The sequence below is a fragment of the Helicobacter sp. MIT 00-7814 genome, from assembly GCF_003364115.1.
Taxonomy (GTDB): Bacteria; Campylobacterota; Campylobacteria; order Campylobacterales; family Helicobacteraceae; genus Helicobacter_F.
On record NZ_NXLL01000004.1, the window covers coordinates 1 to 56,889 of the forward strand.

The following is a 56,889-nucleotide window of genomic DNA, read 5'->3' on the forward strand; positions in this document are numbered from 1 at the left end:
CCTTATCCCCCTGCACCCCCAAACCCCCGACAACGCTTTTTAAGGGTTACGCTTCGCGTAACTAAAATTCCTTTGATTTAGGTGTGCAGAGGGGCATGATTACATAGGATTCTTATGGAATCCTATGCAGATAAATTTTAAAGCTTGCTCGCTTTCATATCGATGACATAGCGGAATTTTGCCTTGCCGGTGGTGAGATCCTCGTATGCCTCGTTGATTTTATCCGCAGTGATGATTTGCGTCTCTGGGTAGATTTTGTGTTTGAGTGAAAAATCTAGCATTTCTTGCGTCTCATTTATCCCGCCAATAAGCGAGCCATACACTTTTTTGCCCGCCTTAAACACAAGCGTATCAAGGCTAATTTGTGGCATAACATCGCTTGGTGGAAGTCCCACAATCGCAAACTCCCCGCCATATTTCAAAAGGTTGATATACGCGCTTGGGTCGTATTTTGTGGGGATTGTTGAGATGATAAAATCAAAGCGCTCTTTGACTTCATCAAGCTTGTCAGTGGTGTAAAGTGCCTTTGCACCGAGCTCCAGCGCTTCTTTTTCTTTATGGCGATTGCGCGCAAAGACGCTCACTTCCGCACCCATTTTTAGCGCGTATTTTAGCGCCATCACACCAAGCCCGCCAAAGCCTGCCACACCGACTTTATCGCCCTTTTTGATTTGGCTAAATTTTAGCGGTGAATAAGTCGTGATACCAGCGCAAAGCAAAGGCGCGACTTTCTCTAGTGGCGCGTCATTGGGGACATTTACGGCAAATTTTTCGCTTCCCACGATTTTGTTGGAATACCCGCCATAAGTTGGCTCATTATCATGGAAGCAGTCTTTGCAGTCATAGGTGAAGACGACTTTGCCATTTTCGCAGAATTGCTCTTGGCTTCTTTTGCACGCCTCGCATTCTCCGCAGGAATTTACCATACAGCCAACACCCGCGTAATCGCCGACTTTAAATTTTGCTACATTTTTGCCCACAGCCACCACGCGCCCTGCGATCTCGTGTCCGGGCACCATCGGATAAATCCCCTCATGCCACTCGCTGCGTGCAGAGTGAATGTCGCTGTGGCAGATCCCAGCAAAAAGGATTTCGATAAGGATATCATTATCCCCCAGCGCATGGCGACTAGCGCTAAAAGGCTTAAACGCTGAATCTTTAGAATCCACCGCATAGCCTTTGAAATCTATCCTTTTGCCCTCTGTTGCTTGTTTGATATACTCTTGCATATTTGCTCCTTTAAAAAACATTTTTTTAGAATCTTAAAAATTTGTCGTTGTTAAAAAGATTCTATGCGTGTAATTATAAAAGATGACACCTAGTGTCTGTCAAGGGGGTTGGGGCAAATTTGTTTGCAAATTTTACTTTTATAACTTTTGCGCTATAATGTGCCTCTTGCGACAAAAAGCTCGCAAAAGGTCGATTATGCATTTTTGAATTTTTAGCTTTCATTTTATTTTAAGGAGTTAGGTTATGAAAACTTTTTATAAAACGCTTTTGGCAGGATTTTTATTGGGGAATGTCGCGGTGAGCGCGCAGGAGTTTAACGAAGTGGGGCATAAATCCCTAGGTATGGGCGGCACAGGTGTCGCGGTGAAAAATAGCCCTTATGGATTGTTTTTTAACCCCGCACTTTTGGCTGCGAAGCCCGGCACAAAGATAGGTTATAGCATTGGTGGTGGTTTGTCAGAAAAAAATATGTACAACATCATCAATAGCAACCTCGCAAATGTGCAAGATGTCGAGGCGTTTAACAAACTGCTAGAAAGCAACAATCTTCAAGTGAAGCTCTCTGGCACACTTGCTTTGCAGTTGCCAGAGTTTAGCTTTGGTCAGCTTGCTATTGGGTTAAATACAAGCGTATATGGCGCGATTGGGCTAACAGGATATTTGCCGACAAGTCAAAGTACAGTCGATGGTGCGGGCATTAATTTTAATATCTCAAGCTTGGTTTTAACCGAAGTGCCGGTGGGCTATGCGTATTCTTTTGATCCCGGACTTGGTAAAATCAGCCTAGGCGTGGCGCTTAAATATATGAATGCAAGCTATGCACATAACTCTGTGGCGCTAGATTCTCAATTTAACGAAGAGAAAGTCTCTGATTTGCTAAATGATTCTCTTAAAAGAGAAGGGGCGATTTCTAGCTCAAATGTGGGAATTGATTTGGGTATGACTTATGCGCCGGTTGAAAGCTTGACTTTAGGACTTGTGGGGAAAAATCTCAATAGCCCATCTTTTGGTTTTGGCGAAACGAAGCTAAAGATTAAGCCACAAGCGCGCTTTGGAGCTGGATTTAACCCAAGTGAGCGCATCGTTATCGCTGCAGATATTGACTTGACAAATAATGATGTCATCACGCTTGGTGGCACAAGATTGCAATCGCAAAAAATGGGCGTGGGCATTGACTTTGACGCGGTGCTTTTTAGCGCACGCGCTGGTTTAGCAAAAGATTTGCGTCAGGATAACGGCGCGATTATTTCCGCTGGCATTGGCTTTGGATTCTTAGATGTTTCACTTGCTGTATCTTCAGGCAAATCACACCTTGCTGATGGTGGGACAATGCCACGATATGTAGCGTTTCAAGTGGGTGGCGGATTCACATTTTAATGCATTGAGCGAAGTTTGATTTAAGGCTAGGAGGCGGTTATGAAAGCAAAGTTTTTTCTTACTTCCTTTGTCGCGTGTGTGAGTTTAGCAAGCGCGCTAGAATTTGGCGGTATGGGGAACACTTCCGCAGGAATGGGGGGCGCTGGTGTCGCGCTCAAAAACTCGGCATGGGGGCTTTACTATAATCCTGCTTTGCTTTCTGCCTCGCCAAAAGTGAAATTTGGCTACAGCTTAGGCGTTGGTATTAGTGAAAAGAATCTCGCACAGCTCGCAACCGTGGATATTGCAAATATGCAAGATACCGCTACAAGGCTAGCAAGTAGCTTTAGTGGTGGAAGTGGTGGCGGTGCTGGCGCGGTAAATGGTGTCGTAGATGCGGTGGATAAGGCATTAGATACAGTGCTAGGTAGCACTGGCACAACAGGGCAAAGCACACAGGATAAATTAACAAGTTATTTGCAAAGTCACAAAGATGGAAATTACACGGATTTAATCGATAAGATTAAAGATGAAGTCCAAAAAAGTAGCTCATTAGATGACCTTCAAAAAGGTTTATTGGGCAATATTTTAGGCAGTGTGGATTATGATAATTTGAAATTTGATAATAGCACAGCTGGTGGTGTGGCAAATGCGCTAACCAACATTACTATTAGCAAAGGCTCGGATAGGGGCTTAGATAAGTCAATGGCGGATATTGCGCTTGTGCAAGATTCTATCAAGGATAGCAACCTAAGCCTTGTTAGTCAAAATGGACTTGTATTTCAGCTTGGCTCGCGTCCGCTAAATAACACCGTTGGCACGCTTGCAGTGGGGCTTTTCGCCTCGGCGTATTCAAGTATGTCAATCAATGCAAACCCCGATAAAATGCGTCTTATTTTGGAAGCTGGCGGGAATTATTATGAGCTTAAAATTACCGATAGTGGCTACACCTATGGGCTTTCCTCAAAAAGTGACTATGATGCGCATTCGCTCCTTGCGGCTTTGCAAACCACAAATCCAAGTGACGCGCATAATCTCACCATCACTTCTTTTGTGCTGAGTGAAATTCCAATCGGCTACGCGCGCACTTTTTATTTCAAAAATAGCAACCTCAATGTCGGTGTGAGCGGGAAGCTGATGAATGGCATTAGCGTGCAAAATAAGATTGCCATTTCTACCAACACTGATTTTGCAAAAGAGCTTAGCAATCTCACACAGAGCTTTAATGGAAGCAACGCTAGCAGGGCGTTTGGCGTCGATGTGGGGCTTGTGTATGAGATTGATTTGCCAAAGTTTCGCAATCTCACTTTTGGCTTAGTCGGTAAGAATCTAAACTCGCCGACTTTTAAATCCACCATTGAAGATGTTGTGATTAAGCCTCAAGTGCGCGCGGGGCTGGGCTACTATACAAGCTCGGGATTTAATATCGCTTTTGATGTGGATTTGACGCAAAATGATCTCCTTGCTATAAGCAGTTTGAAGCAAAAAAGTCAGATGATAGGTGGCGGTATGGGCTTTTTGTGGAGGGGCATGGATTTGCGCGTGGGCGCGATGAAAGACTTGCGACAGGACACCGGGCTTATCCTCACAGGCGGGATAAATCTGCTCGGATTCCTTGATATTACCTTGCAGTCAAGCACCAAATTTACCGACATACAAAATATCCCAATGCCTCAATATCTCAATTTGCGCGTAGGCGGTAGTTTTTCGTGGTAGATTCTCTCGTGCCTTTGGCGCGGAATTGTGAAAAACTTTCAAGGTGAATGCTTAAAATTTTAGCTAATCTACTACTTAAAAACTTATGCTACAATTTTGGCTTTTTTAAAATATCCAAAATTTTGCAAAAGGATTTGGCAATGCAGTTTGAAATGATGTATTCTAAAATCCACCGCGCGCGCGTGAGTGACGCAAATCTCAACTACACAGGCTCAATCACAATTGATAAAAACCTTGCAAATGCGGCTGGAATGCTTGAGAATATGAAAGTAGATGTGCTTAATATCAACAATGGCGAGCGTTTCAGCACTTATGTGATTTTGGGCGAAAATGAGGGCGAGATTTGCCTTAATGGTGCGTGCGCGCGCAAGGCGCAGATTGGCGATTTGGTGATTATCGTGGCGTATGCGATGATGGATTCTAACGAGGCAAAAGGCTTTAAGCCAAAAGTCGTGCATGTGGATTCTTGCAATAAAATTTGCAAGTAAAAATCTAAGATTCTCAAGCCACTAAACCGCGTTGTAGAATCTTAAAATCTCAACAACCAAAAATGGTAAAATATGTGCGCGAAAGCGAAGTAAAACGAAGCTGGAGCGGAGGCGAAGTGCGATTCACTCGCACGAGACGATACAATAAAAAAGGAATAAAACAATGTTTGACCCAAAACAGCTTGGCGATATGTTTGCAAATATGCAAGAGAGCCTTAAGCAGCTCAATGAAAAGTCCAAAGACACGCGCTTTAATGTCAAAAGTGGCGGTGGGCTGGTGGAAGTGAGCTTTAATGGTGCGGGCGAAATCATTGATTTAAACATCGATGAAAGCCTGCTGGAGGATAGGGATTCTCTGCAGATTCTCTTGCTTGGCGCGCTTAATGATGCATATAAAGCAATGGAGCAAAACCGCCAAAACACCGCGCTTGGTATGCTTGGTAACCTAAATCCTTTTAATAAAAGCTAGCAAAAGCAATGCGCGTAAGATTTTTTTTCACTTCCTTATTCCTTTGTGCGTTAGCCACGCTAGGAGCGCAGGAGTATGACTACACGCATTGTATTAATTACTACAACAACGCAAGTGTCGCGGTGGGCGATACGCGCGCAGTGGCGCTTAAACACAAGGGCAAAGTTGTGCTTTTTATGCACTCCAAAACGCGCCCAAAGGCAAAGATTCTCAAAAGCGATCCCTTTGTGGGGCTGTATTTGATTGAATCTACGCTTCCAAAGCTAAGCTATGATTTATTACCCCTTGATGAGCGCACGCTTAAAGATAAAAACCTCATCGCCATCACTGCCAAAAATCCGCCAAAAGGGCATATCACCGCGCGACAAAGCGATTATTTGCAATATGCGCACTTTTCAAGCAAGCTCGCGCCAAATAGCGTGATTGGCAATATTTGCTACCAAATTTATGGAATCGGCGTTGGGGACAATGGCTTCCTTGAAAAAAAATATATTGATAGATTTTTGCAAAGTGAAGCGGGCGTGTATGGGGACATTGGCGTGAGGTTGGATCACAAACTGCGTGTGAGTTTGAGCGATCCATTTTTTGCAAACAATCCTTTTTTGGGCGGAGATGAGCTTGTAAGCGTTAATGGCACTAAGCTTACTTCCCTTTCGCAAGCGCATTGGATTATTAGTAATCTCAAAATTGGCTCAAGCGCAAAAGTTAGCTTCAAGCGCAATGGTGCGTTGCAAAATGCTGAAGTGGTGGTGGGTAGGCTCTATGGCGGAATGCTTTTGCGCGATACTTTTTTGGAGCGCTTTGGGATAGAGCTTAGCGAAAATCTGCAGATTCTAAGTATGACAAACGCCCAAAACTCGCGCTTTAAAGAACTAAAAGTGGGTGATAGAATCGTGTGGATTAATAAAACGCCCGCAACTCTGGCTAATCTCACAACCCTGCTAAGCGAAAGCCTGCAACCACAAGCTTTGAAAACCTATGAAGGCAAAATCCAGCTTCTTGTAAGACGCGGGGAGTTTGAGTTTTTTATAAAAATTTAAAGCGGATTCTCAAAGCCAAAATGGCGTTGTGGAATCTGCAAAATTTTCTTAAGGAAAAATGGTAAAATACCGCCATGCGTTAGAGAATCCGCAGAATCTAAGCAATTAAAAAAGGCTATGTATGCGCGCGAAGCTGGAAACAAAGCGGAATTTACTTCCGCGAAGTTGGAAGCGGAGCGGAGCTCACAAGGGCTTTGCTCTTGTGAGTGATACAATTAAAAAGAACAAAGGGAATTCAAGTGGGACTAGAGCAATTAAGCAAGGAATTTGAGGAGTTTTTGAGGGCAAATGCGCCGCAAGTTGGCGGATTCCATCCGCATTACCAAAAGGCGCTGTGGGAGATGATGGACGCTGGGGGCAAGCGCTTTCGCCCGATGCTATGCCTATGCGTGGTGGATTCCCTTTCCCCTGCGATGCTGCCAAATGCTTTTCTGCCCGCTCTTGCGCTGGAAAGCATGCATACTTATTCGCTTATCCATGATGATTTGCCTTGTATGGATAATTCCCCTCTGCGCCGTGGTTTCCCCACTTTGCATACGACTTATAATGAGACTTTGGCGCTTCTTGTTGGCGATGCGCTCAATACCTACGCATTTGAGCTTCTCTCCCTTGCTAAGCTTTCCCCAGAAGTGAAAGTTTTGCTTATTTATGAGCTTTCTCACAATGCTGGTGCTAGCGGAATGGTGCTAGGACAGGCGCTTGATTGCGAGTTTGAGAATAAAAAAATCACTTTTGAAGAGCTAAAAATCATTCATCAAAATAAGACGCTAAAACTCATCGCCACAAGCCTAAAATTTGGCGCGATTATCGCAAATGCGAGTGAGGAAATTACACTAAAGCTAGAAAATCTAAGTAGTGATTTGGGGCTTTTTTTTCAAGTGCGCGATGATCTCATCGATGTGCTTGAAAGCGAGGAGCAAGCAGGAAAACGCGTGCAAAATGATTTGCAAAAAAATACTTATGTAACCTTGCTAGGGTTGGAAGGCGCAAAAAATCAGGCGCACACGCTTGCACAAAACATTAAAACAACGCTAGATTCCCTGCCTTTACGGCTTAAAGAGAATCTTAATGAAATCTTAAAACCTTATCTCAAATCTTACGCATAAATTGATAAAAAGGAAGCACAAATGAAACGAATTCTTTTGACAAATGACGATGGCTATGAATCTAGCGGGCTTTTGGCGCTCAAAGACGCGCTTAATGATTTGGCGCAAATCACCATTGTCGCGCCTTCAAGTGAAAAGTCCGCGTGCGGGCATGGGCTTAGCATTACAAAGCCTTTGCGCTTTGTGCGCTTGGATGATGATTTTTACAAGCTTGATGATGGTACGCCGAGTGATTGTGTGTATCTCGCGCTAAATACGCTTTATGGCAGTGGGGTGAAGCCTGATTTGGTGATTTCTGGCATTAATATCGGCTCAAATATGGGCGAGGATATTACCTATTCTGGCACGGCTGCAGGGGCGATGGAGGGCTGTTTGCAAGGCATAGATTCTATTGCGATTTCTCAAATGCTAAGGGATAAAAATTTGGGAAGCGATTTTGATTTCGCACTTGCAAAAGAGGCGATTAGGGAGCTGGTGCAAAAGATTTTTGCGCGCTCATTCCCGCTTGGTGCGCGAAAGTTTTTGAATGTCAATATCCCACAAATTGCACCCAAACAATGCAAAGGCACAAAAATCACGCAAATGGGCTATAGAATCTATGGTAATTCTGCGCAATTGCACCGCAATCCGCGCGGGCAGGAATACCATTGGCTTGGTTTACAACCGCTTGTTTGGGAGGAGCGTAAAGACATGCCAAATGTCAATGGCGCGCGCTTTGGCGGGCTAAGCGATTTTGACGCGACAAAAGAGGGCTACATTTCCATAACGCCTATAAAGCTAGATTTGACAAGCTATGAAGATGTGGATTCTCTCCAGCAGTGGGTGCAAGAGTAGAATCAAGCGAGGCAATGCAATTTTAAGGAATTAAAAGGAACAAACATAATGAATAAGAGTAGAAAATTTACGCTGTTATTTTTTATGCTTTTTGTATGGGCTAATGGCGAGCAAATGTCACAAAGTACGCAAGAATCAAGCACTCTTGATGTCAAAAGCGCTTGGGAGAAAGTGCTAGAAAATAATGACGCGCTCAAAGCTCAAGAACACAACCTTGCACGCGCTCAAAAGCTCGCTCTTGGAGCGAAGCTTAGCTTTTTACCAGAGATAAATTTTAAGGGCGCGTATCTCTATTTTGATGAAGCTATGCAGCATAGCCTCAATACCCAGATGCAATCAACAGGGATTCCGCAGACAGATGCGCTTTTGAGCGGAATCTTAAGCAGTGTCAATAAACCAATAACCTTGTTAGAGCGCGATGTGATGGTGGGCGCGTTTAATATCATCTATCCGCTTTACACCGGCGGGGCGCGTGTGAAAGGGATAAAAATCGCTGAAATCGCCAAAAAAGACGCCGCTGAAGCCATGCGATTAAAAAAACTTGCGACTTTTGAAGAATTTGTGACGATTTATTATGGAAGTGTGTTGGCAAAGGACTTACAAGAGGTTTGCGAGGAAAATTTTGAAGCCTCGATGATGCATTACAACAACGCGCTTGATTTAGAAAAAAGCGGGCAAATCGCGCGCCTAGAGGTGCTGGCAAGTCAAGTGGCAAGCGATAAGTCTAAAAATACCTTGCGTAGCGCGCAAAATGCAAGACTAAGCGCGGATTTAGCGCTAAATAGCGCGCTAAGCACGCAAGATTCTGCGCCTAGCTCAAAAATCGAGGTTTCCTCAAAGCCTCTGTATGATGAAAATTATTATGTGCAAAAAGCCCTGCAGAGCTATCCTGCACTGCGTTCGCTTGATTTAAAGATAGAATCTGCTAATGAAGCTACAAGCCTTGCGCGCGCGAGCTTTTTGCCACAGGTGGTGGGAATGGGGAGCTATATTTTTACCGATAAGCAGGATTCTCTACTTGTGCGCTCAATCCCAACTTGGTATGTGGGTGTTGGCGTAAATATCCCTATTATCTCGCCCACTGCGCGCCTGCAGAGGTATCAAGCGAGCAAAATTACTACCTTAGAGCTAGAAAGTCTCAAGGCGCAGGCGATTAAGGATATTACTTTGCTTGTGCGTCGCACTTACAAAGAGGCGTTGTTTGCGCGGGAAGAGTATGAAAGTCTTAATTCATCAATTATTTTGGCGCAGGAAAATCTTAAACTTCAAACAAATGCCTTTAAGCAGGGCTTAGCCACGAGTGCGCAGGTAATTGATGCGCAAAATTCGCTTCAAAGCGTGCTTGTGGAGCAAAAAAGCGTGGGATTTAAGGCGATTGTGGCGCTAGCGAAGCTTTTGGCATTGAGCGATGAGATAGAGACTTTTTATGAGTATCAGCGTTAGAGCGTGTTCTATTAATTGGTATCACTTGCGCAAGCATTGTCCTTGCAAGCTCCGCTCCACTGCGTTACGCACGCATACTCTATATTTTTTGGTTGATAAGATTTGTAGATTCTCTAATGCTGTTTGGGAATTTTCAAATTTCAATCAACGCTACAAAATCTCATCGCCAAAGCGCGCAATTTTATAACTTTTAAAACAAGGGGTTAGTTATGCAACATATTGAAAATGTCGGAATCATCGGGCTTGGGCTTATTGGTGGCTCGATTGGGCTGGCGCTAAAAAATCTTGGGAGTTTTGGCTGTATCGCAGGCTATGATACCAATCCTCTGCATGCCTCTCAGGCGCTTTCCCTCGGGCTTGTTGATGAGTGCATTAGTTTGGAACAGCTCTTAAGTGAAGGCGATGTGATTTTTATCGCGGTGCCGGTTGAGGGGATTATTGAGATTGTTAAAAATATTAAGCATATTAAGCCAACTGCCACGATTATCGATCTTGGCGGGACGAAGCAAAAGATTTTAGAATCTGTGCCGCCATCTATCCGCGCGAATTTTGTCGGTGCGCACCCGATGAGTGGGACGGAGTTTTATGGACCAAAGGCTGCGGTGCAGGATTTGTTTAAAGATAAGATTGTGATTCTTTCAAATTTAGAGCAAAGTGGCGCACATCAGGTGCAGGTGGCGCGCGAGATTTTCCTTAGCATTGGTATGAAAATCATCAAAATGGACGCGAGAGAGCATGACAAGCATATCGCGCTTATTAGCCACATGCCCCATATCATCAGCTATGCGCTGGCAAATGCTGTGCTTTCACAAGAGGATCCGCAGACGATTTTAGCCCTTGTGGGCGGTGGTTTTAAGTCCATGAGCAGGCTTTCTAAAAGCTCGCCAAAAATGTGGAATGATATTTTTAAGCAAAATAAGCAAAACACCTTGCGCGCGCTAGAATGCTTTGAATCTGAACTCAAAAACGCAAGAGAAATGCTCCAAAATGAAGATTGGGAAGGCTTAGAATCCTTTATGGCAAGGGCAAATAAGTTGCAGGATTTTTTGTAGGAAAAAATAATTTTATTTTTGCAATACTACGCGCATATGAGAACTTGCATCCAAATATACCAATAAATATTGTAAGTAAGCTTTTGTTTTCTCATCAAACGCACAAATTTGACGCAATATCTTATCTTCTAGCTCATCTGCACTATGGCTTAAAATACTTATATCAAATTTTCCGGGTGTATCAATGGCTTTAAGTTTAAATTTATTTTTAAATGCAAAAAGTGCGATGTTTTGTGTACTGAAAGCATTTAAATGCATAGGTGGATACAAAGAATGCGCTAAAAGTCTTGTTTTATTATAATCTAATGCTTTTAATTCAAGGCTTGCAGCATTTGGTGTAGTAAATATACAAAAGCCATTTTCTGATAGATTATCTCTGATTGATTGCATAAATGCATTTGGATCTAAAAGATGTTCTATCAACTCAAAGTGCACGATAATATCAAACTGTGTTTGTAGATTTTTTAAGTTTTCTGCATCAAGGGCTTGAAAGGTAATTTTATCTTTTAAAGATTGCCCCCCCCCCTATTTGCTCTTTTAAAGAATCTTGTGCTAGAGTAATCGCATTTTCATCAATATCGATTCCATAGTAATTTACATTTTTTTTACCTATTTGTTGCAAATATTCGCTTAGTGCGTATATAAAAACCCCGGAATTACAACCAATTTCTAATATATTACAACAATCTTGTTTTTGCAAAATCTTTTCTATATATTCTGCAATAAAATTTACTCGAGAATCTATCTTTGCGCTTGCTTTTTGTTTAGAGTTCAATAAGGCGTAGGTTTTGTTGTTTTCGCAATGGTTATAATAGAAGCTTAATGCCTGAGGATTTGGAGCAGGATTTACATATTCAGAATGACAAATAGCACAAAGACTCATCTCGTAATATCCCAAGAATTTTGGTAAAGAGCTAAACTCATTACTTCCACAAATAGGACAATTTCTTTGCATAAAACTTTCATGAAATTTTTCAAAAACAATCTTTGCGTCTTTTAACCTTTGCTGAAAGATTAAAAGCGCATTTTCTTTGCTTCTGTATGTATAAAAATCTGTGTAAGTAGGGTTTGTATTCATTTTTTGATACTACCTTTCTTTATTGTTGTCAAATTCTAAGTATACAGAATCTTTGCTTAAATAAATTTTATCCCTCTGTTTCTAGCTCCAAAAGTGCGATTTCGCTAGGGGCGAGGAAGCGGATTGTCGGTCCCCAGAATCCCGCGCCCGAGCTTACATAAAGTTGCGTTTTGGAATCTAGCTTATAAAGCCCATGTATGTAGCGCTGATCAAGCCACACAAGGAAGCTAAGCGGAAATACCTGCCCGGCGTGCGTATGTCCGCACAAGACAAGATCAAAGGCGCTGACATCATAAAATTTCAGAATCTTTGGCTGGTGGGCGAGCAAAATGCTAGGCTTGCTAGGATCTAGCCCACTTTTGGCGCGCTCAATATCTGGCTCAAATTTTTGAAATCGCAAGCCAGTCAAATCACAAATCCCCGCGAGGTTAAAATCCTCTAGCGCGAGATTCTCATTTTCAAGCACCTTTATATCAAGCTCGCGCAACGCACGCATAATAGGCGTAATTCCGTGGTAGTATTCATGATTGCCATTGACATAATACGCGCGCGCTTCTAACTTATTGAGCTCTAAAAGTGCGGGCTTGACAAACTCGATATTTTCATCTACCAAATCCCCCACAATCACCACAATATCAGGCTTTAGCGCATTTATACGCTCTACAATCCCGCGCATAAATTCCACCCCAAGCGCCTTGCCAAGATGCACATCGCTAATCATTGCAATTTTTTTGTGCGCCTTTAGCTTTGGCAATGCAATGGAGACTTTCCGCACCTGCGGGATTGCGCAAGCATTTTTATAGAATCTATATCCAAGCAATAAAAAAAGCACCGCCACGCCAAGATCTTTTAAAGTAAGCAAAAATTCCCTGCGCTGTGGATTTGCAAGCAGTGTGGGGCATTTTTGCGTAGGTGTGCATTGATTGAGAGGCGGATTGTGTGCATTTGGCGCTTTATAGAGATTCTGCTTTTTACACGCACATTTTAGAAAAATTTTTGCAAAAATCTGTGCTAAATCCACAAGCACACATGCCACAAAAAGCGCACACCCAAGCACCACAAAGCCACCAAGCCCAAGATAAAGTGTGTGGTTAAATTCTTTTTCTTTTGCAAGGAGAAAAAAGCTTAGTTCGCCACCATAGAGCAACATTAGCAGCGCAACTAAGAGAATCTTGCGCCCTTTAAAAACGCGCAAATCCCGCAACACACGCTTATAACAATAAAACTTCGTTAATGCCATAAGCCCAAAAATACTCAACGCCAAAAGATAAATTTTCATTTAAAAATCCTAGATTCTGCACTGCATTGCTGTTAAAAATTTTTAGCGTATTTTATAAGGTTTGGATTAATGACTTTTTATTAACACTTGATAATTTTTCTCTAACTCTTTAAACCTACAATAGCGCGGATTTAATACTTTACAAATAAGGAGAAATTATGCAAATTAAAGAGTTTATGACGCAAGATCATAGGGAGTGCGATTCGCATTTTGCGCTCGTGGAAGAGGCATTGCAAGAAGGTGATTTTAAGAAGGCGCAAGAAGAGTTTGAAAAGTTTATAAGCCACACACTGCGCCATTTTGCACAAGAAGAGGAGTTGCTTTTCGTGGAATTTAGTAATGCTACGGGAATGAGTGGCGGTCCAGTAGAAGTGATGAAATATGAGCATAGCCAGCTGCGCGGGCTTTTGGAGCAGTTAAAAGGCGCGCTAGTTTCACAAAATGCGCAGGAATTTTTTGGCATTAGCGAAGGGATGATGATTTTATTACAACAGCACAATATGAAAGAGGAGCAAATGCTTTATAATATGATACAAATGCAGCTAGGTGGGCGCAATGATGAGCTTGTGGAAAAGCTAAAGAATTTTTAGCGCGATTTTTTGAATGCTTTAAAACGCTAAAATTTTATGCCAAAAAGAGTTTTTCTCGTTGATACAAGGGCGCTTGAGCACCCAAAGCCTTTGGAGATTATGCTCTCTTTATTGCCACATTGTGCGGGAGAAAAGCCCTCTAGCAAGGACGCTTTAGAATCTACTTCAGAGAATATTTTATGTATGATTCACCGCCTTGAGCCTAGACTTTTGTATGATATTTTGCACGCGCAGGGTTTGGCATATCATACGCAAATTTCTAGCGCACAAATCGCACAAAACATACTACAAGCGCGCAATATAGGGGAATATCAAACACAAATCGCCTATCCTTTAGATTCACAAAAATGCGCAAGTGGGTATGATGAGAATTCACAAGAAGTGTTTTTGGAAGTGTTTTTGATTTTTATCGCTATGCCTTTGGTGCTAGAATCCTTCTTGCGCGACTTTGCGCGACAATCAAATTTAAATTTGAAAGGTTAGCCCATGTATCAAGGCATTTCATTGACGCAAGCCCCGCCTTTTGGCGTGGTTGTAAGCTTTTTTTGCAATGGGCTTGTGTATCTTTTTTTGGCAGGCGTTGTGATGCTAGGTACAGATTTTTTTCTTGCAAGTGATTTTATTGCGTTGCTTCATTGCTTTAGCATCGGTTTTTTGCTTTGCGTGATGTTTGGCGCGCTTATGCAAATGCTTCCTGTGCTTGGCGGCGTGCGCCTCTCTTACCCAAAGTTTGTGTGCGCCTTAACGCTTATAAATCTCAATGTCGGGCTTCTTTGCTTTCTTTTTGGCTTTCTCGCGCCATTTTCTACGCTTGATTTTCAAGTATTTCTCACCATCGCCTGTATTTGCTTGCCTCTTGGGGTTGGGATTTTTGCGTGTAATGTTTTTGTGAAACTTGCGCAAATTAAGCATTTCACGCCTAGCCTTATTTTTATGATTTGCGCGCTGTGTGCGCTTGTGGTGGCAGTGATTTTTGGAGTGCTTCGGCTTGGGAGTTATGCGGGGATTTGGAATTTTGAAGATGAGGTTTTGCTTGCAAGCCATGTGAGTTTTGGCGCGTTTGGGTGGATTCTAGCGCTTATTGTTGGCGTTATGTTGCAGGTTTTGCCGATGTTTTATGTCGCACCAAGTTTTAAGAAAAGCTTTTATAAAGGCATTTTGCCTTCCCTTTTTGGCGCGCTTTTAGTGGCGTTGGTGTTAAAAGGATTTTTAGGGAAAGTGGCAGATTCTCTTTTATTTGGCGTTTTTGGTGCATTGCTATTAAGTGTGAGTGTGAGCGCATTTTATACACTTAAAGCACGCAAAAGAAAGCTCAAAGAGCCATCGATTTTTTTATGGAATCTTGGCTTTGCTTGCTTTTTTCTCTCTTCACTTCTCTTTTTTAGCGCGGTATTTTTCCCTTACGCAAGTCTTATTTATGGTGCTGGCGTGCTTTTTTTGTGCGGGATTTTGAGCATTGTTTTTAGCATGCTTTGCAAGATTGTGCCTTTCCTTGCGTGGTTTCATCTAAGCTATAATGGCGTGATGAGTTTGCCAAGTATGCAGAGTTTTATCACGCCAAAGATGATGAAAGCCCTAGTTTTTGGGTTTTATGGCTTTTGTCTTTGCGCTATTGTGGGACTAGTTTTTCATAAGATTCTCGCTCTTAGCGCGTTTTTCTTGTTGTTTTTAAGCCTTTTGTTGCTGTTTGGAATCTTAAGGAGTTTTTATTTGCACAAAAAAATCTTAAAAACCTCGCCAAAGCTTGATTTGAGCGCATTTGCTAGCATGCAATCTTAAAAGTTCAAAAGGAAATCACAATGGAGCAAAAAAGCCTATATATGGAGATTCTTAAAAGCATTGGCTCAAAGCTAAGCTACACAAAAGATTCTATTTTGTTTTATGAAGGTGATACGCCAAAGCGCTTGTATGTCCTGTTGGAGGGAATCGTGCGGCTTTATAAAAGTGATGCGAGCGGAAATGAAATCATCATTCACAAGCTCATGCCAACAAGTTTTATTGCTGAAATGCCACTTTTTGAGAATCTGCCTTATCCCGCGAGTGCGCGCTTTGAAAGTGATGGCGTGGTGCTAAGTGTGGATTTTGCGCGCTTTAAGCAGAGCTTGAGCAAAAATCCAGATTTGCTTGTGGCATTTATCGGCTCACTGATGGGGAAAATCCGCATTTTGGAGAGAAAAATTTCCCATAGCATTTTAGCGAGCTTGCGCGCGCGCCTAGCGCATTATTTGTTGGAATCTAAAAACACTCTTTGCATAACAAATCAGCGCACTATCGCACAAGAGCTAAACACCACGCCCCAAAGCCTCTCGCGCACGATTAGGGAGCTTAAGGATATGGGGCTTATTAGCGTGAGCAAGGGCAAAATCACGCTGCTTGATATTCAAGGATTGGTAAGATTGCTAGATTCTTAAAATTGCTAGCAATATCAGAATCTTATTAAGCAAAATAGGCGCAATATGCGCGTTTTGGTAGGCTTTTTGTGGCGAAGTGATATATAAATTAAAGAGAATGAGAAAAATTACCAAAAATTAAGATTTTTATAAATTTTTATAGGTAGTATTGCGAGATTTTAAGACTTTACAAGGAGTTAAATAATGGAGGCTGTATATCCTTACGCGCTTATTGTGCATTTGTTTTGTGCGATTTTTTTCGTTGGATTTTTGTTTAGCGATTTGGTGGTGATTAGCTATCTTTTGCGACATTTGCCTAAAGAGCAGGCGGAAAAAGCAAGCAAGATTCTAGGAAATATTGAGACAAAAGTCATGCCACCTTGCTTTTTTCTGCTTATCCTTAGCGGTGGGATGCTTCTAAGCCAGCATATAGGTGGCGTGCATGGCTATTTTGAAAGCGCGTTTCAAAAGGTGCTTTTGCTTAAAGTCGCGCTCGCAGGCTGTATTTTTGCGCTTGTGATTTTTTCGCTCACAATGTATTTTATTGTCAAAAAGCCAAATCCACTCGGCGCCTACACTCACAAAATCGTCTTTGTCATAGGTGTCGGCGTGGTATTTTTGGCAAAGTTTGCGTATGTGGTTTAGTCTTGCGCTAAGGCTTTGAGCTCATAGCTAAAGACTTGCGGGCTTGGCGCATGAAAGCTAGAATTTGTGATTTTATTCCAAAATTTCATACGCAACGCATAATATTTAAGAAATATTTTGCGTATCAAGCGCTTGCATCCTTTGCTTCCAGCAAGCGCGTCTTTATCTACAATCTCTACATTTCTAAATCCTGCCATTTTTAGCACATATATTAAGCTTCCAGCAGTAAAAAGCGTGTTATGCGTCCAGTCCTCATACGCCCAATAGCACCCCGTATGCGACTGCGCGTTTGGCACCGCGACAAAAAGCTTGCCATCTTGAGCGAGGAGATTCTCTCTAAAATGCTTTAAAACAGGGATTACAAGCTCTTTTGGCAAATGCTCTAAAACATGAGTGGTGATGATAAGGTTAAATTTTTCTTGCGGTTTAAAACTAAAAATATCCTCAACAAGCGCGCATTCTATTCCGATTGAGCGCACATGATTAATCGCTCTTTGATTAATATCAATACCAAAAAGGGAGTAGTTTTCTTTAGAATCTAAGCTTGTTAAAGCGGTATTGCCCCCCCCCCTAATTGCTTATTCCATGCAAAGCTTTTGTTTTTTATTGCTTGCAATGTTTGTCCAAATCCACAGCCAAAGTCCAAGATTCTAGCATTTGGTTTTAAAGATTGGAAAATTTCCTCAAAATATGGCGCGAGGACTGCATTTTCATAGGTTTCTTCACTTACGCCCCTTGCTTCAAAATACTCACTCATTTTTGCTCCTTTTTTGATATTTATTTATAGAATCTAGCGCGCATTGTAGCATAAAACTAGTTTAGTAAAATCTCGGCTACAGAGCGTGAGCTGCCGTGTTTGAGGTATTCTCTAAGTTTTGTGCAATGTGTAGTGAAGTTTTTAAAATCAAAATTTTGATAAGAATCTAGGAGATTTTCCACGCTCAAATCTTTTTGGATTAGCTCTTTATGCAGGCGCGCATTTCCCTTGCCAGCGCGCTCACCTTGTAATGCCTGAAAAAGGATATTTGCAAGCCCAATGACTTGTAAGCGCACAAAAAAGCGCAGAAGGTGGAACTCTAGCGAGCGCATACGATAAGCTAGCACAAAAGGCGCGCCAAGAATGCTCGCCTGCAAAGTCGCCGTGCCCGAGCAAATAAAGGCAAACTCGCAAATCCTAAGCTCCTCTACAGAATCAAAACTTAAAACAAAGTCCGAAATACCCTCGCCATAGATATTTTGCAATTCCTCTTGTGTGAGATTCTCAAAATGCTTTGGCAATGCGAGAATCTTTTGCTTCCCATCTAAAGCTTTGCCAAGCTCCACAAATAGCGGAAAAACGCGCTTTATCTCGCCTTTACGACTGCCTGGCATAAAAAGAATGCGCCCATTTTCGCGCATCTTTTTCTCCAAAGGCAATTCATCTAAAAGCGGATTCCCCACATAGCGCGCCCTACCTTCTCTAAGCGCATTTGGGTAAAACGCAATTTCAAAAGGCAAAATCGCACAAAGCCTATCAAAGATTTTTTCAAGCTCTTTTGCGCGCCAGCTTTTCCACGCCCACACCTGCGGGAGAATGTAATAAATAATCTGCGGGATAGCCTGCCCGCGCATTTCAAGCTTTTTTAAGCCCTTTGCTAGCGGGATATGAAAGCTTGAACTATCAAGCAAAAGCGCCTTGTCACAAGTGCTAGCAAGCTCTATCATCTCCTTATTTACACGCTTGTAGAAAAAAATCTTTTTCAGCACATCTATAAAGCCCATCGCGGCAAAATCGCTCATCTCATAGCATGAGTTTGCGCTGAGATTCTCACAAGCGACAAAAGCCCTATTTTCAAAAATCCCAACAATCTCAATGTGTGTATTTAGCGCTCCTGCAAGCTTGTCCAGTTCCAGCGCAAGCGCTCTTAAATGGATATTTGCACTCGGCTCTAGCGCGCTAATGAAAAGTCGCATTTAAAGCACCTTTTTAGATTTTTTGGCTTTTGGCGCGGGACTAATAGGGGCGTTTAGAGAGGCATTTTGAGAATCTAGGTGCGCGTTTTTTAGCTCACTTTCACGCTTTTCTAGCTGGATTTCTTGTTTCAAGTCGCGCAGTTCGATACTAAGGCGCTTGTTTTCTAGCTCTAACTCAAGGATTTTTTGCTGCATTGTATTTGGTGCAAGCGGATTTTCTGTAGGGGCTTGTGTAAGTGGTGGGTTTTGTGTGGGTGGATTCTCTAAAATTTCATTTTTTTGAATCTGGTTTTTTGCCTCATTAGAATCCAAAGTCTGCGCGCCAGAAGACTTTTTGGAAAGCTTTTGAGACAGCTCCTTTTGACTTTGCAAAATCTGCTCCCTTAGGCTTTTAAGCTCCTCTTTTGCCTTTGAAATATCCTCTTCATACTGCGCGACTTGTTCTCTAAAATTTGCCCTATGGCGCTCAAAAATCTCCACAATCTCCCACAAACTCCCGCTTGCCAAATCATATTGCAAAAATTCTTTAAAAATATGAGAATCTAGTTCTTGCTTGCTCTGCATCGCGCTTCCTTTAAGCTTACTTTGGGTGATTGTAGCAAAAATAATTCCGCATCTCTCATCACTCTTTTATGCTACAATGCGCGCGATTTTTAAGATTCCAAACACAAATCAAGGACTTTTCATGCAACGCTATAAAACCAAACAAATTTTTGTCGGGAATGTCGCTATTGGTGGTGATGCGCCGATTTCAATCCAAAGTATGACTTTTAGCAAAACCTGCGATATCCCCGCCACAAAAGCCCAAATCGATAGGCTTGCACTTGCGGGTGCGGATATCGTGCGTGTGGCGGTGAGTGATGAAAATGACGCAAACGCGCTTAAAGAGCTAAAAAAGGTTTCCCCGCTTCCCTTGGTGGCGGATATCCACTTCCGCTATCGCTTTGCGCTTATCGCTGCGGAATCTGTGGATTGTATCCGCATAAATCCCGGAAATATCGGCAGTAAGGATAAAATCAAGGCTGTGGCTGATGCGTGCAATGCGCGCGGGATTCCCATTCGTATTGGTGTCAATGGCGGGAGCTTGGAGAAGCAATTTGAGCGCAAGTATGGCGCGACACCGCAAGGCATGATAGAATCTGCGCTGTATAACATTAAGCTTTTAGAGGATTTTGGCTTTGATAATATCAAGGTTTCGCTCAAGGCAAGCGATGTTATCCGCACAATACAGGCATATCGTGGGCTTAGAGAAAAGGTAGAATATCCCTTTCATCTAGGCGTGACGGAGGCGGGGTTGCTTATGCATTCTGCGGTGAAATCTGCTATGGCGCTTGGGGGCTTACTGATGGAAGGCATTGGCGATACGATGCGCTGCTCAGTAACCGGCGAGCTGGAGGAGGAAGTCAATCTTGCAAGGATGATTCTAAAATATAGCGGAAGACAAAAGCAGGGCATTACGCTTATTTCCTGCCCTACTTGTGGGCGCATTGAGGCGGATTTGGTAAAGGCGGTGCGCGAAGTGGAGCAAAAAATCTCGCATATCAAAACGCCTCTGCAAGTAAGCGGGATGGGTTGTGTGGTGAATGCGCTAGGAGAGGCAAAGCACGCAGATATCGCCATCGCCTTTGGGAATAAAGAGGGAATGATCATCAAAGCTGGCGAAGTCATAGGCAAATATAAAGAATCTGAAATTTTAGAAATTTTTATCAAAGAAGTGCAGGAGCTCGCCAAAGAGCGCGAAAAAATGGCATAAATATTTTAAGGAGAAATGATGGGGCAGATGGAGCAGATTTTGCGTAAGGCGCAAAAGGCAAAAGATATTTTAAGCACGCTTGGAATCGCGCAAAGGAACGCATTTTTGCAACTTTGCGCGCAAAATCTCTTGCGTGATAGCGCAAAAATCTTGCAAGCAAATGAAAGAGATTTGCACTCTCCACACGCGCAAAAGTTAAGCGAATCTGCGCGCAATCGCCTAAAACTTAGTGAATCTAAACTGCGTGCGATGGCAGATTCTTTATTGCAAATCGCAAGTCTCAAAGATCCATTGCATAGAATCTTAGAAGGCTGGGAAATGCCTAGTGGCATATGCATACAAAAGGTGAGTGTGCCTATTGGTGTCATTGGTGTGATTTATGAATCGCGCCCAAATGTCACAAGCGATGTAAGCGCGCTGTGCTTTAAAAGCGGGAATGTCTGTGTGCTAAAAGGTGGCAAAGAGGCGCTGGAGTCAAATAAGGCGATTTTAGATTCCCTCCATGATGCCTTGCGCGCGCAGAATCTTCCGCTTGAGTGCATTAATATGCTCTCTACCCATGATGAGGTCAAGGAGTTTCTAGCGCAAGATCGCTATATTGACTTACTCATTCCGCGCGGAGGCGAGGGGCTGATACGCTTTGTGAGTGAGAACTCGCGCATTCCTCTTATCAAGCACGATAAAGGCGTATGTCATTTGTATGTCAATAAAAACTACTCGCTTGATTTTGCGCTTGCTATTGCCCTAGATTCTAAAACAAGCTATCCTTCCGCGTGCAACGCCATTGAGACGCTTTTATGCGACAGAGAGATTAAGGAAGAGTTTTTGCCAAAGTTAGCGCATGTTTTGGAAAAATCTGGCACAAAGCTTTTGGGCGAAGATGAAGTGGCTGAAATTATCCCCATTGATGGCGCGCCTAGCTTTGAGACAGAGTGGGGCGCGAATGTGCTAAATATCAAAATCGTAGAAAACATAGATGAGGCGATTGCGCATATCAATACCTTTGGTTCGGGGCATAGTGATAGTATCATCACAAATGATGTGCGCGCGCAAGAGCAGTTTTTGGAGAGCGTGCAAAGTGCGTGCGTGTATGCAAATGCTTCAACGCGCTTTAGCGATGGCGGGGAATTTGGCTTTGGCGCGGAAGTGGGAATTTCTACAAGCAAACTGCATGCGCGCGGACCTATGGGGCTAGATTCTCTCACAAGCTACAAGTATAAAATCACCGCGCTTGGTGCAGTGCGAGGCTAAAAAAAGCTTTATGTGAATTTTAGCTTAAAATGCTTATAATTCCCCCGCCTAGATAGCGCGCTTTTCTCACATAAAATAACGCAAGTCTGTTACTAAAAAAGTTTATTGGGATGGCGTAGAGTTTCTGTGTGTTCGGTATTTTCGCCTGCAGCTTGATAAAAGTGAGAATCTGCCGCCTAAGTGAGACCTCCTCTCCCTGTTTGTTCTCTTTTTTAGGCTTTGCTAACTTTTAGAGTAACGCCTATCTGGGTGCTTTCAATGATATTTTTATAACTTTAAAGAATCTAATCAATTAGAAAAGATAGTGTTTGCGCGCGAAGCTGGAAACAAAGCGGTTGAAAGTGGCGCGAAGCTTTGGCGTTAGCCAAAGTGATACAATATTATTTATGGAGCTTTTTATGCAAAAAATCCTCATTATCGGCAGTGGTGGGCGTGAATACGCGCTTGGGTTGGCTTTGAGTAAAGATTCTCGCGTGAGCGCGCTGTATTTTGCCCCCGGGAATGGCGCAAGTAGCTTGCTTGGCACAAATATCAGCTATAACACTAATGACGAGCTTTTGAGCTATTGTAAGAATCTAGGAATCACGCTTGTTGTGATTGGTCCTGAAGAGCCATTGACAAAAGGCGTGAGCGACTTTTTGCGCGCACATAATATCGCGTGTTTTGGTCCGAGTCAAAATGCGGCGCGTTTGGAAGGCAGTAAAGCATTTATGAAAGACTTTGCCTCAAGGCACAAAATCCCAACTGCGCGCTATTTGCAAAGTAGCGATATTAAGGAAATAGAATCTTTCATCGCCACACTCACCCCGCCAATTGTAGTAAAAGCTGATGGGCTTTGCGCTGGTAAAGGCGTCATCATCGCACAAAGCGCACAAGAAGCAATCAAAGAAGCCAAAAATATGCTAAGCGGGGAATCTTTTGGGCTAGCGGGTGCTCGCGTGGTGGTGGAGGAATATTTAGATGGATTTGAGCTTTCAGTTTTTGCGCTAAGTAATGGCAAGGATTGCGTTGTCTTAAATCCTGCGCAAGATCACAAGCGATTAAAAGATAATGACGAAGGTCCAAATACCGGTGGAATGGGCGCTTACACGCCAACGCCGATGTGTGATAGCGCGCTTTTTGAGCGCATTAAAACAGAGATTATAAATCCTGCAATCTCTGGCATGGCACAAGATGGGAATCCTTTCGTGGGCGTGCTTTTTGGTGGCATTATGGTGGTGGAGGAAAATGGCGCGTTGAAGCCATATTTGCTTGAATTTAATGTGCGCTTTGGCGATCCTGAATGCGAGGTGCTTTTGCCCTGTTTAAAAACGCCTTTACTTGATATTTTACTAGCAGAGAATCCACAAAAAATCGAGTTTGAAAATCTCTATAGTGTCGGCGTTGTGGTCGCTTCAAAAGACTATCCTTATAAAAACAGCGCGCCTCAAGCAATCACAATAAAAGATTTTGATAAAAACCTAGGACATATTGTCTATGCAGGCGTGAAAAAAGAGGGTGAACAGCTTTTTGCAAGTGGTGGGCGCGTGCTTGTGAGCGTTGGCATTGGGGAGAGTTTGCAAAAAGCGCAGAAAAATGCCTATGAGATTCTAAAAAGCGTGCATTTTGAAGGAATGCAATTTCGCAAAGATATCGCAGCGCGCGGGTTGGCGTATTTAGATTCAAAGCAAAAAGCGCATTAGTTTTAACACAAAATTTTATGGATAACTAAAAAATGGAGAATAAAATACAAAGCCTGCTAGAGCGCGAGGGCTTGGAGTTAGCAAGCCTAAAGGCGCGTTTTTTGGCGTATGTGCTGGATTATTTTTTAGTGAGTTTTTTATTTTTGTTTTTGGTTTGGGATTTTGTTGCGGGCGTGCAGGGGGATATTGCAGAATCTACGCAGATTTTTTTGCAATTTAGCCCGCTGTATATTCTTTGCAATCTTTCTTATGAGGTGATTTTTATACATTTTTATGGTGCGACTTTGGGGAAAATCCTTTTTAAGGTGCGCGTTGTGAGCGTTGATTATGTGGATAATCCGAGTTTTCTTATTTCCCTTGTGCGCGCGATTTTAAAGCTTATTGGAAGTAATTTTTTTTATATCACTTATATTTTTGCCTTTGATGATGCCTTTAAGCGCACCTTGCATGATAGGCTTGCAAAAACCATCGTAATAAGCACGACGCATGCTTAGGATTCTTTGCTTTTTTTTACTCTTTCTGCAATGCACGCAGATTTTTGCTAGCGACGCGCAGGAGGATAAAAACAAGGTTTTTGAACTCTCTGCAAACAATGTCACAAGCGAAGGCTCGCTAGCAATCGCGCAAGGCAATGCTTTTATTTTGAGCGAAGATTTATACATGTATGCGGATAAAATCACCTATGACAGGGAAACAAGATTTGCCACATTAGAAGGAAATGTCAGAATCTATCGTGGCAAAAGCCTCTTTGTCGATGCCTCGCGTGTGGAAATGGATATGCAAACAAAGCTCACGATTTTGCGCCCTGCGTATTTACAGAGCGAAAATGGAATCTGGGTTTCAGCAAATGAGCTAAAAAGCGAGGACAAAGTTTATAGCTTCAAAAAAGCTATGATTTCAGGCTGTGATATACAATTCCCCATTTGGCATTTAAACGCCACTTCTGGGACTTATGATTCTCAAAAAGAATTTGCAAGCGCGTGGAATTCTAGGCTTTATATTGGCTCACTACCGATTTTCTATCTGCCTTATTTTACTTTCCCTACTTCTACAAAGCGTCGCAGTGGGCTTTTGATCCCAGAGCTTGGGAGCACGAGTCGCGATGGCTTTATTTATATGCAGCCGCTTTATATCGCGCCTTTTGCGCAATGGGATCTGACACTTGCACCACAGCATCGTAGTGAGCGCGGGAATGGTGGGAATTATGAATTTAGAATCGCAGATGAAAAAAACAGCATCGCGCGCTTGCAAGTTGGGTATTTTGAGCAATATAAAGAATATGTCAAAGATTATAGCCTGCGTAATCGCTATATTTCTGGCTTTGAGTTTGACTACGCGCGTAGGGGAGTTTTGGAGCCTCTTTTTACAAATTATAAAGATAATTTTTATGCTTCTGTGATGTATATGAATGACTTAGAATATATGCGCTTAAAAAAGCTTAATGGCACCTATAACACGCGCCTTAGCACTTCGCGTGTAAATTACTACGGGCAAAATGGCAATAATTATTTGGGAGTGTATTTCAAATATTTTTTAGATTTATCCCAAGCGGATAATCTTAACACGCTTCAAACCCTGCCAAATGTGCAATATCACCACTATATCGATACGCTTTTTTTACGCAATCTCTACTACAGCCTTGATGTGCAGAGTAAAAATGTCACAAGACAAGAAGGCTATACTTATTTGCAAAACTCTATTTCCCTGCCTGTCGGGGTTACAACGACTTTATTGAAAGATTATGTAAGCGTAAATGGTAAGCTTGATTTGTTTGCAAGTCAAATCGGGCTTAATAATATACAAGGAATCTTAGAGCCAACTTCAAGGGCGCAGATTGAAAATAAAATGGATTACGCCTATGCAAACTATGAAATCGCGCTAAATTCTGATGTTGCAAAAGCGTATAAAAACTTTTTTCACACAATCCATTTTGAAGGGATTTATAACGCGCCAATTTATCGCTATGCCTCTAAACCTCTAAGTTCTGGCGCATATGAAGCCTATAGCGTGCTAGCTAGAAATATGAGTTCTAGCGCGCTTGCAATGTATTGGAATCCAAATGATATTACAGATTTAAGCACGACGCAATCAAAAGTGGATTTGAAATTTTCGACTTATTTTTATAATAATTCTGGCAAGGAATTATTCTTTTATCGCGCGTATCAAAGGATTTTCACTCAAGATCCTACGCTGACGCTCAATCAATCCTTGCGCCAAGAAATCGGCGCAAATCTCTTTGATGGCTTGACGCTTACAACAAATCTTTTTTATTCCCATTATGTCAAAACTTTCGAGGAAGCCTCTGTAACGCTTAATTTTAATAAATTTGGAATCTCAAGCAATTTGAATTACTTTTTTAAGCTAGATTCTAATGTTTTACGTAGTGGCGTGTATAATGCCAACGCAAACAACTCATCGTTTTTGCGCGCGAGTTTGCGCTATGATTTTGGGTATTTTCAATTTAGCGGGAATGTGGGCTATGATATACAAAATAAATATTTGCGCGATTGGTATGTGATTGTCTCGCGGGATATCCGCTGTTTTGGTATCGCGCTAAAAATCGCAGCCGATGTGCGCCCTATCCTCACAACAAATGTGGATAATCCCATTAACACAATCTCAAATCAGTATATAAAAATCGAGTTTCGCTTTGTCCCGCTTGCAGGGATTGGATTTACCCAGCGCTTGCAAAGCCAGTAAATGCGTGTGTTATAATTTAGGCAATTTTAGGCAGGAGGAATTTTTGGAAGTTTCACATCTTTTATTTGAAAACAGACAAGAAGCGCTAGATAAGCTCTTAGATGTGATAGCTTTGCAGAATCTCGAGCTAGATTCTAGCGTGATTGTGGCGACTAGCTTTGATGGATTGTATTTTGCAAATAGTTTGGCTAAAAAGCTGAAATTGCACCTTGATTATCTTTTCACTCAAACCATTTGCGCCCCGCTTAATAATGAATGTCAAATCGCCATTGTCAGCGAGGAGCTAGATATTGTAATGAATGAAAATCTCATCAATAGCTTTGAGATTAGCCTTGATTATGTCTATGGCGAGGCGAAGCGCCAGTATGAGGAGAGCATTTTACAAGCCCGCTACAAATACCGCAAGGGCGAGCCACTCACAACGCTAAAAGATAAAGATGTTTTATTGATTGATCAAGGAATCCACACAGGGCTTACTGCGCTTTGTGCGATTAAAACCTGTATCAATCTAGGCGCGCGCAGTGTGCGCGTGGCGACGCCGATTTTACCCACAAGCGTTTGTGAGGAGCTCAAGCAAGTGTGCGATGATGTGTTGTATGTAGAGGCGATTGAGCATTTCGTGCAAATAGAGCATTATTACAAGGAACTGCCACCCATTGACACAAAGCTTATTGAGGAAATTTTGCAATCAAACAACCAACCCAACATAAAGGATTCTTAAAACAATGAAAACCCTACAAATACAAACAACAAACCTTACCGAAGGCTATGACTTTCAAAGTGTCGCGCGCGCGAGCAATGGCGCGGTATTTTACACCTGCGGGAAAAGCGCGTTTTTAGCTACGATATGTGTGGATTCTAAGCAAATAGAGGGCGATTTCGTGCCACTAAGCGTGCAATATATCCAAAAAGCCTATGCGGCGGGGAAATTCCCAGCGGGATTTATCAAGCGCGAGGGTAAGCCGAGCGAGTTTGAGATTCTCACTTCAAGGCTCATTGATAGGACTTTGCGCCCGCTGTTCCCAAAAGGCTATAGCTACAACACGCATATTGTGGTGCAAACGCTAAGCTATGATGGGGAATCTGATTTGGCACTTTGCGCGCTTAGGGCGGCTGCGAGCGCACTTTTTGTCTCAAACATTGGCATTAAAGGCGTGCAAAAAGAATTGGTAAGCGCGGTAAGGATTGGGCGCGTTGATGGGGAATTTATAGTTAATCCAAACAGAATCCAGCGCGAAAAAAGCACACTAGATTTGTTTGTAAGTGGCAAGGGCGAGGAACTTTTGATGATAGAGATGAATTCTATCGCGCAAAATGCAAGTGCAAATCTTTTGAGCGAGGAGCTTACCTTGCAAGCGCTAGAGTTAGCAAAGCAAAGCATAAAAGAGACTTGCGCGCGTTTAGAATCTGCCTTTGTGTCATTCCAAAAGCCCTTGGTGCATTTGGAGCTGAAACAAGAGATTTGCACGGCGCTAGAGTTTTTGCGCGCGCATTGTGAAGAGAGTGTCAAAGAGGCGATTAAAAATGCTTCAAAAAGCGAGCGCGCGGATGCGTTTGATGAAATTATCGCGTTTTTGGTGGCGCAGGGCTTTGAGCTAGAAGATTCTAAGCGTAGTCTTGGCGTGTATAAGCGCGCGCTTGTGCGTGAGATGATTTTGCAAGAAAAAAGGCGCGCTGATGGCAGGGGGCTTGAAAATGTGCGCGAGATTAGCATTGAGACAAATATTTTGCCTTGCGCGCATGGGAGCGCACTTTTTACGCGCGGACAGACGCAAGCGCTTGTCGTTTGCACGCTTGGGGGCGAAAATGACGCGCAAATTAGAGAATCTCTCTCACAAAACACCATAAAAGAAAAATTTTTATTCCATTATAATTTCCCGCCTTTTAGCGTGGGCGAAACAGATATGATAGGATCGCCGGGCAGGCGCGAGCTAGGACATGGGAATCTTGCCAGAAAGGCTTTGAGCGCAAGCATCGCACCTTCAAATAGCACTATTAGACTTGTTTCTGAAATCTTAGAATCTAATGGCTCAAGCTCGATGGCAAGCGTGTGCGGCGGCTCTTTAGCACTTCATGCAAGCGGGGTGGAGATGTATAATCTCATCGCAGGCGTGGCAATGGGGCTAGTGAGTGAGGGCGAGAAATACGCGATTTTAAGCGATATCACGGGGCTAGAAGACCATGATGGCGATATGGATTTTAAGGTCGCGGGCGATGAAGAGGGCATTAGCGCATTGCAAATGGATATCAAACTTGGCGGCATACAAAGTGAGGTTCTCTATCAAGCACTTTTGCAGGCAAAGCGCGCAAGGACGCATATTTTAGGCATTATGAAAGAGGCGCTAAAAGAGATAAAGCCAAATTATGACATTTTGCCAAAGTCAGAATCTTTCACCATTGCGCCACAAAAAATCGTGCTAGTCATCGGCTCTGGGGGCAAGATGATAAAAAGCATTATCGAGCGCTTTGGAGTTAGCATTGATTTAGAGCGCGAAAGTGGTATGGTAACGATAAATGGCGCGAATACCCAAAATATCGCGCAGGCAAAAGAGTTTATTTTAAATCTCATTAAAGAAGTGGATTTTAGCGCGTATAAAATCGGCACGGAATTTGTGGGGAAAATTAAGCGTGTGCTTGATTTTGGCGCATTTGTGGAATTGCCAAATGGGGGCGATGGTTTGGTGCATATTAGCAAAATGAGTGATGATAAGACAAAAAGGGCGCAGGATTTTTTCACGCAAGGAGAGGAGCTTAAATGCGTGATTGTGGGGATTAATAAAGATAAAGTCGAGCTTGATATAAGGTAAAAGCCTTATTGCTCATCAAGCTTTTCAAGCGCTATGCTAAAAGGCGCTTTATCAAACACCGCGATATGAAAGATAGAATCAAAAATTTTAATATCTAATAAAAAGCCTTCAACCTTTACTTCGCATTTTTTTGTGTCATTTTGCAAGGCGGTGGCTTTGAAAAACACTTCATGTCCTAGCTCGATGGGGGAGAGGAACTTCACATCTGCTGCAATCATAATGCTATGCCTTTTGTTTATCGCCACCATCGCCGCATAGCTTGCCGCGCTAAAAAGATAGCCTGAATGTATGAGTTTATTGCTTCCATCAATATCTGCAATCATCTTTTCATCTGGCACGAATCGCACATGCGCCTTGCCCTTTGTATTCTCTATCACATCGCCACAAGAATGCAACCTTGTGCAAATCAGCAACTCATCATTATCAATATGTTCTTGTTGTGAATCCATAGCCTTTCCTTATTTTTTCTTTACTCTAAAATACCCGCGAATAGGTGGCGCGTAGCCCTCAATCGTGGCGCTTTCATCAGCTTGCAAAAATGAATCCAAGCTCATTCCATCAATCCACTCACTTTTGCGCTGTTCTTGCGTGGTGGTTTGCTTAATGCTTAGAATCTCAAAATCCCTAAACCCCGCACGCTCGCACCAGCCTTGCAACGCAGGAATACTTGGGATAAAATATACATTACTCATTTTAGCATAAGAGTGTTTAGGACAGAGGCAAATTTCTTCATCGCTTTCTATAATCAAGCTGTCAATATACGCTTCCCCGCCACTTTTAAGACAAAAGCTAAGATTTTTCAAGCTCGCAATAGGATCGCTTCGATGATACAGCACGCCGAGCAAAAATGCGCAATCAAATTTTTTCCCAAATGCAGTGCAAAAATCCCGCACATGCTCAATCCCCAGCGGATAGTAAGAAATAGCGCTTTTTGCAAAAAAATTAATAAACTCAAACTGCGCCATAAACAGCGCGCTTGGATCAAAGCCACACAAACTTTTTGGCTTAAATTTTAGCATCTCAAAAAGATAGTAGCCATTGTTGCAGCCTATATCAAGCACTTCCTTTTCTTGCAAGTCCAAAAATGGCGCGAGGAGATTAAACTTAATAAAGCTCTGCCATTCAGAATCTATTTTCAAATCCTCGATAAAAAATGGTCCCTTGCGCCAAGGTTTTAGCATTTTTGCAGATTCTAAAATAAGGGCTTTTTCCTGCGCGCTTAGCGGGCTTTGTGCGCGCAAAGTTATGCCATTTGTGTTTGCAGAATCTTCTAAAACAAAGCGCGTTTGCAGGGATTTGAGAGAATCTAGCGCGCGGGAAAATTGCTCTATTTGCTTTTTATGCGACTTTTCAAACGCACTCATCGCACGCGTGATATTTTCCTTAGCGATATTTGCAGATTCCATTTTTTTATAGCTCATCAAAAAGGCTTCGCTCTAAGCGCGGTTTGTGCTTTTCTAAAAGCACAAAAAGCTCGCTATCATCGATGCCAAAAATAAGCATAAAGTTAAATTCTTTATTTTTGATTAGCGAAATAATCTCGCTTTTTTTGGCGTAGTGGCTAATGCTTTGCGAAGGATTTTCAATCTTATAAGACTTTGGCACAAGGCAGGCGAGCTTCCCCCACCGTGCGTATTCTGAAAAATAATTAATATATTTTGCAAACAGCACAGAATCCTTGCAAGTAATAAGCACCTGCTGACTTTGCCCATAGTCGCAAAGATTTAAGAATCTATCCACAAAATTTGGCTTCAAAAACGCAATTTCTTTAAAATGTGAAAGCTCAAAGCTCACTCTCTCTTGCTCGCAAACTGCCACCAGCGCGCTTAAATCATCAATAAACAAATAAGGCAAATGCAATAAATACTCTCTCACCGCATAAAAAAACCTCACATCAAAAAGCGTGTAAGAGATGAGGTTAAAAGGCGCACTTAGGGGCTTTATAGGCGTGAGAGTTTCAAAACTTAGCTCTAGGATTTTTTGAGAATCTGTAAAAATCGTTGTGATTTCGTTATTAAAAGATTCTAAAAGCGCTTCTTTCTCATTCCCCACAAAGGCTTTTTTATCCGTGATTATTTCTTTTGCGATTGCGAACTGCACGCTATTTAGCGCGATGACATTGGTGCTAAAGAAAAGTATTTTATAGCGGATTAGGCGCGCTATGCAGGAGGACAAATCCTGCACTTCAATCCAAGCGATTTCATTTTGCGATTCTATAAGTTCTTTAAAATCTTGCGCATTTTGCTTTGTGAGCGCGATTCCATACGCGCCATTTTGGATTGCTTGCGTAATTTGGACAGAATCTAGCATTTGCGGCGCGATAAAAAGCCAGCCATTTTGGATTTTTTCTAACTTTTGGCTAAACCCATTAAACGCGCTAATGCTAGGTGTGTTTAAAAGCACGCCATTAAGAGCACTCACAGCTTCTGCTACCCGCATACAATCCCCTAAATTTCTCTAAATTTTATGCGCGGATTCTATACTAATTTCACTTTGTGAATTTTTAAGTCAAATCTGCTACAATACCCGCTTCCTAATTCTGCGCAAAAACCCTAAAATTTTGGAGTTATTTTGAAAAATCATTTAGATTTGCTTGAAAAAAATTTACAATATCAGTTTAAAGATCCAAATTTGCTTATACAAGCCCTCACGCACAGGAGCTGTAAAAGTCGGCTTAATAACGAGCGTTTGGAGTTTTTGGGCGATGCGGTGTTGGATTTGCTCGTGGGAGAATATTTGTTTAAAAAGTTTCAAAATGCCACGGAGGGCGATCTTTCAAAGCTTAGAGCAAGCATTGTCAATGAGCAGGGATTTATGAAGCTAGCGTTAGAGCTTGATTTGGGGAAATATCTTTTTATCTCACAAAGCGAGGAGCACAACGCAGGGCGCAAAAAGCCCTCAATCCTTTCAAATGCGTTTGAGGCAATCATTGGCGCGATTTATTTAGAATCTGGCATTCAAAGCGCTGCAGAAATCACCTACAGGCTTTTGGAGCGCTGTTATGAAAAAATTGATTTAAGTTTGACAAGCGATTATAAAACGCTGTTGCAAGAGGTTACACAATCGCGCTTTGGGGAGATTCCAAAGTATGAGCTTATCTCACAAAGCGGACCAGATCATCAAAAGATTTTTGAAGTGGCGGTAATTATTGGACAAAAGGAATACGCGCGCTGCATTGGGAATTCTAAAAAAGTCGCACAGCAAAAATGCGCACATATCGCATACAATGCGTTGCAAAAAAATGAGCAAGATTTTTCCAGCACACCTGCGCGAGATTGTGCGAAGCAAGATTTTGCGGAGGAAAATTTTACGCAAGAAAGCTTTGTGATGGAAGATTGCCAAAATATTTGGGGAGAATCAACTAAATTTAGCAAGAAAAAGCAGGGTAAAAACAAATGAATAGCTTTGGTATGCGCTTAAAGTTAAGCACCTTTGGGGAATCTCATGGCGCGGGCGTGGGATGCGTGATAGATGGATTACCGGCGGGACTTAGCATTGATATGGATTTCATCAGCGAGGAAATGCGCCTAAGGCAGGGCGGTTCAGTCTTTGCCACACCAAGGAAAGAGCCAGATATTGTGGAGATTCTAAGTGGTGTGTTTGAGGGGAAAAGCACCGGCGCGCCCCTTGCGCTTTTTATCAGAAACACAGCGCAAAAAAGCGGGGATTATGAGAATCTGAAAAATGTTTTTCGCCCCGGACATGCGGATTTTACTTATTTCAAAAAATATGGCGTGCGCGATTATCGCGGTGGCGGGAGAAGTTCAGCAAGAGAAAGCGCGGCAAGAGTGGCAGCGGGCGCGATTGCAAAGCTTTTGTTGAAAGAATTTAACATCCGCATTGGCGGGGGCGTTTTGGGCGTTGGCGGGATAGAATCTACGCGCTTTGATTTTAGTGAATCTGAATGCCTCAAAGCGCGGGATTCTCAAATATTTGCGCTTGATTGCACGCTTGAGCACGCGCAAAAAGAGGCGATAAAAAACGCGCGCGCAAATGATGACAGCATCGGTGGCGTGGCGCTTATCAAGGCTTTTGGCGTGCCTGTTGGGCTAGGGGAGCCACTTTTTGGCAAGCTAGATTCTCAAATTGGCGCGTTTATGCTTGGGCTTAATGGCGTGAAAGCGGTGGAAATTGGCGAGGGCGCGAATGTAAGCAGGCTAAAGGGAAGTCAAAATAATGATTGTATGAACGCGCAGGGCTTTTGCTCTAATCACAGCGGGGGCGTGCTTGGGGGCATTAGCAATGGAGAGGAAATCGTCGTGCGCGTGTATTTCAAGCCAACCCCTAGCATTTTTCTTCCCCAAAGCACACAAACCACAGGTGCGGAAGTCGTGCAAATGCAACTTAAAGGGCGTCATGATCCTTGCATCGCGGTGCGCGGGAGCATCGTCGCACAGGCGCAGTTGGCGTTTATCCTCGCGGATTTACTACTTTGCAACGCCACAGCAAATATGCAAAATCTCCACGCGGTGTATTCTCACAACTAAACCCCCGCAAGCAGTCCTACTCCTTACTTTTTTAGATTGTATTACTTTGCTAAAATCTTATTTAAACTTATCTTTAATTAATTAATAAAAAAATAATAGCGTCCCAACAGTATAAACCTAGACCTTGCAAGCTTAAGATAATTTCTTAAAGCCCCATCACCCAAAAAGCTTCTTTTCATGCACTCTGCGGATTTCTGGTATATAGGCTTTGATGCCAGATTCTAAGCTAAAGCGCGGTGTGTAGGAGAGAAACTCGCTTGTAAGGCTAATGTCCGCCTGCGTGTGTGTTTGGAAAAAGCTATAAGGATTTTTAATGTATTCCACCTCAAAATCCCCAAGCTCGGCTTTTAGCGCCTCCACAATGTCATTATAACTTCGCGCCACACCTGAGCCGACATTATACACACCACTTTTTTGCGCCTCCATCGCCTTGACATTCGCCTGCACGACATCTTTGACATACACAAAATCCCTTTGTTGCTCGCCAAACTCAAATAACTTCACTTTTTTATGCTCTAACGCTTGCAAGCCAAGCTGCAAAACCATCGACGCCGTTTTGCCCTTAAAAGTCTCGCGCTCGCCAAAAACATTAAAATACCTTAGCCCAATAAGCGGGATTTGAGAATCCTTTTCCAACTCTTTGAGCGTGAAAATATCCATATTAAGCTTTGAGTAGCCATAGACATTTTCTGGGATTTCATTTACCCCAACGATATTTGGCGCGGGTGTGTTGCCATAAGTGCCCGCAGATGAGGCGTAGATAAGCATTGCGTTTTGCTCTTTGGCAATTTCATACAATTCCACAAAGGCTTCAAAATTTGTGCGAATCATTAAATTTTGATCCATCGCGGTGGTGTCAGAAATAGCCGCCTGATGGAAAATGTAATCAAAATCGCGCCCTTTAATCTTATGTAAATCCTTTGTGATATCGCCCACAATAATTTCACCCTTAAAATCAAGCAGATTCTTAAAATGTCCCAAACTCGTAGGATTCCCACTGGGGAAGGTGCTACCATCGCGGAATTTATCAAACACGCAAACATTTGCCTGCGGATGGTGCTTTTGAAAATAAAGCGCGAGGTTGCTTCCTATAAAGCCCGCACCGCCTGTGATAAGAATATTTTTTTGCGCTAAGTCATCATAAATGTATTTCATTGCCTGCTCCTTTTTTGAGATTGCTTTGCTTAAGCAAAGGTGGGATTTCTTTAAGTGCGTGGATTATGTGAAGGTTGTCAATGCTTTGCAACTTAGAATCCTCGCAACCTTCTTGCGTGATAAAAAATTTCTGCGCAATGTGAGAATCCTGCGCGCATTGCATATCTGTGATTTTATCGCCAATCAAAAGCGAGGCGGAAAGATCAATACTAAAATCTTTAAGCGCGGATTCTATCATGCCAGTTTTTGGCTTCCTACACGCGCAGTTTTGCGCTGGCGCATGCTCGCAAAAGTAGATTCTATCAAAGCAAAACCCAAGCTTTTTGCGCAATGTCTCTTGCATAAAGTTATGCAACTCTTCCATTTGCGCGCGCGTGTAGAATCCGCGTGCGATGCCGGATTGATTTGTCACTACGATGAGCAAAAAACCATTATTTTTTAAAAACTCCAAAAGCTCGAAAATGCCTTCATTAAAGATAAAATCCTCTTTTTTATACACATAGCCACTATCGATGTTTATCACACCATCTCTATCAAAAAACGCGCAGGGCTGTGAATCTCGCATTTTGCTACTCGCTTTGTGGCAGGGGATTTTTTGTGACTTTGAGCTTTTGAATGCGTGTGCCGTCCATCTCAATTACTTCAAACTCGCAAGAATGCGCACTGCATGTGTCACCAACTTCTGGCAAACGCCCCAAAAGTCCAAAAATATATCCGCCGATGGTGAGATGATCGTTTGTTTCATCAATTTGCACGCCTAGCATTTCTTCAAAGCTTTCAATATCAAGCTTCCCGCTCACTTCATAAGTGTTCTCACTTAGCTGTTTATACTCGCTCACCTTTAAATCATGCTCATCAGAAATATCGCCCATCACTTCCTCGATGATGTCTTCCATCGTCAAAAGCCCCGAAGTCCCGCCAAACTCATCAACCACAAGCGCGGTGTGAATCTGCTGGCGCTTCATTGTGGTGAGGATTTCAGAGATATGCGCGGATTCTGGGACGATGATCATTTTGCGCACGAGAGAAAGCATATTACGCTCTTTTTTCTCCACAAGACTTTCAAGCAAGTCGCGGATATGTATCATTCCTAAAATATTATCCTTAGAATCTGTATAGTAAGGATAGCGCGTGTGGTTGGTCTCTAGCACGATTTTTAGATTCTCTTCATAGCTATCTTCGGCGTTGAGACATACCATATCTTTGCGCGGTGTCATAATCTCTTTTGCCAAAATATCTGAAAAATCCACCGCGTTTTTGATAATCTCACCTTCAATAGAATCTATATAGCCACCTTTCAAACTCTCTCCAACGATGATTTTAAGCTCCTCATCAGAATGCGCTAACTCGCCTTCTTTTGCCTGCGTGATGCCAAGCCTTTTTAAGAAAAATAGCGCGAGCAAATCAAAAAGATGGATAAAAGGATAAAACGCGATCCAAAAATAATGCAAAGGTTTTGCGATAAAAAGCACCATAGATTCTGTCTTTGCAATGGCAATGGACTTTGGTACAAGCTCGCCTAGCACGACATGAAGCAATGTGATAAAAACAAAAGAAATCGTAATTGAGATAATGTGGATAATGGCATTTTCACCATCAAAAGCAAACGCAAAGAAGTAAGAAATAAGCTTTCCGATACCATCTTGACTAACCCAGCCAAGCGCTAAGGAAGCAAGCGTAATGCCAAGCTGTGTGGCGCTTAGGTAAGTATCAAGGCTTGAAGTGATTTTAAGCGCTAACGAGGCGTTTTTAACGCCATTTTTGGCAAGCTCTTCAAGCTTTGATCTTCTTACTTTGACAATAGCAAACTCGCTGACAACAAAAAAGGCATTCACAAAAACCAATATAAACGCCAAAAGGACTAAAAAGCCCGAGTGATAGGGATCCAAAAATGCTCCTTGTAATTTAATAAAAAGCTAATTGTAGCAAAGCTGTTTTAAAAAATGCTAAATTACAAAATCAATACTCATCGCAATATAGCACGCAATCCCGCCAAGCACCGCTGAAATAGGCACGGTTATGAGCCATGAAGCGACAATTTTATTTATCGCGCTGCGTTTGACAAGCTCATTTTTATAAGCTTTTTTGAGATTCTTTTTTTCCTTTTTGCTGAAATTGAGCGCATGTTTGTTTTTGCTATCTTTTAAGGATTTAAGAATCACGCCTTTTTGCTTCACGCTTGCTTTATTAAAGCTTGTCAAAAAGCGCTCAACTTCTGCAGAATCTTTCCCTCTGTGCGCGTCTATAATGGTTTGTTGCATTTCATAATAGCGCTTTTTAAGGTATTCCCTCAAAAATCCAACGCCAAAAATCGCGCCAATGGTTACATGCGTAGAACTCACAGGCAAGCCCAATTGTGAAGCGAGCAAAACCGTTATCGCCGCGCTCATCGCTACGCAAAACGCGCGGATTTTGTCAAGCTCGGTGATTTCATTCCCCACCGTGCGGATAAGGCGCGGCCCATAAAGTGCAAGCCCAATTGAAATCCCAAGCCCACCGATAAAAAGCACCCAAAGTGGCACGCCAGCCTTACTTCCAGAAAGCTCACCACCTAGAGAATCTAGCGCTTGATTAATCGCAGCAAGTGGTCCAATGGCGTTTGAGACATCATTTGCACCATGCGCGAAGCTTAGCATCGCCGCGGCAAAAATAAGCGGAATGGTAAAAAGCGTGCCGATATCTTCTTTTGTATTTGTCAAGGTTTGCACCCTTTTTGACACCAAAGGACGCGCGATAAAATACACAATTAGCGCAATTGCAAACGATATGGCAAGTGCCAAAGTAAAGCTAATAGGCAGAATCTGTTTTAAGCCTTTCATCAACATATAAAGCACAAAAGCAAACGACATAAGGAAAACCAACAGCGGCACAACAAGCTTTGCGGCGGCTTGCTTGTTTTCTTTGTAAGTGATGGTGTTTTTAATCAGCACCAAAAACAGCACCGCAATCACACCCCCCATAATCGGCGAAATAATCCAGCTAGAAGCGATGCGCCCAAGCTCCGCCCAATTCACCACGCTAAAGCCACCAGCCACAATCCCAGCGCCCAAAATCCCGCCTACAAGCGAATGCGTCGTGGAAACCGGCGCACCGATAAAAGTCGCCAAATGTAGCCACAGCGCAGAAGATAGCAACGCGCCGAGCATCACGCAAATAAAGACTTTAGAATCTTGCACAGATTCTGGCGCGATGATGCCAGATTTTATCGTATCGACCACATCTGCACCCGCCACAATCGCGCCAAGCGCTTCAAAAATCGCCGCTATGCCAATCGCGCCAAGTAGCGTAATGGCTTTTGAGCCCACAGCCGGACCGACATTATTTGCGACATCGTTTGCGCCGATATTCATCGCCATATACGCGCCAATAACTGCTGAAAACACCAGCACCAGCACATTTGCACTTGCCCCAAACACAATAGCTATAAGCGACACAGCGATGAAAAACACCAGCACGATGGCAATTTTGATACTATCGCTTAAGTTATTTTGATTTGCCTTTTCAATCTGTTTAACAACCTTGATATCCATGAGAAGATCCTAAGCCTTAAAAATGAATAGCATTTATACTACCTTAATTCTATTTGCGCGTAGCAATTTTTTGCGAAATTTCAAATTTTATGGCAAAAAATTAACAAAGTTTTATTTATAGGGTTATAAAGTGGCTAAAATCTTGCAATTTCTGCTTTTAGATTCTGAGAAAACTTCAAGCTTTTTTCAATTTAGTTTGTGGCTTGGGCGCTACTATTATTAATTATATAACATTGAAAAAACAATAGACACCTAGAATTTAAGTTTTGCAAAAATTTTGCCAAAAAATTACTTTGGATTCTCATTTTTGTTGGTATCTTGCGTGGGATTTGGTGCTAGTTGTTCTCATTATATTTTTAAAAGTGAAAATATTTGAGAGCAAATGTTTAAAAAAGTAACGAGAAAATGAAAAATTTTACAAATTTCACGCTTTTTTCTCAAATTTAAGGAAATACAAAAAAAAAAAAAAACTAGAATTGCGCTTTGAAAATCATTCTTAGATTTTCTAAAAATAACTTAAGGAGCCTTAAAATATGATACGCTTTTCAAAACTACGCACAAAAGGTGCGTTTTTACTGCCTTTGAGTGTCGCGCTAAGCCTAAGTTTAGCAAATGCTGATGAGCTAAGCCAAAGTAGCGCGAGCGCAACAACCAGCACCAGCACAGAATCCACAGATTCCAAAGTGGAAAATATGGATAAAGTCAAGCTCAATCGCTCTGTAATCACCGCTAGCGGGTATGAGCAGGATATCAAAGAAGCGAGCGCTAGCATTTCTGTGATTGGTAAGGAGGAGCTAGAGACAAAGCCTTACCGCGATATCGCCGAGGCGGTGGCAGATGTGCCGGGTGTGGATATCCAGCGGAGCAAAACGGGCGGATTTAACATTTCTATGCGTGGCTTTGAGTCGCAATATACGCTCATTCTCATTGATGGTAAGCGCCAAAATCCAAGCGATGCGTTTAATAAAAACGGCTTTAACGCGGTAAATACGAGCTTTATGCCACCGCTTTCGATGATTGAGCGCATCGAGGTTATCCGCGGTCCAGCTTCTACGCTCTATGGCTCTGATGCGATAGGTGGTGTGATAAACATTATCACTAAGAAAAACCCTGATAAATTCTCCGGCTCTATCGCGCTAGAATCTACATTCCAAGAGGATAGGCTTACTTATGGGAACTCTCAAGGTGTGAGTGGTTACCTCGCAATCCCGCTCATTAGCAAAACGCTTTCACTCTCTGTGCGCGGGAAAACCTACAGCAAAGAATCTTCGCGCTGGGTGCTACCAAATGGCAATATCCAAGGCAACACAGCCGGGCTTTTTAGTCAATATAATTTCGGCGGACGCTTAAACTACACGCCAAATGCAAGTAATAATATCTACCTTGATGGGGAATTTTACCACCAAGGCGTGATGGGGACTTCGCTCTATGGCACGACACTTACTTCTGCTAATCCGCAAAGCATTTATCAAAAAACAAACGCTGTGCTAAACCATGATGGCGACTACAGCTTTGGGAAGTGGAATACCTACTTGCAGTATGGCTCTACGGATAATTCTAGTAGCACGACTGCGCTTTTTAGCAACAACTACATTGCCAAAACGCAACTTGTCGCACCGCTTGATTTAGGCGCGTTTGGCTTTATGAAGCTAAGCGGTGGCGGGGAAGTGTGGCATGAGTCCTTTAAAGATGGCTCTACAGGTAATGGCGTGACTGACATTAGCTACAAAACACTTTATCAAACGCAATCTGCACTTTTCTTAGAAGATGAATATACGCTAACTGAGTGGCTTACGCTCACAGGTGGCGCGCGCTACACTTATGGAAGCGTGTTTCATTCAGCCTTCACACCTAGAATCTACGCGGTGTTTAAGCTAGCGGATTTTTGGACGCTTAAAGGCGGGGTTTCTACCGGCTACAAAACGCCTTCTATTAAAGAAACAATTAATGGTATTTATGAGTTAAACTCATTAGGAGCTAATCCACGCTATGGGAATCCAAACCTTCGCCCAGAATCAAGTATTAACTATGAAATCGGCACGGACTTTGACTTTGAAGCGTTTAATCTCAATGTGACAGGATTCTATACAGACTTCACTGACAAGATTGCGTATGATACCATTCAGCCGGGTAGTATGGTAGGGCATGGCACTTATGATGATGTTCTTTGTGATCCAATATCAGCACCAAATCGCACTCCAACATGTAGCGTGCGTGTGAATCTTAATAAAGTGTATGCTACAGGTGTGGAGACGCTCTTTAAGATAAAGCCAATTTATGGAATCTCTTTTGACACAAGCTACACTTTCACGCATTCTAAGCAACTCACAGGCTCAAATAAAGGGCAACCAATCCAAAACCAGCCAAAGCATTTGCTTATCGCAAAGCTAAATTACAACTACAAGGATTTTAATGCCTATCTAAAATCCACAAGTCGCCTTAAAACGCCGGTTTCGCCAAGCTCAAGGCAGTATTTGGGGGATTACTATAAAGATTCTACGATTGTGGATTTGGGGCTAAACTACCGCTTCAATAAAACCTTGCTTTTGTCCTTTGTGGTAAATAATCTTTTTAATCAAAAGATTCAATATATTTTTACAGGAACAAGCAGAAATGGATCTCCTACCTACGCAAACGCTTACCAAAATTTCTTTGATGGGCGCAATTACTGGGTAAGCCTCAAATACGATTTCTAAGATTCTCTAACTTTAAGCGCAGGCGGATTTCTAATCCTTTGCGCCTTTGAGTGCGAAAAATCCTAGAATCCCCACACTCACGCAACAAATCCCAATAATCACGCTTGTGGCGATAAAGATATTTTCCCCTATACTCGTTAGTGGTGCGATAATCCCGCCAAATGCAAAAATCACAAAGCCCAAAATCGCAGACGCATTCCCGGCATTTTTGCGCTCTAGTTCCATTGCCAGCGCGCTAGAAGTGGGCAACACAAGCCCTAAGAAAACAATCGTCATACCAAAGCCAATTTCTGTAAAAAGCAAGCTCGGATTAGAATTTAGCACCAAAAAAGTGCAGATCCCGCATACAAAAATCCCTATAATGCCAACTTTGAGCGCGCGATATTCGCTTTTAAAAAGTGGTGTGCTCCCCGCACCTATGCTAATGCAAAGCGCCACACCAGCAAAGCACAGCCCACATTCTAGCTCATTTAGCCCGAAATGCTCTTCAAAAATAAAACTGCTCGCACCAATAAAACTAAACATAATCCCCATCGCAAAGCCCTGTGTGAGCGCATAAAGCATAAATTGCTTATTTTTTAGAATATGCAAAAATGAAAAGCTCTCTAAAAAGCCTCCGCTAATGCGCCGTTGCTTTGGCAGACTTTCTTTAAAAAAGAGAATCGTTGCAAAAAGCAACACACCAAGCGCTAAAAGCACGCTAAAGATTCCATGCCAGTTTGTATATTGCAACAAAATCCCACCAAAAATAGGCGCGCAAATAGGCGCTAAACCTTGCACGACACCAAGCAAGGCGAAAAACTTCGCTAACTCTTCGCCCTCAAACAAATCCGCCACGATGGATCGCGCAATCACAATCCCGCCACTGCCCGCAATCCCCTGTGCTAGGCGAAATGTGATAAAAGAGTAAATATCCCACGCCAGCAAACATGCAATTGTCGCAATGATAAAAAGCCCGAGTGAGAGCTGTAAAATCCTCTTGCGCCCGTATTTATCACTCAATGGACCCATAAGCAACTGCCCAAATGCAAGTCCGATAAGCGAACAGGTAATGGAAAGCTGGACAAGCGAAGAAGTCGTGCTAAACACGCCCACAAGTCCGGGCAATGCCGGCAAGTAAAAATCCGTCACAAATGGACCCAGCGCGGACAAAAGCCCGAGATTTAGCAAAAGATACAATTTTGAGTTTTTTTCATCAGAATTTTTCGCGGACATACAAACCCCTTGTTTGAAATTAAGCGCGTAATTATAATATATTTGCTTAAGAAAAGTGTGAAAGGCAAAAGCATTAGCGCAAGTTAAAAGTCACGCGAGGCACAGATTCACAAAGAAGCTTTCACGCAAAAACTTCTTTAAGCAGATTCTTATAAAGCGAGGCATTTTGGCGCAAAGTCGCACGCAGAAACTTATACTCCGCGCAAAATTCCCCGACAAGATTCCAAAAAGCTTTTGAGTGATTTTTATGCGTGATGTGTGCGAGCTCATGCACCACCACATAGCGCACGCATTCCCTCGGCGCGAAGCAAAGCATCAGCGAAAAGGACAAATCATTTTTATGCGTGCAAAGCCCAAAATAACTTTTTGCTTTTTTTGTCTTTAGCTTGCCAAATTCCACGCCCATAAGCTTTGTAAGATTCTCACATTCAGCATACAAGAAACTTTCAAGCGCACTTTTTAGCTCTTTGGCTGGATTTGCAAATTCGCCCTTTTGTCGCCATTCTCCAAAATACAGAATCCGCCCATTTTCGCGCAAGGAATGAAAATGCGCTTCTTGTTGCTGGAATTTTTGAATCTGGGATTCTATCCATGCGCGGTTTTGCTCGATTATTTGCGTGCAGTGGGCTTTTGTGTAGCTTTTTGGCACGCTTAAAATGACATTTTGAGAATCTTTCACACTTAAGCGCGCAGTGCGTTTTGTGCGTTTTATGATGGTTATTTCAAACATTGCTAGACTTTGTAATAAATTTTTGGCATTATACAGGCTTTTATAAAAGGAGCGCGCGATGAAAGTATTATTAATCCAAAATGTGCAAGGGCTGGGCAAAGCTGGCGAGATACATGAGGTCAAAGATGGCTACGGGCAGAATTTCCTTATCGCTAAAGGTAAAGCAAAGCTCGCAACAAACGAGGTTATAAACCGCTATAAGCACGAGCAAAAACAGCTTGAGCAAAAAAAGGCGCTTGAGCTAGCCGAGCAAAAACAGCTCGCAAGCACGCTAGATTCTCTTACATTAACTTTGAGTAAAAAGGTTGGCGCAAATGATGCGCTTTTTGGCTCGATTACAAAAGATGAGATTGCGCACGCGTTAGAGGCGCATTCAAAGGTGAGTATCGATAAAAAATGGATTGTGCTAAATGAGCCTATCAAGCACCTAGGCACTTTTAAGGTTGGTATAAAAATCGGCAATGGCATAAGCGCGCAACTCACGCTTCATGTCGTGGCGGAATCTTAGCAAAAAGGTTAGATATGCAAAAAGATTCTAAAAAAGCACAAAATACGCAGGGCGTGCAAAATACGCAAGGCACGCGGGATTCCACTTTGCAGGATTCTGCTTTGCAAGATTCTGTTTTAAGTGATGAAGAGCGACAAAAGCTCGAAGAGCTATGCGCGCAGAGTTTTGACTTCGCACGCGCTGATGATGTGGAATCACTAAAAATACTTCTAGATTCTGGGCTAAATGTCAATCTCGCTAACGAGCAGGGAAACACGCTCATCATGCTTGCGGCGTATAATAATAGCTTGGCGTGTGCGCGACTGCTCCTTGAGCGCGGGGCAGATGTGGATAAGCGCAATGATAAGGGGCAGACACCGCTTGCTGGCGTGTGCTTTAAGGGCTATTATGAAATGGCGAAGTTGCTTATCGAGCATGGCGCGGATGTGGATAGCGAGGGCGCGCTTAGCCCGATGAATTGCGCGATTATTTTTCATCGCGCTGAGATTTTGAAACTTTTGCGCCAACATTCCCGCAAAAAGCCCTCATTCTTGCAAAAAATCGGCTTTTATTTTTTGACAAAATTTGGGAAAAAATGAGGGTGGATTCTGGAATTTTTAGTCAATATTATAGAATCCAAAGCAATCCAAAGAGATTCTCAAACCACCAAAACGCGTTAGAGAATCTGAGAATCTTATCAATCAAAAAAGGCTATGTATGTGCGCGGAGCTGGAAACAAAGCGGAATTCACTTCCGCGAAGTTGGAAGCGGAGCGGAGCTTTGGCGAGCAATGCTTGCCAAAGCGATATGATTAATAGCACAGAATCCAAAGATTCCCAAACAGCGTTACAAAATCTTACAACCAAATCAACCAAAAAGCGCCGATTATGTGCGCGAAAGCGAAGTGTAAACAAGCTTTCGCGGAGGCGAAGCGGGATTTATTCCCGCGAGACGATACCACTAAATGGTATAAAAATTCAAAACACAATACATATTTAGCATTTTTTGTGCTACTATTACGCCGTAAAAAATCCAAAACACAAGGTGAGTTTATGAAAAAATCATTTCTTTTCACTTCAGAATCTGTAACCGAAGGGCATCCAGACAAAATGGCTGATCAAATCAGCGACGCAGTGCTTGACTACATTATCGCGCGTGATAAAAATGCGCGTGTGGCGTGTGAGACGCTTGTAAGCAATGGTTTTTGCGTGATTGCCGGCGAGCTAAAGACTAGCGTATATGCGCCAATGCAAGAAATCGCGCGCAAAGTCGTGCAAGAAATCGGCTACACAGACGCGCTCTATGGCTTTGACTACCGCTCCGCAGCCGTGCTAAATGGTATCGGCGAGCAAAGCCCGGACATCAATCAAGGCGTGGATAGAGAGGATGGCGAAATCGGTGCTGGCGATCAAGGGCTTATGTTTGGCTTCGCGTGCCGCGAGACGCCCTCGCTCATGCCATTGCCTATTTGGCTTTCTCACCGCTTGACTGAAGGGCTAGCAGAAGCGCGCAAAAGCAGGAAATTGCCATTTTTGCGCCCTGATGGTAAAAGTCAAGTAACCGTGCGCTATGAAGATGGCGTGCCAGTGGCGATTGACACCATTGTCATCTCCACGCAACACAGCCCAGAAACGCAACAAAACCACCTGCGCGATGCGGTGATTGAAGAAATCGTGCAAAAAGTATTGCCTAAGCAGTATTTGAATGATAATATCCGTTATTTTGTAAATCCCACAGGGAAATTTGTTATCGGTGGACCACAGGGCGATGCGGGGCTCACAGGGCGCAAAATCATCGTTGATACCTATGGCGGAAGCTGTCCGCATGGCGGGGGCGCATTTAGCGGGAAGGATCCTAGCAAAGTCGATAGAAGTGCCGCCTATGCAGCGCGCTATGTGGCTAAAAACCTCGTGGCAAGCGGCGTGTGCGATAGAGCGGTGGTGCAAGTGGCGTATGCCATCGGCGTGGTCGAGCCGGTATCAATCCTTGTGGATTCTCAAGGCACGGGCAAGGTGGAAGATTCCAAACTCACTGAATGCGTGCAAAGCATTTTCCGCCTCACGCCAAAAGGCATTATAGAATCGCTTGACTTGCTCCGCCCGATTTATCAAAAAACCGCGGCTTATGGGCATTTTGGGCGCGAGTTACCAGAATTTAGCTGGGAAAAAACCGACAAAATCGAGGCGATCAAGGACTTTTGCGGGGTGAAATAAACCCCCCCCCCCCCGCCTTTTAAATAAAACAAGGAAAAAAACATGAGAATCAAACAAAAGCTTAAAAGCTTTAGAGACAGGCTATTAGGGGGGTATATCCCACATTTCAGGCGAAATTCACTTCATTAAAAATCTCTTACTAAAACAAAACGAAAACAATCTAGGCGCGCTTTTTGACACTATCTATGAAACAAATATGTGGGGTAATGGCTCTGGTAGCGGGTCAAATGAGATTCTCTGCAAAGATTATGTCGCGTTTTTGCAGGATTTTTTCAAAAAGTATGATATAAAAAGTGTCGTTGATGCGGGCTGTGGTGACTGGCAGTTTTCAAAAAATATCGATTTTAGCGGGATAGAGTATCAAGGATTTGATGTCGCGTCGTTTGTCATCAATGCAAATAATGCAAAATACCAAAAGCCAAATGTGACTTTCACGCAATATAATGGCGATTTTACGACGCTTCCGAGTGCGGATTTGCTCCTTTGCAAAGATGTTTTGCAACATTTGCCAAATGCAAAAATCCAAGAATTTATAAGCGTTTTGCCAAAATTTAAATACGCGCTTATCACAAATGACATGGGCGATAAAAATAATAATGACATACTTCCGACATATGGACGCACGCTTGATTTACGCGCCGAGCCTTTTAATGTGCCGCTTGAGATTGTGTTTAAGATTCAAGAAGCAGCGGAATGGATGAAAGCTAACAATGTCACAAAAATCACTATGCTTTGGGTAAATCCAAATATAAAGCCTTAAAAAGGCTTTATGTCAATCCCCTCTATTCCCTATCTTTCAACAATTCTTGTGAAATCCTATAACTGCAAAATTTTGGTCCGCACATGGAGCAAAATTCCGCGTCTTTGAAAACCTCTTGCGGCAGGGATTCATCGTGGTATTCGCGCGCGCGTTCAGAATCTAGCGCTAGCTCAAACTGCCTATTCCAATCAAAGCCATAGCGCGCATCGCTCATCGCATCATCTCTAAGTCTCGCATTCACACGCCCACGCGCGATATCCGCAGAATGCGCGGCGATTTTATACGCGATGATTCCCTCCCTCACATCATTTGCATTCGGTAAGCCCAAATGCTCCTTTGGCGTCACATAGCAAAGCATACTCGCACCATGCCACGCCGCCATACTCGCGCCAATCGCACTTGCGATATGATCATACCCCGCGGCAATATCCGTCACAAGCGGACCTAACACATAAAAAGGCGCTTCATCGCAATAGCGCTTTTGTAGCTCCATATTGCGCTCAATCTGATTGAGCGGGACATGCCCGGGACCTTCCACCATCACCTGTACGCAAGCTTCCCGCGCGCGTCTTGTGAGCTCGCCTAAAACCTCCAGCTCGCCAAACTGCGCCTTATCGCTCGCATCAGCCAAGCACCCCGGACGCAGAGAATCCCCAAGCGACAAGCTCACATCATAGCGCTGACAGATTTTTAAGATCTCATCAAAATATTCATAAAAAGGATTCTGCTTGTGGTAATGCAACATCCACGCCGCCATGAGACTGCCTCCACGCGAGACAATCCCCATTTTGCGCTTACTAAGCAAAGGCAAATGCTCTAGCAAAAAGCCACAATGGATTGTAAAGTAGCTCACGCCCTGCTGTGCTTGCTTTTCAATGACTTTTAACATCGTGTCAATATCAAGCTTTAAAATGTCATTTTTCACATCATAGAGAATCTGATACATCGGCACGGTGCCAATGGGCGCGGTGGAGTTTGCAATCACAGCCTGCCTAATGGAATCCAAATCCCCGCCTGTGCTCAAATCCATAATCGTGTCCGCGCCGTATTTTATGGCGATTTTTGTTTTTTCAATCTCTTCATCAATGTCGCTTGCAAGTGAGGAGCTTCCGATATTTGCGTTAATTTTGGTGCGCGCAGCCAAGCCAATTCCTATGGGTTTGAGATTTGTATGGTTTATATTTGCCGGGATTATAAGCCTTCCACGCGCGATTTCTGAACGCACAAGCTCTGGGGAAAGATTCTCATCTTGCGCCACTTTTTGCATTTGCTCTGTTATCACACCTTGCTTTGCATGAAAAAGCTGTGTATTTGCCTGTAATGCGCTTTTGTCTTTAATATTTTTTTCTCTTGCTGTCATTTAAGAATCCTTAGTTTCTCTTGTGTTTTAGGGATTTGCAAGCATAGCAGACAAATCACAATCAGCAGTGCTTTTACAAAAACCGCGCGCAAACAAACTCAAAGTGTGTAAAATTTAAGCATTTTTTGATTTAAGCTAAGTAAAATTAGTCTTTTAGTTTAAGAAGAGTTAGGAAATTTTTGTATGCCTTTATTGAACGCGCCTCGACCTTTGCCTTACACAATCGCTTTAGTCTTAATGGCAGCTGGAAACAGCGAGCGTTTCGCAAACTCAAATCAAGAATCTAACCCCTCAAATTTTTTCAATCCCAAAGCGCGCTTTATCAAAAAGCAATGGCTTCGCATCGGTGAAAAAGCCCTGTGGCAGGAGGTAGCGCGGAATTTTTGCGCGCAGTATGCCTTTAGCGAAGTTATCATCACGGCTTCAAAGCAGGATTTGTTTTATATGCACAATATAAGCGAGCATACCATCGTGCTGGGTGGGGATTCTCGCGCGCAGAGCTTGAAAAACGCGCTTGAAGTGGTGAAAAGCGATTTTGTGCTGGTGAGTGATGTGGCGCGGTGTAATGTTGATTTTAGCGTGGTTGAGCGACTTTTGGCATGTATTGATTCTGTGGAATCTAAAATTTGCGCTGTGCCTTATTTAAGCGTGGCGGACACGGCATTTTATAAAGAAAGCGAGAATAAGGGAACTTATTTGCAAAGAGAATCTTTAAAGCTTATCCAAACGCCCCAGCTTAGCCACACGCAAACGCTTAAAAAGATTTTAGATTCTAAGGATTATACAAAGTTTAGCGATGAAAGCTCCGCGTTTTTTGAATCTGGCTTTGATGTGAAATTTGTCGCGGGCAGTAGGCAACTACACAAGCTTACTTTTGGCGAGGATTTGGGAATTTTGCAATCTCTTGGCGTGGCAAGCGCTGAAAATATCATCGGCAGTGGCTTTGATGTGCATGGCTTTGAAGAGGGCAAAGAAATGGTGCTAGGGGGCGTGAAGATAGAATCTCCTGTAGGATTTAAAGCCCATAGCGATGGCGATGTCGCGCTTCATGCGCTAAGCGATGCGATCTTAGGTGCGATGAATGCTGGCGATATCGGGCAGTGGTTTCCAGACACGAGCAGAGAATTTAAAGGCGCAGATTCTAAAAAACTTTTGCAAGAATTGTATCATTATGCGCGTAGTGTGGGCTTTGAAGTCGTGCGCTGTGATTTGACAATTTTAGCCCAAACGCCAAAAATCGCACCTTTCAAGCAAGCGATGAAGGAATGCATCGCAGAGCTTTTAGAAATAGAAGTTGCAAATGTCAGTATCAAGGCAAGCACGACGGAAGGTTTGGGCTTTGTCGGGCGCAAAGAGGGTGTAGCAGTGAGCGCGCTAGCGACTTTACGCGCGATTGATTGGCGCAGAATCTAGCGAGTTATCTTAAAATTATCTTAAAAAGGGGTTATGTGAAATGAAAATTTTGATTATTGAGAGCGAAACCTATTTAGCGCAAGGGATTGTGAATAGGCTGAATGATTTTCAATTTGAATGCGTGAGTATCGAGGCGCTTAGCGATGTGGATAAAAAAGAGCATTTTGATGTCGTGCTTGCCTCGCTTGGGAGCATTGAGAATAATTACCCCGAGCTTTTGAAGCGCTTTAGCGGGGCGATTATTATTTTGATGATAAATTATATTAATAATGATACGGTTACAAAGCCCCTGCAGAACGGGATTACAGATTATATTGTGAAGCCTTTTGTGATTGATGAGCTTGTGCGCAAAATCCAGCATTACAAATCCTATCAAGATTTGACACGCGAAGTAAGCTTTTATCATGATTATTTTAATTTTATCCAAAAAGAGCTCGCCACGCCCGACCCAATCGCCTACAATCCGCCCTTTGTGATTAAGACAAATTCCCAACGCAGTGCAGATATCTACGCTATGCGCTATGCACGCGAAAAAAATGTCACTTTTTCATTTTTGACGCTTAAAGAAGACCGCTGGAAACAGGTTTTTAGAAATCAGCCTAGCAAAAATGAGATTTTTTATATCACAAATTTAGAAGAGCTTAAAAAGTCCGAGATGAAGGATTTTTTAGATATGGCGCTAAAATTTAGCTGCATTATTTCAATTATTTCAAATGAAAAGGTGGCGTTTCCGCAGGTTGTGGATATTTCAGGCTATTCAAATAGCCTTGAGCTTGGCGGAAAGATTCTCTCTGTGAAAGAATATGAGCGCATTATCATCGCAAAATTTGAAAGTCGCTACCCGGATATTGAGCTTGCAAAAAGGCTTGGAATGAGCCGCAAAAGCCTATGGGAAAAGCGAAAGAAGTATGGACTTATACGCAAAAAAGACGGAAAGCAGGAATAAAGGGTAATTTATTCCTTTACTTTACATTTATTTAGATTCTAAATCACTTCAAATTTTTCTAAACTTGCTTAAAAAAGGGTAGGGGGTGAGATTCTAAAAAGCTAAAAGCGTAGTTTGCGTATATTGCCTTCTTTGTAAATATCTTTGAAGCTGTCCAAATACTCAAGGTAGCTGATAAGATACTTGCGACTAAGCGGAAGCTTTTGCTTAAAAAGCGTTATATCGATGTAGCCATGAGTTTTGATAATCTCGCGCATAAGGGCATTTAACTCGCTAAGCGCGGTTGAGGTGATAAAAAGATTATGGCTTAGGCGCACCATTTTTTGCGCTTTGCAAAGGCTTTTTAGCGCGCTATCGCCCATAAATCTATCAATATCTAGCTCCTCATAAAGGTTGTAAGGCGCGATGGGCTCGAACTTCTGCGCGCAAAAATGCTCATAAATTTTTTGCTTCAAAAACTCATTGATATCTTTAATCTCGCTATTTTTGGCAAGATAGAGAGAATCTTTTTTAGCAATCAAATGCGCTTCAAACAAAGAATCTAGCGCATTTTGTAAGAGCAAAACGCTTGCCCAGCGGAATTTTAGCCCCAAACTTTGCGCAGAAACTAGTGCATTTTTATTTTTTAAAAAAATCTCCAAAATCTCAGTTTTAAGGCTTTCAAGCTCGCTTAGCGGATACACCACCAACTCTTTTGGGTCAAAAAAGCTTTGCTCAAGCTCCTGTGCAATCGCGCTTGCCTGCGCGTGTGTGAGACAAAATCTCTGCGTCGCGCACACCAAGCCAAAACCGCGCCTGTGAATTTTACAAAGCATTGCAAACGCGCTTTTAAAATCTCTTTTTTGTAAGGCATATAAAAGCGGGATTTTCTCTTTCTTTTTAATCGGATCGCTCACTGGATTAAGCACCACGCCACCGCCGATGAGCGCGTTTCCATCGCGCAAAATAAAGGGCTGAAAAAAGAGTGAAAAAATCTCTTCATCGCTAGAAATGGCGATAAAAGCCTCGTTTTCCTGCAAGGATTCCAGCACATTGATGCGCACACTCACGCGCTTTGCGCCGAGATAGAGCTGATAGGTGGCGTTATTTTTAAGCGGCTTTAAAAGCTTAAGGCTCGCGTCAATAAACCTCGAGCCACGCATAAAGCCCTTCTGCGTGATAAGCATACCGCGCTTTATCTCGTTTGCACTGATATTGCTAAGGTTGAGCGCGACGCGGTGAGAAGGCGTAGCAAGCTCGGTAGGCGCGTCATGAATCTGAATCTGACGCACGGATACTTCCTTGTCAAGCTCGCAAATAAAGACTTTTTGCTTTAGCGCAATCTGCGAGCTAAGCAGTGTGCCTGTGACGACACAGCCTGCACCAGAGAGGCTAAAAGCCCGATCGATATAATACACAAGCATATGAAAATCATAGCGCGCGGGCTTTTTGACGCGTGAGAGAAAGTCGATGATTGGCGGGACATAGGGATTTGGTGCGCTAGATTCTGTAGTTTTTGGGATTTGTGGATTTTGCGCTTGTGGATTTTGGGGATTAGATTCTATATTTTGAAAATGCGCGTTTTGTGTGCTTTGCAAATTTGTAGGCGCTAGATTTTGAGAATCCACGCCAAATGCGCTAAACTCAAAAATCCCTTCGAGCTTGATATTTAAGCCTTTGAAAGCAGATTCTATCTCACTTTTGCGCTTTGCTAAAGTTTGAGAATCCACCTTATCGACTTTGCTTAGCACGCAAAAGCAAGATTGTATCCCCAAAATATCCGCGATATGCAAATGCTCAAAACTCTGCGGCATAAGCCCATCATCGCTCGCCACCACAAGGCACAGCACATCGATGCCAAACGCGCCGGCTATCATATTTTTGACAAGCTTTTCGTGCCCGGGCACATCGATGAAAGCGACATTGCGATTTGGCAAGGTGAGATTTGAAAAGCTCAAATCTAGCGTAATCCCGCGCCTTTTTTCCTCCTCTAGGCTATCGCCATCAAAGCCATTGAGCGCGCGGATAAGCGAGGTTTTCCCATGATCGATATGCCCGGCTAAGCCAACAATAATGTCATTTTCCACAAAAGCTCCCATTCCTTGAAATTGTATCACTCACAAGGGCAAAGCCCTTGCGAGCTCCGCTTCGCGCGCATACCCTACCGTTTTTTATTGATGAGGTTTTTAGATTCTGCCATGTGTTTTGGTGCTTTGAGAATCTACTTTTTATATCGTTTTTGCGCGAGTTAATCCCACTTTGCGCGCATATTTAATCCTTTTTTAGCTAATGAGATTATAAGATTTTCTAACGCATTTTGGTGCTTTGAGAATCTAGCTTTGCGCTTTTGATGATATTAAAAACTTAAAAAATCTGCAGAGCCTAAAACTCCTACCATAGCTGGAATTCTGCCTTTGTGCTTTTATACAAACTGCGCGTTTTGCCATCGACATCATATTCCACTGCAAAGCCATATTTCACATTCGCTGTGCCGGATTTTTTGATTTTCGCACCTTCATAAGTCTCTTTTGGAATGCTTAGATTCCCAGCCAATCCGCCCGCTTTTGGCGCGAGCTTTTTATTTGCACTTGCTTCTGAAATCAAATCGCCATCGATATAAAGCGCAAGGTAGGTGATGGTGACAAATTGATCGGTTTTATTTGTGATATTTATCCCCACACTGCCTTTGGCGAGGTTAAATGAGCTAGCCTTTAGCACCACATCATCATTTTCGATGCTCACTGCGGGCATGCTTTTTTTAGACAGCACGACGCCAGCGGGCGTATCGCCACGATTATTCTCCGCATACATATCCGCACCATTTGCTAGCAAAAGCTCAATCATAGGCGTATTTTTCTTTGCCACCGCGTAATGCAGTGGCGTGTTTCCTAAATGCTCATCGTGGATATTTACATCAGCACCTTTGCGGATAAGCTCCTTTGCCATTTTGACATTTCCAAGCGCGACAACCTTTAAAAGCGCGCTCTCCCCATGGCAAATCGCATTCACATCAGCCCCGCGCTCAATAAGCAAGCCCACAATCTCAAGATTTCCCTTCCTTGCGGCATCATAAAGCGGTGTGCTTCCACGCAGGCGCGCCTCTACATCCGCACCGAGGGAAATTCCCTTCCGCACTTCGGTGTAATTATTGCTAAAAAGCATGCTGTTGTAGCGGTCATTTGCCCCAAAGCTCGCACTCACACACAAAAAAACCATCGCTAAAACAATCCATCTCATAGCCCTGCACCTTTTAAAATTTTGTAATTTTCACGCGTAATCTAGGCAAAATGCTTTTCACAAAGCGCCTTTATTTTCGCAAACACACTATCAAAATCTATTCCAAAAGTGCGCGTGTGCGCGATACTTGTGAGGAAATTTGTATCACCAATGTAGCGCGGGACGAAGTGCAAATGTATGTGCTCGGGTATCCCCGCACCTCCGGCTTTTTTGATATTCATGCCCATATTTACGCCACTTGCGCCATATTCATAAAGTAGCCCAAAGGCTTTTTGACTTAGCGTTTGTATGTGTAGCCACTCGCTAGAATCTAGAAGGCTAGGGCAATCACAATGCTTGTGCGGGATAAGCATAAAATGCCCGGGCGTGTAGGGGTAGAGATTCATCACGCCAAAACATACGCTGTCGCGGTAAATCACGCGGTTTTTTTCATCATCTTGTGGATTTTTTGAAATCTCACAAAACACGCAAGAATGCGCCTGCGAGCCAAAATACGCCGCGCGCCAAGGGGAGTAGATTCTATCCATTTGATTCCTTTTTTAACAAAAGATATTGAGGAATTTTACTTTTTTATTCTTTCAGCTCGTGTAAAAAGTGCAAGACAATCGCAATAAAATCCTCTAAACTTTGCAAATCCAAGCGCTCTTTAATACTATGGGGAAAGTCAATGCTAGGACCAATGGATAGAATCGTAACATTTTTGCCAAGTTGCGAAAGGCGCTTTTGCAAAATCCCGCATTCTAAGCCAGCGTGAATCTGCACGATTTTTGGTTCTATTTTTTGTGCGTGAAATTGCTTGATTAAAGTGCGCAAAATGGGATTATCTGGTGCAATCGTGCGCTTCCACGCGCTGTAAAAATCACTCGCACTTACTTCAAAATCAAAATTGCCAAAAAGCGTCTCTAAGCGCGTAATGGCGCGTTTAAGCAGTGTATCATCATTAGCGCGCGCCATAAAGCAAAGCTCTAGATTCTCACTCTCTAAGTTTAAAAGAGAGAGATTAAGAGAGTTTGTCACGCTTTCCCCCTCCACCTCATACACGCCACTATGCACGCACAGCAGAGGTTTTAAGATAGAATCTAAGCTAAAAAGTGGCTTTGAAAGTTGCGTTTGCGGGGATTCTCCAAAAGATTCTGTTTGTGTGGATTCTGTTTGAGTGAAGGCAGAATCTTGCACGATTTCAAAACCAAAATCTTTTGCTTGTATTTGGTGCGCGCGGGTTTGCGTTTGTGCCAGTTCGCATAAATCTTGCGTGCTAAAAAGTGTGGCTTGCAGTGCCACAGGGATAGAATTGCGCTTTTCTCCACCTTTTATATCGCTTATAAAAAGGCGCTCCCCAGCAGATTCCTGCAAAGAATGCGCGAAATGGGCGAATTCCACAATCGCATTTGCGCGGTTTTTGTGGATATCAATCCCGCTATGCCCGCCTTTAAAGCCAAAAGAGCGCACGCGATAGGCTTTGAGCTTTGTTTTGTCGCCTAGATTCTCAGGCGTTAGGCGTTTTTTAGCAGTTATATCCACGCCACCAGCGCAACCTAGCACGATTTCATTGATATCTTCAGAATCCAAATTTAGCAAAATATCTGCGCGGATTGGAAGTTCCAAAGCCTTTGCGCCGAGCATTCCCACTTCCTCATCGTTGGTAAAAAGCAATTCAAAATTTTCCTCATATTTTGCTAGGGTTAAAATCGTGGCGATTGCGATACCATTATCCGCGCCGAGTGAAGAATCCTTTGCGCGCAAAAAGTGTTTTTGTGGGTGTTTTTGCAAGTGTTTTTGTGGGTGTTTTTTGTGCGGATTCTCAAAGGGATTTTCAGCGTGATTTTTTAGATTCTCATTTTGCAAAGAATCTATTACTTCCTCTTCATAGATTTCTATTGGCAGATTTTCTCCCGCCACGCCCACACATACCATATCATAATGCCCCTGCAGACAGCATTTTGGCGTGCCTTTAAAAGCATGGATATTGCGCGCGCCATCAGTTTGCACGCTCAAATTTAGCTTCTCGCATTCTTTGCATAAAAATGCAAAAAGTTCTTGCGTGTGAAAGCTCCCATGTGGGATTTGCGCGATTTGGCGAAAGTAGTGCAAAGTGGTGTCATAGAGTATTTTTAGCGATTGCATATTTTTCCTTTTTAAGTGCTTTTGTTGCTTTTAAATTCTACTAAAATCGTGCGCGCGCTTCTTTGAGCTGGCGGGAAGGGCAGGGTTTCTAGGCGTTTGAGCGTAGAATCTAGCGCGCTATCAAAATGCGTATCCTGCGTGTAGCGCTTCACCATAAAGCTCATTTTGCCATGCATATCAATGGTAATCGCCACCACGCCAACTAAGCCACTAGGCAGCACATACGCGCTATTATCCCACTCTTTTTGCAAGATCTCGCTCACGCTCGCATACCATTCATCAAACGCGCCATCTTGGGAATCCGCGGAATTATTTGTGATGGTGAGAGTATTGACATTTTGCAGGCGTTCTTTCAAATCGCGGCTTTGCTGTGCGAGCTCATTTAGCGCTTGCAAATCCCTTGCATTCTGCGCGCGCTCCAGCCTGTCATCGCTGATTTCTTGGGATTTGCTAGATTCTGTGGAATCTACAAGCGCAAACATATCTTTTAGCCCGCTTCCTTCAAGCGGATTGCTTTTTGGCGCGCTTTGGGCGCTTGGAGTTTTAGAATCAAGCTCTAAATACGCCTCTATGTCAATGGATTCTATAGAAATGGTGGAGGTTTTGAGTGTGGCGTATTTTGTAGGTTTGTAGTAAAACGCCCAAAAAAGCGCCAAAAGCAAGAGCCCTTGCAAGCAAAAGGCGATAATGCCACTTGAAAAAACAAGAAGAAGATTTTTGAGCTTTTCTGCCATTGCACCTGTCCTAGCCGCCTGTCACCAATGAAACGCGCAAGAATCCAGCTTCTTTGACAGATTTAAGAATATACATCACATCTTCATAGCGCAAATCCTTATCCGCGCGGATAAAAACGGGGATTTTCTTATCAAGCGGGGCTGAAAGTAGCACGAAATTATCCGCAAAGCCTTTGAGCTCATATACGCTTTCTTTTACATACACCTTTTTATCAAGGCTTACGCGCACTTCAAGCATGGAATCTTGCTCGAGCTTTTTGCTCTTTGAGCCACGCGGCAGGGTGATGTCCTCTTGATAGGTGATTGTTGGCATGCCAATCATTAGGATTGCTAGTAGCACGAGCATGACATCAACTAAGGGTGTGATATTGAGCTCAGGCTTTTCGTCTAGGTCGATTTCATCTTCGTGCATGCGTATTCCTTTTTATTGTATCGTCTTCGCGGAAGTGAATTCCGCTCCGCCTATTCCTTTGGGACTATCACTTTGGCTAACGCCAAAGCTCCGCTCCACTTCCAACTGCGCGGAAGTGAATTCCGCTTTGTCTCCAGCTTCGCGTGCATATTCTGCCTTATTTTGTTGATAAGGTTTTGCAGATTCTAACGCGATTTGGTTGCTTAAGATTTATATTCCTTGAATTTCTGCGTAGTGGGAATCTGCACTTTTAATTTTTGCTTTAAATCTCACACCTTGTGGGCGTTGGTGATAAGATTTATCTGCATTTGGATACACACGCCCAAATCATACGCCTTGCGCTTTAAAAGCAAATAAAATGAATATGCTGGAATCGCAGTGAGAATCCCGCAAGCCGTAGCCACGAGGGCTTTTGAGATAATAGGCGCGATGATATCAAAAGACACATTCCCACCGCCAAGCTGGGAAAATGCCTCTAAAATCTCAACAACCGTGCCAAAAAGCCCGATAAATGGGGCGGTTGAAGAAATGATGCTTAGCAATACAAGC

General features: G+C 43.0%; 57 protein-coding genes and 2 pseudogenes (1 of these 59 only partly in view). 33 read left to right on the top strand and 26 right to left on the bottom strand.

Annotated elements, in window-relative coordinates; genetic code table 11:
- Positions 1–137: 137 nt before the first annotated feature.
- Positions 138–1,229: an NAD(P)-dependent alcohol dehydrogenase gene (locus CQA49_RS01820; RefSeq protein ID WP_115574261.1), complete on the bottom strand. Its 1,092-nt coding sequence runs from the start codon at positions 1,227–1,229 to the stop codon at positions 138–140.
- 244 nt (positions 1,230–1,473) lie between these two features.
- On the opposite strand from CQA49_RS01820, the gene traF (CQA49_RS01825) reads away from it, so the two are divergent.
- The 5 genes from traF (CQA49_RS01825) to CQA49_RS01845 all read left to right on the top strand — a co-directional run bounded on the left by traF (CQA49_RS01825) (position 1,474) and on the right by CQA49_RS01845 (position 6,299).
- Positions 1,474–2,607 carry a conjugal transfer protein TraF gene (gene traF / locus CQA49_RS01825; RefSeq protein WP_115574262.1) on the top strand — a complete coding sequence of 378 codons (1,134 nt, stop codon included), beginning with the start codon at positions 1,474–1,476 and terminating at the stop codon, positions 2,605–2,607.
- Positions 2,608–2,646: 39 nt separating this feature from the next.
- Positions 2,647–4,302 (top strand): conjugal transfer protein TraF, encoded by a 1,656-nt coding sequence (gene traF, locus CQA49_RS01830; RefSeq protein ID WP_258864154.1) that lies wholly within the window; start codon positions 2,647–2,649, stop codon positions 4,300–4,302.
- 140 nt (positions 4,303–4,442) lie between these two features.
- Positions 4,443–4,790, top strand: a complete 348-nt coding sequence (panD, locus tag CQA49_RS01835) for an aspartate 1-decarboxylase (RefSeq protein WP_115574351.1) — start codon at positions 4,443–4,445, stop codon at positions 4,788–4,790.
- A 163-nt stretch (positions 4,791–4,953) separates the two neighbouring features.
- A complete protein-coding gene (locus CQA49_RS01840) occupies positions 4,954–5,259 on the top strand; it encodes a YbaB/EbfC family nucleoid-associated protein (RefSeq protein ID WP_115574263.1) in 306 nt (101 codons plus the stop codon).
- 8 nt (positions 5,260–5,267) lie between these two features.
- Positions 5,268–6,299 (top strand): PDZ domain-containing protein, encoded by a 1,032-nt coding sequence (locus CQA49_RS01845; RefSeq protein ID WP_115574264.1) that lies wholly within the window; start codon positions 5,268–5,270, stop codon positions 6,297–6,299.
- Here CQA49_RS01845 and CQA49_RS09975 read toward each other — a convergent pair.
- Positions 6,296–6,442 carry a hypothetical protein gene (locus CQA49_RS09975; protein WP_181882582.1) on the bottom strand — a complete coding sequence of 49 codons (147 nt, stop codon included), beginning with the start codon at positions 6,440–6,442 and terminating at the stop codon, positions 6,296–6,298. The two genes, CQA49_RS01845 and CQA49_RS09975, sit on opposite strands and share 4 nt — an antisense overlap.
- A 96-nt stretch (positions 6,443–6,538) precedes the next feature.
- Here CQA49_RS09975 and CQA49_RS01850 point away from each other — a divergent pair, with 96 nt between their 5' ends.
- The 4 genes from CQA49_RS01850 (at position 6,539) to CQA49_RS01865 (ending at position 10,734) form a co-directional block, all read left to right on the top strand.
- The gene (locus CQA49_RS01850; RefSeq protein ID WP_115574265.1) at positions 6,539–7,405 is read left to right on the top strand and encodes a polyprenyl synthetase family protein; all 867 of its coding nucleotides are present in this window, start codon (positions 6,539–6,541) and stop codon (positions 7,403–7,405) included.
- Positions 7,406–7,426: 21 nt separating this feature from the next.
- The gene (gene surE, locus CQA49_RS01855) at positions 7,427–8,239 is read left to right on the top strand and encodes a 5'/3'-nucleotidase SurE (protein WP_115574266.1); all 813 of its coding nucleotides are present in this window, start codon (positions 7,427–7,429) and stop codon (positions 8,237–8,239) included.
- 48 nt (positions 8,240–8,287) lie between these two features.
- Positions 8,288–9,682, top strand: a complete 1,395-nt coding sequence (locus CQA49_RS01860; RefSeq protein ID WP_115574267.1) for a TolC family protein — start codon at positions 8,288–8,290, stop codon at positions 9,680–9,682.
- A 209-nt stretch (positions 9,683–9,891) separates the two neighbouring features.
- Positions 9,892–10,734: a prephenate dehydrogenase gene (locus tag CQA49_RS01865; RefSeq protein ID WP_115574268.1), complete on the top strand. Its 843-nt coding sequence runs from the start codon at positions 9,892–9,894 to the stop codon at positions 10,732–10,734.
- Between the two features lie 12 nt (positions 10,735–10,746).
- Here CQA49_RS01865 and CQA49_RS01870 read toward each other — a convergent pair whose 3' ends face one another.
- From CQA49_RS01870 to CQA49_RS01880, 3 genes are all read right to left on the bottom strand, one after another.
- Positions 10,747–11,232 carry a bifunctional 2-polyprenyl-6-hydroxyphenol methylase/3-demethylubiquinol 3-O-methyltransferase UbiG gene (locus CQA49_RS01870; RefSeq protein ID WP_115574269.1) on the bottom strand — a complete coding sequence of 162 codons (486 nt, stop codon included), beginning with the start codon at positions 11,230–11,232 and terminating at the stop codon, positions 10,747–10,749.
- A gap of 1 nt (position 11,233) precedes the next feature.
- Positions 11,234–11,812: a class I SAM-dependent methyltransferase gene (locus CQA49_RS01875; RefSeq protein WP_115574270.1), complete on the bottom strand. Its 579-nt coding sequence runs from the start codon at positions 11,810–11,812 to the stop codon at positions 11,234–11,236.
- 67 nt (positions 11,813–11,879) lie between these two features.
- Complete coding sequence (locus CQA49_RS01880; RefSeq protein WP_115574271.1) at positions 11,880–13,091, bottom strand: metallophosphoesterase; 1,212 nt, start codon at positions 13,089–13,091, stop codon at positions 11,880–11,882.
- A 158-nt stretch (positions 13,092–13,249) separates the two neighbouring features.
- Between CQA49_RS01880 and CQA49_RS01885 the strand changes: the two genes are divergently transcribed.
- From CQA49_RS01885 to CQA49_RS01905, 5 genes are all read left to right on the top strand, one after another.
- The gene (locus CQA49_RS01885) at positions 13,250–13,681 is read left to right on the top strand and encodes a hemerythrin domain-containing protein (RefSeq protein WP_115574272.1); all 432 of its coding nucleotides are present in this window, start codon (positions 13,250–13,252) and stop codon (positions 13,679–13,681) included.
- A gap of 36 nt (positions 13,682–13,717) precedes the next feature.
- Complete coding sequence (locus tag CQA49_RS01890) at positions 13,718–14,164, top strand: hypothetical protein (protein WP_115574273.1); 447 nt, start codon at positions 13,718–13,720, stop codon at positions 14,162–14,164.
- A gap of 3 nt (positions 14,165–14,167) precedes the next feature.
- Entirely contained in the window at positions 14,168–15,460 is a 1,293-nt protein-coding gene (locus tag CQA49_RS01895; protein WP_115574274.1) for a hypothetical protein, read from the top strand.
- A gap of 20 nt (positions 15,461–15,480) precedes the next feature.
- Positions 15,481–16,092: a Crp/Fnr family transcriptional regulator gene (locus CQA49_RS01900; RefSeq protein ID WP_115574275.1), complete on the top strand. Its 612-nt coding sequence runs from the start codon at positions 15,481–15,483 to the stop codon at positions 16,090–16,092.
- Between the two features lie 183 nt (positions 16,093–16,275).
- Positions 16,276–16,716: a copper resistance protein CopD gene (locus CQA49_RS01905; protein ID WP_115574276.1), complete on the top strand. Its 441-nt coding sequence runs from the start codon at positions 16,276–16,278 to the stop codon at positions 16,714–16,716.
- Here CQA49_RS01905 and CQA49_RS01910 read toward each other — a convergent pair.
- The 4 genes from CQA49_RS01910 to CQA49_RS01925 are packed head-to-tail and all read right to left on the bottom strand — an operon-like array spanning position 16,713 to position 19,233.
- On the bottom strand, positions 16,713–17,291 hold the full coding sequence (locus tag CQA49_RS01910) for a methyltransferase domain-containing protein (RefSeq protein ID WP_115574277.1): 579 nt from the start codon (positions 17,289–17,291) through the stop codon (positions 16,713–16,715). The two genes, CQA49_RS01905 and CQA49_RS01910, sit on opposite strands and share 4 nt — an antisense overlap.
- Positions 17,264–17,473 (bottom strand): hypothetical protein, encoded by a 210-nt coding sequence (locus CQA49_RS01915; protein ID WP_115574278.1) that lies wholly within the window; start codon positions 17,471–17,473, stop codon positions 17,264–17,266. Before CQA49_RS01915 ends, CQA49_RS01910 begins: the two co-directional genes overlap by 28 nt.
- 56 nt (positions 17,474–17,529) lie before the next feature.
- The gene (lpxB, locus tag CQA49_RS01920) at positions 17,530–18,669 is read right to left on the bottom strand and encodes a lipid-A-disaccharide synthase (RefSeq protein ID WP_115574279.1); all 1,140 of its coding nucleotides are present in this window, start codon (positions 18,667–18,669) and stop codon (positions 17,530–17,532) included.
- A complete protein-coding gene (locus CQA49_RS01925) occupies positions 18,670–19,233 on the bottom strand; it encodes a hypothetical protein (protein WP_115574280.1) in 564 nt (187 codons plus the stop codon).
- Positions 19,234–19,354: 121 nt separating this feature from the next.
- On the opposite strand from CQA49_RS01925, the gene ispG reads away from it, so the two are divergent.
- The 7 genes from ispG to CQA49_RS01960 all read left to right on the top strand — a co-directional run bounded on the left by ispG (position 19,355) and on the right by CQA49_RS01960 (position 28,862).
- Complete coding sequence (ispG, locus tag CQA49_RS01930; RefSeq protein ID WP_115574281.1) at positions 19,355–20,422, top strand: flavodoxin-dependent (E)-4-hydroxy-3-methylbut-2-enyl-diphosphate synthase; 1,068 nt, start codon at positions 19,355–19,357, stop codon at positions 20,420–20,422.
- A gap of 27 nt (positions 20,423–20,449) precedes the next feature.
- Positions 20,450–21,673 carry a glutamate-5-semialdehyde dehydrogenase gene (locus tag CQA49_RS01935; protein WP_115574352.1) on the top strand — a complete coding sequence of 408 codons (1,224 nt, stop codon included), beginning with the start codon at positions 20,450–20,452 and terminating at the stop codon, positions 21,671–21,673.
- Between the two features lie 386 nt (positions 21,674–22,059).
- Positions 22,060–23,355, top strand: a complete 1,296-nt coding sequence (purD, locus tag CQA49_RS01940; protein ID WP_408938898.1) for a phosphoribosylamine--glycine ligase — start codon at positions 22,060–22,062, stop codon at positions 23,353–23,355.
- Positions 23,356–23,387: 32 nt separating this feature from the next.
- Positions 23,388–23,849, top strand: a complete 462-nt coding sequence (locus CQA49_RS01945; RefSeq protein WP_115574282.1) for an RDD family protein — start codon at positions 23,388–23,390, stop codon at positions 23,847–23,849.
- Positions 23,842–26,055, top strand: coding sequence for an LPS-assembly protein LptD (locus tag CQA49_RS01950; RefSeq protein ID WP_115574283.1), 2,214 nt, complete (start codon positions 23,842–23,844; stop codon positions 26,053–26,055). Before CQA49_RS01945 ends, CQA49_RS01950 begins: the two co-directional genes overlap by 8 nt.
- A gap of 43 nt (positions 26,056–26,098) precedes the next feature.
- Complete coding sequence (locus CQA49_RS01955) at positions 26,099–26,776, top strand: phosphoribosyltransferase (RefSeq protein ID WP_115574284.1); 678 nt, start codon at positions 26,099–26,101, stop codon at positions 26,774–26,776.
- Between the two features lie 4 nt (positions 26,777–26,780).
- Positions 26,781–28,862 carry a polyribonucleotide nucleotidyltransferase gene (locus tag CQA49_RS01960; protein ID WP_115574285.1) on the top strand — a complete coding sequence of 694 codons (2,082 nt, stop codon included), beginning with the start codon at positions 26,781–26,783 and terminating at the stop codon, positions 28,860–28,862.
- Between the two features lie 5 nt (positions 28,863–28,867).
- On the opposite strand, the gene CQA49_RS01965 is transcribed toward CQA49_RS01960, so the two are convergent.
- Genes CQA49_RS01965 through CQA49_RS01975 form a run of 3 tightly spaced genes read right to left on the bottom strand, consistent with a single transcriptional unit; the run spans position 28,868 to position 31,301 of the window.
- Positions 28,868–29,311, bottom strand: a complete 444-nt coding sequence (locus CQA49_RS01965) for a PaaI family thioesterase (protein ID WP_115574286.1) — start codon at positions 29,309–29,311, stop codon at positions 28,868–28,870.
- Between the two features lie 9 nt (positions 29,312–29,320).
- Complete coding sequence (gene cmoB / locus CQA49_RS01970; protein ID WP_258864155.1) at positions 29,321–30,283, bottom strand: tRNA 5-methoxyuridine(34)/uridine 5-oxyacetic acid(34) synthase CmoB; 963 nt, start codon at positions 30,281–30,283, stop codon at positions 29,321–29,323.
- On the bottom strand, positions 30,273–31,301 hold the full coding sequence (locus CQA49_RS01975) for a hypothetical protein (RefSeq protein ID WP_115574287.1): 1,029 nt from the start codon (positions 31,299–31,301) through the stop codon (positions 30,273–30,275). Before CQA49_RS01975 ends, cmoB begins: the two co-directional genes overlap by 11 nt.
- A 132-nt stretch (positions 31,302–31,433) precedes the next feature.
- Between CQA49_RS01975 and rnc the strand changes: the two are divergent.
- Both rnc and aroC read left to right on the top strand, forming a co-directional pair.
- A pseudogene (gene rnc, locus CQA49_RS01980) lies at positions 31,434–32,102 on the top strand (ribonuclease III); the annotation flags it as partial.
- Positions 32,103–32,257: 155 nt separating this feature from the next.
- A complete protein-coding gene (gene aroC / locus CQA49_RS01985; RefSeq protein ID WP_115574289.1) occupies positions 32,258–33,349 on the top strand; it encodes a chorismate synthase in 1,092 nt (363 codons plus the stop codon).
- Positions 33,350–33,505: 156 nt separating this feature from the next.
- Here the strand turns inward: aroC and rfaD are convergent, their stop codons facing one another.
- The 4 genes from rfaD to CQA49_RS02005 are packed head-to-tail and all read right to left on the bottom strand — an operon-like array spanning position 33,506 to position 38,034.
- Positions 33,506–34,504 carry an ADP-glyceromanno-heptose 6-epimerase gene (gene rfaD, locus CQA49_RS01990; RefSeq protein ID WP_115574290.1) on the bottom strand — a complete coding sequence of 333 codons (999 nt, stop codon included), beginning with the start codon at positions 34,502–34,504 and terminating at the stop codon, positions 33,506–33,508.
- On the bottom strand, positions 34,488–35,069 hold the full coding sequence (locus CQA49_RS01995) for a D-glycero-beta-D-manno-heptose 1,7-bisphosphate 7-phosphatase (protein WP_115574291.1): 582 nt from the start codon (positions 35,067–35,069) through the stop codon (positions 34,488–34,490). Before CQA49_RS01995 ends, rfaD begins: the two co-directional genes overlap by 17 nt.
- 4 nt (positions 35,070–35,073) lie before the next feature.
- Complete coding sequence (locus CQA49_RS02000; RefSeq protein ID WP_115574292.1) at positions 35,074–36,393, bottom strand: hemolysin family protein; 1,320 nt, start codon at positions 36,391–36,393, stop codon at positions 35,074–35,076.
- Positions 36,394–36,450: 57 nt separating this feature from the next.
- Positions 36,451–38,034, bottom strand: a complete 1,584-nt coding sequence (locus CQA49_RS02005; protein WP_115574293.1) for an inorganic phosphate transporter — start codon at positions 38,032–38,034, stop codon at positions 36,451–36,453.
- 533 nt (positions 38,035–38,567) lie between these two features.
- Between CQA49_RS02005 and CQA49_RS02010 the strand changes: the two genes are divergently transcribed.
- Positions 38,568–40,730, top strand: coding sequence for a TonB-dependent receptor domain-containing protein (locus CQA49_RS02010; protein WP_115574294.1), 2,163 nt, complete (start codon positions 38,568–38,570; stop codon positions 40,728–40,730).
- A 30-nt stretch (positions 40,731–40,760) separates the two neighbouring features.
- Here CQA49_RS02010 and CQA49_RS02015 read toward each other — a convergent pair whose 3' ends face one another.
- A complete protein-coding gene (locus tag CQA49_RS02015; protein WP_115574295.1) occupies positions 40,761–41,945 on the bottom strand; it encodes a multidrug effflux MFS transporter in 1,185 nt (394 codons plus the stop codon).
- A gap of 121 nt (positions 41,946–42,066) precedes the next feature.
- Positions 42,067–42,675: a M48 family metallopeptidase gene (locus CQA49_RS02020; RefSeq protein ID WP_115574296.1), complete on the bottom strand. Its 609-nt coding sequence runs from the start codon at positions 42,673–42,675 to the stop codon at positions 42,067–42,069.
- A gap of 58 nt (positions 42,676–42,733) precedes the next feature.
- Between CQA49_RS02020 and rplI the strand changes: the two genes are divergently transcribed.
- From rplI to CQA49_RS02045, 6 genes are all read left to right on the top strand, one after another.
- Complete coding sequence (rplI, locus tag CQA49_RS02025; protein ID WP_115574297.1) at positions 42,734–43,183, top strand: 50S ribosomal protein L9; 450 nt, start codon at positions 42,734–42,736, stop codon at positions 43,181–43,183.
- 14 nt (positions 43,184–43,197) lie between these two features.
- Positions 43,198–43,761, top strand: coding sequence for an ankyrin repeat domain-containing protein (locus CQA49_RS02030; RefSeq protein WP_115574298.1), 564 nt, complete (start codon positions 43,198–43,200; stop codon positions 43,759–43,761).
- The gene (locus CQA49_RS09865) at positions 43,758–43,973 is read left to right on the top strand and encodes a hypothetical protein (RefSeq protein ID WP_147288642.1); all 216 of its coding nucleotides are present in this window, start codon (positions 43,758–43,760) and stop codon (positions 43,971–43,973) included. Before CQA49_RS02030 ends, CQA49_RS09865 begins: the two co-directional genes overlap by 4 nt.
- Positions 43,943–44,161, top strand: coding sequence for a hypothetical protein (locus tag CQA49_RS02035; protein WP_147288643.1), 219 nt, complete (start codon positions 43,943–43,945; stop codon positions 44,159–44,161). The genes CQA49_RS09865 and CQA49_RS02035 overlap by 31 nt, the downstream gene beginning before the upstream one ends.
- A gap of 53 nt (positions 44,162–44,214) precedes the next feature.
- Positions 44,215–45,375, top strand: a complete 1,161-nt coding sequence (gene metK, locus CQA49_RS02040) for a methionine adenosyltransferase (protein WP_115574300.1) — start codon at positions 44,215–44,217, stop codon at positions 45,373–45,375.
- Between the two features lie 196 nt (positions 45,376–45,571).
- Entirely contained in the window at positions 45,572–46,135 is a 564-nt protein-coding gene (locus CQA49_RS02045) for a bifunctional 2-polyprenyl-6-hydroxyphenol methylase/3-demethylubiquinol 3-O-methyltransferase UbiG (protein ID WP_115574301.1), read from the top strand.
- Positions 46,136–46,157: 22 nt separating this feature from the next.
- On the opposite strand, the gene thiC is transcribed toward CQA49_RS02045, so the two are convergent.
- A complete protein-coding gene (thiC, locus tag CQA49_RS02050) occupies positions 46,158–47,495 on the bottom strand; it encodes a phosphomethylpyrimidine synthase ThiC (RefSeq protein ID WP_115574302.1) in 1,338 nt (445 codons plus the stop codon).
- Positions 47,496–47,678: 183 nt separating this feature from the next.
- On the opposite strand from thiC, the gene CQA49_RS02055 reads away from it, so the two are divergent.
- Both CQA49_RS02055 and CQA49_RS02060 read left to right on the top strand, forming a co-directional pair.
- Positions 47,679–48,908, top strand: a complete 1,230-nt coding sequence (locus CQA49_RS02055) for a bifunctional 2-C-methyl-D-erythritol 4-phosphate cytidylyltransferase/2-C-methyl-D-erythritol 2,4-cyclodiphosphate synthase (RefSeq protein ID WP_115574303.1) — start codon at positions 47,679–47,681, stop codon at positions 48,906–48,908.
- Positions 48,909–48,948: 40 nt separating this feature from the next.
- Complete coding sequence (locus CQA49_RS02060; protein WP_115574304.1) at positions 48,949–49,854, top strand: response regulator; 906 nt, start codon at positions 48,949–48,951, stop codon at positions 49,852–49,854.
- A 101-nt stretch (positions 49,855–49,955) separates the two neighbouring features.
- Here CQA49_RS02060 and CQA49_RS02065 read toward each other — a convergent pair whose 3' ends face one another.
- The gene (locus CQA49_RS02065; protein ID WP_408938897.1) at positions 49,956–51,920 is read right to left on the bottom strand and encodes a SelB C-terminal domain-containing protein; all 1,965 of its coding nucleotides are present in this window, start codon (positions 51,918–51,920) and stop codon (positions 49,956–49,958) included.
- Between the two features lie 47 nt (positions 51,921–51,967).
- On the opposite strand from CQA49_RS02065, the gene CQA49_RS09980 reads away from it, so the two are divergent.
- Complete coding sequence (locus CQA49_RS09980) at positions 51,968–52,108, top strand: hypothetical protein (protein WP_181882583.1); 141 nt, start codon at positions 51,968–51,970, stop codon at positions 52,106–52,108.
- A gap of 116 nt (positions 52,109–52,224) precedes the next feature.
- Here CQA49_RS09980 and CQA49_RS02070 read toward each other — a convergent pair whose 3' ends face one another.
- The 6 genes and pseudogenes from CQA49_RS02070 to CQA49_RS02100 all read right to left on the bottom strand — a co-directional run.
- Entirely contained in the window at positions 52,225–53,070 is an 846-nt protein-coding gene (locus tag CQA49_RS02070) for an ankyrin repeat domain-containing protein (protein WP_115574306.1), read from the bottom strand.
- A gap of 41 nt (positions 53,071–53,111) precedes the next feature.
- Positions 53,112–53,597 carry an HIT domain-containing protein gene (locus tag CQA49_RS02075; protein WP_115574307.1) on the bottom strand — a complete coding sequence of 162 codons (486 nt, stop codon included), beginning with the start codon at positions 53,595–53,597 and terminating at the stop codon, positions 53,112–53,114.
- A gap of 748 nt (positions 53,598–54,345) precedes the next feature.
- Positions 54,346–55,194 (bottom strand): annotated as a pseudogene (locus CQA49_RS10665) (peptidase dimerization domain-containing protein); the annotation flags it as partial.
- A gap of 11 nt (positions 55,195–55,205) precedes the next feature.
- On the bottom strand, positions 55,206–55,928 hold the full coding sequence (locus CQA49_RS02085) for a TonB C-terminal domain-containing protein (RefSeq protein WP_115574309.1): 723 nt from the start codon (positions 55,926–55,928) through the stop codon (positions 55,206–55,208).
- Positions 55,929–55,938: 10 nt separating this feature from the next.
- Positions 55,939–56,340 (bottom strand): biopolymer transporter ExbD, encoded by a 402-nt coding sequence (locus tag CQA49_RS02095; RefSeq protein ID WP_115574310.1) that lies wholly within the window; start codon positions 56,338–56,340, stop codon positions 55,939–55,941.
- A 269-nt stretch (positions 56,341–56,609) separates the two neighbouring features.
- Positions 56,610–56,889: the final stretch of a MotA/TolQ/ExbB proton channel family protein gene (locus CQA49_RS02100; RefSeq protein ID WP_115574311.1), read on the bottom strand. Its footprint extends 293 nt past the window's final position; only the last 280 of its 573 coding nucleotides appear in the window; the start codon falls outside the window, past its right edge; its stop codon occupies positions 56,610–56,612.

Coding starts and splice junctions, on each gene's coding strand:
- panD (WP_115574351.1), top strand. CDS start 4,443: ATGCAGTTTGAAATGATGTATTCTAAAATCCACCGCGCGCGCGTGAGT.
- rplI (WP_115574297.1), top strand. CDS start 42,734: ATGAAAGTATTATTAATCCAAAATGTGCAAGGGCTGGGCAAAGCTGGC.
- surE (WP_115574266.1), top strand. CDS start 7,427: ATGAAACGAATTCTTTTGACAAATGACGATGGCTATGAATCTAGCGGG.
- CQA49_RS01975 (WP_115574287.1), bottom strand. CDS start 31,301: ATGCGGGTAGCAGAAGCTGTGAGTGCTCTTAATGGCGTGCTTTTAAAC.
- CQA49_RS01885 (WP_115574272.1), top strand. CDS start 13,250: ATGCAAATTAAAGAGTTTATGACGCAAGATCATAGGGAGTGCGATTCG.
- lpxB (WP_115574279.1), bottom strand. CDS start 18,669: ATGCGACTTTTCATTAGCGCGCTAGAGCCGAGTGCAAATATCCATTTA.
- CQA49_RS01905 (WP_115574276.1), top strand. CDS start 16,276: ATGGAGGCTGTATATCCTTACGCGCTTATTGTGCATTTGTTTTGTGCG.
- CQA49_RS02085 (WP_115574309.1), bottom strand. CDS start 55,928: ATGGCAGAAAAGCTCAAAAATCTTCTTCTTGTTTTTTCAAGTGGCATT.
- CQA49_RS01820 (WP_115574261.1), bottom strand. CDS start 1,229: ATGCAAGAGTATATCAAACAAGCAACAGAGGGCAAAAGGATAGATTTC.
- CQA49_RS01895 (WP_115574274.1), top strand. CDS start 14,168: ATGTATCAAGGCATTTCATTGACGCAAGCCCCGCCTTTTGGCGTGGTT.
- CQA49_RS02095 (WP_115574310.1), bottom strand. CDS start 56,340: ATGCACGAAGATGAAATCGACCTAGACGAAAAGCCTGAGCTCAATATC.
- CQA49_RS01925 (WP_115574280.1), bottom strand. CDS start 19,233: ATGCAGAGCAAGCAAGAACTAGATTCTCATATTTTTAAAGAATTTTTG.
- CQA49_RS09865 (WP_147288642.1), top strand. CDS start 43,758: ATGAGGGTGGATTCTGGAATTTTTAGTCAATATTATAGAATCCAAAGC.
- CQA49_RS01900 (WP_115574275.1), top strand. CDS start 15,481: ATGGAGCAAAAAAGCCTATATATGGAGATTCTTAAAAGCATTGGCTCA.
- CQA49_RS02005 (WP_115574293.1), bottom strand. CDS start 38,034: ATGGATATCAAGGTTGTTAAACAGATTGAAAAGGCAAATCAAAATAAC.
- CQA49_RS01950 (WP_115574283.1), top strand. CDS start 23,842: ATGCTTAGGATTCTTTGCTTTTTTTTACTCTTTCTGCAATGCACGCAG.
- CQA49_RS02045 (WP_115574301.1), top strand. CDS start 45,572: ATGTGGGGTAATGGCTCTGGTAGCGGGTCAAATGAGATTCTCTGCAAA.
- ispG (WP_115574281.1), top strand. CDS start 19,355: ATGCAACGCTATAAAACCAAACAAATTTTTGTCGGGAATGTCGCTATT.
- rfaD (WP_115574290.1), bottom strand. CDS start 34,504: ATGAAATACATTTATGATGACTTAGCGCAAAAAAATATTCTTATCACA.
- CQA49_RS01945 (WP_115574282.1), top strand. CDS start 23,388: ATGGAGAATAAAATACAAAGCCTGCTAGAGCGCGAGGGCTTGGAGTTA.
- CQA49_RS02075 (WP_115574307.1), bottom strand. CDS start 53,597: ATGGATAGAATCTACTCCCCTTGGCGCGCGGCGTATTTTGGCTCGCAG.
- CQA49_RS02060 (WP_115574304.1), top strand. CDS start 48,949: ATGAAAATTTTGATTATTGAGAGCGAAACCTATTTAGCGCAAGGGATT.
- CQA49_RS01840 (WP_115574263.1), top strand. CDS start 4,954: ATGTTTGACCCAAAACAGCTTGGCGATATGTTTGCAAATATGCAAGAG.
- CQA49_RS01915 (WP_115574278.1), bottom strand. CDS start 17,473: ATGAGTGAGTATTTTGAAGCAAGGGGCGTAAGTGAAGAAACCTATGAA.
- thiC (WP_115574302.1), bottom strand. CDS start 47,495: ATGACAGCAAGAGAAAAAAATATTAAAGACAAAAGCGCATTACAGGCA.
- CQA49_RS02010 (WP_115574294.1), top strand. CDS start 38,568: ATGATACGCTTTTCAAAACTACGCACAAAAGGTGCGTTTTTACTGCCT.
- CQA49_RS01860 (WP_115574267.1), top strand. CDS start 8,288: ATGAATAAGAGTAGAAAATTTACGCTGTTATTTTTTATGCTTTTTGTA.
- CQA49_RS01845 (WP_115574264.1), top strand. CDS start 5,268: ATGCGCGTAAGATTTTTTTTCACTTCCTTATTCCTTTGTGCGTTAGCC.
- CQA49_RS02015 (WP_115574295.1), bottom strand. CDS start 41,945: ATGTCCGCGAAAAATTCTGATGAAAAAAACTCAAAATTGTATCTTTTG.
- CQA49_RS02055 (WP_115574303.1), top strand. CDS start 47,679: ATGCCTTTATTGAACGCGCCTCGACCTTTGCCTTACACAATCGCTTTA.
- purD (WP_408938898.1), top strand. CDS start 22,060: ATGGAGCTTTTTATGCAAAAAATCCTCATTATCGGCAGTGGTGGGCGT.
- CQA49_RS01880 (WP_115574271.1), bottom strand. CDS start 13,091: ATGAAAATTTATCTTTTGGCGTTGAGTATTTTTGGGCTTATGGCATTA.
- CQA49_RS01960 (WP_115574285.1), top strand. CDS start 26,781: ATGAAAACCCTACAAATACAAACAACAAACCTTACCGAAGGCTATGAC.
- CQA49_RS02030 (WP_115574298.1), top strand. CDS start 43,198: ATGCAAAAAGATTCTAAAAAAGCACAAAATACGCAGGGCGTGCAAAAT.
- CQA49_RS01965 (WP_115574286.1), bottom strand. CDS start 29,311: ATGGATTCACAACAAGAACATATTGATAATGATGAGTTGCTGATTTGC.
- traF (WP_115574262.1), top strand. CDS start 1,474: ATGAAAACTTTTTATAAAACGCTTTTGGCAGGATTTTTATTGGGGAAT.
- CQA49_RS02020 (WP_115574296.1), bottom strand. CDS start 42,675: ATGTTTGAAATAACCATCATAAAACGCACAAAACGCACTGCGCGCTTA.
- cmoB (WP_258864155.1), bottom strand. CDS start 30,283: ATGAGCTATAAAAAAATGGAATCTGCAAATATCGCTAAGGAAAATATC.
- CQA49_RS01865 (WP_115574268.1), top strand. CDS start 9,892: ATGCAACATATTGAAAATGTCGGAATCATCGGGCTTGGGCTTATTGGT.
- CQA49_RS01935 (WP_115574352.1), top strand. CDS start 20,450: ATGGAGCAGATTTTGCGTAAGGCGCAAAAGGCAAAAGATATTTTAAGC.
- CQA49_RS01890 (WP_115574273.1), top strand. CDS start 13,718: ATGCCAAAAAGAGTTTTTCTCGTTGATACAAGGGCGCTTGAGCACCCA.
- CQA49_RS02070 (WP_115574306.1), bottom strand. CDS start 53,070: ATGAGATGGATTGTTTTAGCGATGGTTTTTTTGTGTGTGAGTGCGAGC.
- traF (WP_258864154.1), top strand. CDS start 2,647: ATGAAAGCAAAGTTTTTTCTTACTTCCTTTGTCGCGTGTGTGAGTTTA.
- metK (WP_115574300.1), top strand. CDS start 44,215: ATGAAAAAATCATTTCTTTTCACTTCAGAATCTGTAACCGAAGGGCAT.
- CQA49_RS01875 (WP_115574270.1), bottom strand. CDS start 11,812: ATGAATACAAACCCTACTTACACAGATTTTTATACATACAGAAGCAAA.
- aroC (WP_115574289.1), top strand. CDS start 32,258: ATGAATAGCTTTGGTATGCGCTTAAAGTTAAGCACCTTTGGGGAATCT.
- CQA49_RS01995 (WP_115574291.1), bottom strand. CDS start 35,069: ATGCGAGATTCACAGCCCTGCGCGTTTTTTGATAGAGATGGTGTGATA.